Below are 57,671 nucleotides of genomic sequence, written 5' to 3' on the forward strand. Positions count from 1 at the left end.
GCTGTCCACGTCGACATCGACCGGCATTACCTCGCTATCCACGGGCTTGAGTTCGACCAACAGCTCGGTGACTTCGTTGTCGACGTCCACGTCGACCGGGTTGTCGTCGGCCAACAGCGCGATCACGTCGTTGTCCACGTCGACGTCGACCGGCATAACCTCGCTGTCCACGGGCTTGAGTTCGACCAACAGCTCGGTGACTTCGTTGTCGACGTCCACGTCGACCGGGTTGTCGTCGGCCAACAGCGCGATTTCGTCGTTGTCCACGTCGACATCGACCGGCATTACCTCGTTGTCCACGGGCTTGAGTTCGACCAATAGCTCGGTGACGTCATTGTCGACCTCCACATCGACCGGCCTGTCGTCGGCCAACAGCGCGATCACGTCGTTGTCCACGTCGACGTCGACCGGCATTACCTCGTTGTCGACGGGCTTGAGTTCGACCAACAGCACCGTGACGTCATTGTCGACGTCCACGTCGACCGGCCTGTCGTCGGCCAACAGCGCGATTTCTTCACTGTCCACGTCGACTTCGACCGGCCTGAGTTCGACCAACAGCTCGGTGGCTTCGCTGTCGACTTCGACGTCGACGGGCATCGGCTCGCTGTCCACCGGCCTGAGTTCGACGAACAGCACGGTTACGTCGCTGTCGACTTCGACGTCGACGGGCATCAGCTCGTTGTCCACTGGCCTGAGTTCGACGAACAGCGCGGTCACGTCGCTGTCCACGTCGACGTCGACCGGCATCAGCTCGTTGTCCACCGGCCTGAGCTCGACGAATAGCACGGTCACGTCGCTGTCGACCTCGACGTCGACGGGCATCAGCTCGCTGTCCACCGGCCTGAGTTCGACCAACAGCGCGGTCACGTCGCTGTCGACGTCGACCTCGACCGGCGTCGCTTCGCTGTCCACCGGCCTGAGCACGACCAACAGCACCGTGACGTCGCTGTCCACCGCGACGTCGACGAGCATCGGCTCGTTGTCCACCGGCCTCAGCTCGACGACCAGCTCGATTTCGTCGCTGTCGACGTCGACCTCGACGACCGTCGGCTCGCTGTCCACCGGCCTGTCGAGCACGAACAGCAACCTGACGTCGCTGTCCACCGCGACGTCGACGGGCATCGGTTCGCTGTCGACCGGCCTCAGCTCGATCGCGTCGAACAACACCAACCTCGGCAACAGCACGGCCGGCGCGATCGGCGGCGGGGCCACCTACGACCCGACGACCGGCACGATCTCCGCGCCTTCGTACGTGACGTACAACAGCGACGGGTCGACGACGGTCAACAACAACGTCGGTTCGGCGATCGACAACATCAACGCGCACGGCATCAAGTATTTCCACGCGAACTCCACGGCGCCGGACAGCCAGGCGCTCGGGCTCGACAGCGTCGCGATCGGCCCGAACGCGGTCGCGAAGGTGGACGGCAGCATCGCGCTCGGCGCCGGGTCGGTGTCCGATCGCGCGACGGTGCCGGCGTCGGGGACCATCCGCAACGGCAGCGCGTCGATTCCGTTCAACACGACCGACCAGACGCTGCTGGGCGCGGTATCGGTCGGCGACGCGACGAGCAAGACGTATCGCCAGATCACCAACGTCGCGGACGGCACCGGCCAGCAGGACGCGGTGACCGTGCGGCAGCTGGCCGGCGCGCTGCAGTCGTTCGCGGTCACGACCACGAAGTACTTCCACGCGAACTCGACGGCCGTCGATTCGCTCGCGGTCGGCGCGGAGTCGGTCGCGGTCGGCCCGACGACGGTGGTCAACGGCGACAACGGCGTGGGGATCGGCAACGGTGCGATCGTCGATGCCACCGCGCCGGGCGGCGTCGCGATCGGCCAGGCGGCAAGCGCCGCGCAGGCCGATGCGATGGCGCTCGGCAGCGGCGCGACGGCCACCGGCGCGCAGTCGGTCGCGCAGGGCGCCAATGCGGTCGCGGCGAGCGTCGGCAGCGTCGCGCTCGGCTCGGGCGCGCACGCCACGGCAACCGATGCGCTCGCATTCGGGGCCGGGGCGTCGGCGACGCTCGCGAACAGCATCGCGCTCGGTTCGGGTTCGCTGACCACCGTCGGCGCGCAGGCGAACTACATCGCATACGGCCTGAGCAGTCCGCAGTCGTCGGCCGGCGAAGTCAACATCGGCAACCGGCAGATCACCGGCCTCGCGGCCGGCAAGAGCGGCACCGACGCGGTCAACGTGTCGCAGCTCGACTCGGTCGCCAACCAGTTGACGACGCTGATCACCCAGCGCACGTCCAACCTCGGCGGGTCGTACACGACGAACCCGGCCGGCACGAACGTGCCGCCGGGCTCGACGGGGCCGAATTCGTCGGCGGGCGGCTCGGGCGCGGTCGCCTCGGGCTCGAACAGCACGGCGGTCGGCAACGGGTCGCTGGCGTCCGGCAACGGATCGACCGCGATCGGCGTCGGCTCGACCGCAACGGGCAACGGGTCGACCGCGATCGGCACGGGCAGCAACGACGGCGGGCGCTCGAACGTCGTCGCGGTCGGCTCGGCGGAGTCGGCGCGCCAGGTCGTCAACGTCGCGGCCGGCACGCAGGGCACCGACGCGGTGAACGTGAACCAGCTGAACGCGGTATCGAACCAGTTCACGCAATCGCTGAACACGGTCAACAACCAGCTCACGCAGATGCAGCAGCAGATCCAGCAGACCGATTCGATGGCGCGCGACGGGATTGCCGCGACGGCCGCGATGGCGTCGATCCCGCACATGGACCGCGACTCGAACTTTGCGATGGGGGTCGGTACGGCGAGCTTCCTCGGCCAGAAGGCGATGGCCGTCGGCATGCAGGCGCGCCTCACGGAGAACCTGAAGGCGACGCTGAACGGCGGTTTCGCCGGCAGTCAGCGCGTGGTCGGCGCGGGTATGTTGTATCAGTGGAAGTGATCCTTGCGCATCGAACCGTTCCGGCATGCAGCGCCGGAACGGTTCGCGCTGAACGAGAACGCATCCGCATGCGGCCGCACTGCCGCGCCGCATGCGCGATATCGAACCGATTTTCGGGAGTGAATCAGTGAAGAAAACCTCTCTTGCCCTGCTCGTGTCCGTGGCCTCCCTGGCCGCCTGCTCGAGCGCGTCCGGGCCGACGTTCAATGCATACGAACTGCAGCCGAGAAACGGCGTGCGGACGTTTCGCGTCGATTGTCACGGCATCCTGTCGAGCGAAAAGACCTGCATGAAGGTCGCGACGCGCATGTGCGACACGCAGCCGGTTCGGCGGGTCGATTCGGAGGCGCCGTTCCGCGACGGCGCGGATCCGCGATCGATCGAGTTCCAGTGCGGCGCGGCACCTGCGCCGCTTCCGGCGCCGGTGGCGGCGGCACCGGCCGCCGCGGAAAAGGTCAGCCTGACAGGAGACACGTATTTCGCGACCGACTCCGCAACGCTGACGCCCGCCGCGCGCGCTTCGCTCGACGCATTGCTGAGCCGTCAGGCGGACCGGCATTTCTCGTTGGTGAAGGTGACCGGCTATACCGACTCGGTCGGCTCGGATGCGCACAATCTGGCGCTGTCGATGCGCCGCGCGGAGGCGGTCGGGTCGTATTTGCGCGAGCATGGCGTGAACGCGGATTCCGTGACGGCCACCGGAAAGGGGGACGCCGATCCGGTGGGCTCCAACGAGACCGCCGAAGGGCGGGCGAGCAATCGACGCGTGGAGATCCTGCTGCAGAAGTAGCGGGTGGGGGCCGCGAGCACTACCGGCGAAGGCGGCCGGCTCGCGGCCGCATCCCTCGCGGCCGTATCGTCGCCATGATGATCAACGCTGGTCGCGCGCGGCAGCCGCTGCTGGCTCCGCTGCCGTCGCGCTCCGCGTCGATCATGGCGAACCGGGACAGCCGGCGCGGACCGAACGCGGAGCTTACGACCGCCGGGTTTCCCGATCCTGTACCCTGTCCATGTCTTTCGCGCGTTCCGCGGCGATCGTCGGCATGACGACCGCCGTGCGTTCCATCACGATGTGCCCGGTCAATCGGCGCCGTGCCCCCGGTCGGCAGCAAGTCGATCCGGTTGCAGACCTCCAAGGCAAACATGGAAATCAAGTGGATCGAGGATTTCATCGCCCTCGCTCAATATCAAAGCTTTTCCCGGGCGGCGGAGTTCCGCAACGTCACGCAGTCGGGCTTCAGCCGTCGCATCCAGTCGCTCGAGCAATGGATCGGCGCCGAACTGATCGACCGCAGCAGTTTCCCGCCGGTACTGACGCCGGCAGGGCGGCTGTTTCGCGAGACGGCGGAAGACGTCCTCAGCCGCCTGTTCGACACACGCGCGATCATCCGCACCGAGCAGCGCATCGCGGGCAAGAGCCTGCAGATCGCGGCGGGCCATACGATCGCGCTGAATTTCCTGCCGTCCTGGCTCAAGGCGCTTGCGCCGCATTTCGGCGAGGTGCGGGCACGCGTCGTTCCGACGAATGTCCACGATTCGATCCTGATGCTCGTCAACGGCAACTGCGAGCTGATGTTCGCCTATCACCATCCGGAGCTGCCGCTCCATCTGGACCCGGTCAGGTACGAACACGTGACGGTCGGCCTCGACACGTTGATGCCGGCCTGCCGGCCCAACCGCCGGTCGGCGCCCGCATTTCGCCTTCCCGGAACGAAGCAGCACCCGCTGCCGCTGATCTCCTATACGGACACCAGCTACTTCGGGCGCTGCCTCGCGTTGCTGCTCGATCGCGCCGCGGTTGCGCCGGCGTTGCAGCTGCACTATGAATCCGACATGGCCGAAGTGCTGAAAAAGCTCGTGATGGAAGGCGAAGGCGTGGCGTGGCTGCCGCGGAGTGCGATCGCCGCCGAGCTGGCGGCCGGCGAACTCGTGCCGGCCGGGCCGGCGGCATGGAACCTCGAAATCGAGCTGCGCGTCTATCGCGACGCGTCCAATCGCAGCGAGTTCCTGGAGACGCTCTGGCAGCATCTGCGCGCCGAACCGTCGCGGCGCGGCTAGGGTTTTCCCGCCTTATGCGAGTCTCGCATACCGCCATGATGTACCGGCATCATGGTCTGTTCGGCCGTCCCTACCATTCGTTCCAACGGCAAATGTGACGCGCGGCTCGCGTCGCGCGGCCCGTCTCGCCTGCCGGCGGTCGGGCCTCACCCAAGGACGGATGGACATGAAAAATCGGCTTACCTTAAGCATCGCAATCGGCATGGTCCTCGGCGTCGCCGCCGGCTATGCGTGTCACACGAGCATCGCGGACCCGGGCACGCTCAAGACGGTCGCGGGGTACTTCTCGATCGTGACGGACATCTTTCTTCGGCTGATCAAGATGATCATTGCGCCGCTGGTGTTCGTGACGCTCGTTTCCGGCCTGGCCGGCATGGACAGCGGCGAAGACGTCGGGCGCATCGGCCTGCGCTCGGTTGCGTGGTTCGTCTGCGCATCGCTGGTTTCGCTGGGCCTCGGCCTCGTCATGGCCAACGCGTTGCAGCCCGGCGCCGGCCTGAACCTGACGGAAGCCGCGGGCGAGGCCAACCTCGGCCTGAATACCGCGGCACTGAACGCCAGGGACGTGATCACGCATGCGTTTCCGACCAGCCTGCTCGACGCGATGGCGCGCAACGACATCCTGCAGATTCTCGTTTTCTCCGTCTTTCTCGGCATCGCGCTGAGCGCGCTGAAGCACGATCCGCGTGTCGGCATCGTCATCCGGTCGATCGACGGCATGGTGCCGGTGATGTTGCGCCTGACGAACTACGTGATGCGCGCGGCGCCGCTCGGTGTCTTCGGTGCGATCGCGTCGTCCGTCGCGCTGCGCGGGCTCGACGTGATCTACACGTACGGCAAGCTGATCGGCGCGTTTTATCTCGGGCTGCTCGTCCTCTGGACGATCCTGATCGGCGTCGGATACCTGTTCCTCGGGCAGCGCGTCGGCGCGTTGCTGAAGGCCGTGCGCGAACCCGCGTTGATCGCGTTTTCGACCGCCAGCAGCGAAGCGGCGTATCCGCGCCTGACCGAGCAGCTCGAGAAGTTCGGAGTCGACAAGAAGGTCGTCGGTTTCACGCTGCCGCTCGGTTATGCATTCAACCTGGACGGCTCGATGATGTATCAGGCGTTTGCGGCCCTCTTCATCGCACAGGCGTTCGGCGTCCACATGCCGCTTTCGCAGCAGGTGTTCATGCTGCTGATCCTGATGTTGAGCAGCAAGGGCATGGCGAGCGTGCCGCGCGGATCGGTGGTCGTCGTCGCGGCCGTCGCGCCGATGTTCCATTTGCCGGCCGCCGGCGTGGCCATGATCCTGGCGATCGACCAGATACTCGACATGGGCCGCACGATGACGAACGTGATCGGCAACAGCGTGGCGACGGCCGTGATCGCGAAGTGGGAGGGCGCGCGCGCCGCGCAGCCGGACAGCGCCGCGTTCGATCCGCGGGAGCTGAACGCATGATGCACCGGGACATCGCGGGTACGGGACGGACGTTCGGCGTGGTCGGCGGCCTCGGGCCGCTGGGAAGCGCCGACGTGTTCTTCAAGCTGGTGAGGGCGACGCCCGCGTCGTCCGACGAGGATCACGTCGACCTGATTTTCGAGCAGCACCCGTTCAGGGGTTCGGGTTCGGGCAGCGCGGCGACGACGGCGCGCAAGCTGTACGTGTTCGACATGATCCGCGCGTTCGAGAAACGCGGCGTGACGACCGTGGTGCTGCCGTGCTTCCTGAGCCACACCTTCATCGACGAACTGAAGGCCAATACGCGCCTGCCGATCGTGGACATCGTCGAAGCCGTTCGCAGCCACGTGCAGCGCACGTATCCCGGCGCCATACGCATCGGCGTGCTGGCTTCGGACCATGTGCGGGCCGACGGGCTGTTCGAACGGTATTTCCCGGCGCCGCAGTTCGAGATCGTCCATCCGCGGCCGCGCGGCGATGTCGATCCCGTCACCGAGGCGATTTACGGGGCGGACGGCATCAAACGCGGCAATCTTCGCGGCCGGCCGGTCGAGCTGCTTCGCGACGCATGCGGGGATCTGGCGGACCAGGGCGCGCAGGTCATCGTTCCGGGGCTGACGGAGATCGCGCTCGTGGCGGACGAAATCGGGCCGCTGCGGATACCGCTGATCGATTCGAATCTCGCGTATGCGCAGTACGCGGTTTCGACCCGATGCGCGGCCCGTGCACCGGTATTCAAGATCGGGGTCGTCGGTGGCGTCGGGCCGGCCGCGACGGTGGACTTCCTGGACAAGATCGTTCGAAACACGCCGGCTTCGCGCGACCAGGAGCACATCAAGCTGCTGGTCGAACAGAATCCGCAGATCCCGGACCGGACGGCGAACCTCGTCGGTGACGGTACCGACCCCACGATCTCGCTGTATGCGACGTGCAGGCGGCTCGAGGACGGGGAGGCGGATCTCATCGCGATTCCATGCAATACCGCGCATGCGTTTGTCGAGCGGGTTCAACCGCACCTCGGCATTCCGATCGTGAACATGCTGACCGTGACGGCCGCCCATTTGCGTGATGCGTATCCGGGGCTGCGCGAGGTCGGCGTGCTGGCAACGTCGGGCACGATCGAAAGCGGCGTATACGAAAAGGCACTCGAATCGTATGGATTCCGACAGGTCGCGCCGGCGCCGGCACTGCAGGCGCGCGTGATGGAAGCGATCTACGGAGAGCGGGGTGTGAAGGCCGGCTTTACGACCGGCCAGTGCAAAGCGGACATCGGCGCCGCCGTCGACGCACTGATTGCCGACGGCGTCGACGTGATCGTTCTCGGCTGTACCGAGCTTCCGATCCTGCTGCCGGGCCGCGAATATGTCGCGCCGAACGGTGGGCGTGCGACGCTGGTCGATCCGACCGATGTGCTCGCGCGTCAATGCGTGGCGTACGCGACGGCTGCCGGTGCTTGAGCTTGAGATTAGGCGGCCGCGCCGCCTTCGACGCGGCGGCCGGCGGGTGTCGGATGTGTCGCGTGGTTCGGGCGGCGCAGGCGTGGATCAGCCGATGCCGGTCTTGTGCGATTCAACGACGACCGCGCGCGTGACGAAACAGTTTCCGGAGGCGGACAAAACGGGCGCCCGGTAGCGGGCGCCCTGTCAGTGTCTGAGCACGCAAACAGCGACGATTTCGTATCCGGGGTCGGCATGCAGGTGCGCCGCCATTTCCGCTTCCTCATACGAACGAAACGACGTGGCATCCTCAACCGCCGGTGCCATGCCGATATCGCCATCCTCGGCGGTGCACAGGAACTGCTCGCCGGTCTTCACGACATAGACGGACAACATGATTCCCTCCATCGTTTGCAGGGGGGAATTCCAGTCTAGCAGGCCGGAAAAGGGGCGCGGGCGGTTTGCAGCGCCTGTTTCCGCGAGGCTGTCGCCGGAGGGTTTGCCGCGTCGGATGTCAGCGTGGCATGCGACGGGAGCGGAAAGCCGTGCACAATACCGGCATGCAGACCCCAGATCTCGAACACCTCGTCACCGTCACCATGCCCTTTGGAAAGTACAAGGGCCGACTCATTGCCGACCTGCCCGGGCCTTACCTCAACTGGCTGGCTCGCGAAGGATTCCCGCGCGGCGAAATCGGCCGGCAGCTTGCGCTGATGCATGAAATCGACCACAACGGCCTGCGCGACTTGCTGGAGCCGTTGCGCAAACGCGGATAGCGTCGCTCGGTGCCGAACGGCTTCGCATGCGGCACCGGCACTGGCCCGCGCGCACCTACTGTGTTGCCGTTGCTGACATAGAATGGAAAGAGTAGTTGACGGCACAAAGGGGTGCCAACATGAGACGCCTTTATTTCCTCGTACCCGATACGCAGATGGCCAAGGCCATCGTCGACGATCTATTGCGCGCACGTATCATCTGGCGCCATATCCACGTCCTCGCCGATCACAGCGTCACACTCGATCAGTTGCCCGAAGCATCGTTGCTGCAAAGCAGCGATGTCGTGCATGCGCTCGAGCGCGGCGTCGCGCTTGGCGGCGCGGCGGGTGCACTGATCGGCCTCGTCGCGCTGGTATTTCCCCCGGCGGAACTCGTGATCGCGGGCGGCGCCGTTGTCGGGTTGACGCTGGCGGGAGCGGGTTTCGGGGCGTGGACCGCCGCGATGATCGGCATCGCCGAGCCGAACGCGCGACTCCAGCGATTTCGCGAGGCCATACAGGAAGGCCAGATCCTGATCATGGCCGATGTGCCGGCATTGCGAGAGCAGGAAATCGAGGAGATGGTCGCCAGACATTTTCCGACGGCGGACCTGGAAGGCGCCGAGCCCACGACACCGATCTTCCCCTGACGCGCGACAGCAAGCCGGCCTGCCCGATACCCGGGTTCTTCGACGCATTTCGTCGAACGCACGGCCGCGCGCGGAGAAGGGCGTTCGCACGTTGCGCCCGCAACCCTGCTTCCGGATCGCTCGAGTGACGCAGGCCCGACGCGCGTGACGCCCTCGGAACCGAAGCGCCGACGTCGAAGCGTCGGCAAGGAGGTCGTATGGAACTGCACATGCAATCGCACCATTGGGCGCGTCGGACGCCGGACTGGGTCGCCGCCGCCGTGGCCGGTCTCGCAGGCGGTGCGCTGGTGATCGCGCTGGAATTCGTCTGGTCGACACTCGTGCTCGGCTCGAGCCCGTGGCAACCGACGCACAAGATCGCGGCGATGGTGATGGGCCGCAGCGCGCTCGGCCAGATGACGCAATTCAACCTTGAAATCGTCGCGATGGCGCTGCTGCTGCACTACGTGCTCGGCGCGATCATGGGGGTGATGCTCGCGGCGATCATGGCGCCTTTCCGCCTCGATTCGAGCGTGGGCATGGAAGCCGCCATCGGGCTGGCGTTCGGGATCGTCGCGTATGGGTGGAACTTCTACGTCATGACGGCCGTGTTCCCGTGGTTCGTCTCCGAGCGGGGTGCCGGGCCGTTGCTGGCCAACCTGTTGTTCGGCGTGGTTGCGGCCATCACCTACGGCAGGCTCGAGCGAGTGCGCAAGCACAACGTGGACGACTGATACATCGCGTTTCCCGCCGCGCCGAGGCTGACCACCCGGCATTCGCGGGAGACACGGAACCCGGCGTCGGCGGCGCCGGCGAGTGATATGCAGCGAGGCGGCCTATGGCCCTTGCGATTGCCCTGGTCCTGATCATCCTGTTGGCGGTGGGGTTTCACTTTGCCAGTCCGTGGTGGATCACGCCGATCGCATCGAACTGGGTGCGCATGGACGACATGCTGACGATCACGCTCGTCATCACCGGTGCATTCTTCGTCGCCATCAACCTGTTCATCGTCGTCGCACTGGTGCGCTATCGCCACCGCAGCGGGCATCGCGCGGCCTACGAGCCGCACAACCGCCGGCTGGAATGGTGGCTGATCGGCCTGACCGCTATCGGCGTGGCGGCGTTGCTGGCGCCGGGGCTGTTCGTCTACGCGGACTACATCCGGCCGCCGCGCAACGTGCTGCAGATGGAAGTGCTCGGCCAGCAATGGCAATGGCGCTTCCGTTTCGCGGGCCCCGGCGGCAAGCTGGGCACGACGGACGTGCGCTACATCAGCAACGACAACCCGTTCGGCCTGAACCCCGCCGACCCCAACGGCCGTGACAATTACCTGATCGAGACGCCCGAGGTGCACCTGCCGCTCAACCGGCCGGTCCAGGTGCTGACGCGCTCGCGCGACGTGCTGCACGATTTCTACGTTCCGCCGTTCCGGGCGCGGATGAACATGGTGCCGGGCATGGTGACCACCTTCTGGTTCACGCCGACCAGGGCAGGGCGCTACGACATCCTGTGCGCGCAGCTCTGCGGGATCGGGCACTCCGGCATGCGCGGCGTGGTGGTCGTGGAAGACGAAGCCGCATTCTCGCGCTGGCTGGCGCAGCAGACCACCTTCGCGCGGCAGCAACTCGCCCGCGTGCAGGCAGCCCCCGCCGCTGCCGGCGGCAGCGCGCACGCGCTCGCCGAACTGGGCAAGACGCTCGCGGTGGCCAAGGGCTGCGTCGCCTGCCATACCGTGGACGGCAGCCCGCTCGTGGGCCCGACCTGGAAGGGCCTGTACGGCAAGACCGAAACGATGGCCGACGGCAGCACCGCGAAGGTGGACGAGGCCTATCTGCGCGCGTTCATCCGCAATCCGGCGGCGCGGGTCGTGAAGGGGTTCTCGCCGATCATGCCGCACTTCGACCTGAGCGACCAGGAACTGTCCGCACTGGTGGCGTACATCGAGGCGCAAGGCGGGCCGCCTCCGGCCGGTACCGCGGCCAGGCAATAGCGGAGCAGAAACCATGACCTACGCGCACGGCGACCACGCCCCGCAGAGCTTCTGGACCCGCTATGTCTGGAGCCAGGACCACAAGGTTATCGCGGTGCAGTATGCGATGACGGCCATCGCGATCGGGCTGGTCGGCCTCGTATTGTCCGACCTGATGCGGCTGCAGCTCGGCTTCCCGGGCAAGTTCGCGTTCATCGACGCGAACCACTACTACCAGTTCGTCACGATGCACGGGATGATCATGGTGATCTACCTGCTGACGGCGCTGTTCCTGGGCGGCTTCGGCAACTACCTGATCCCGCTGATGCTCGGCGCGCGCGACATGGTGTTCCCGTTTCTCAACATGCTGAGCTACTGGGTCTACCTGCTGGCCGTGCTGGTGCTGGTGGCGAGCTTCTTCGTGCCGGGCGGGCCGACCGGCGCGGGCTGGACGCTGTACCCGCCGCAGGCCATCCTGCCGGGCACGCCGGGCGTCGAATGGGGCATCGTGCTGATGCTCGTGTCGCTGGCGATCTTCATCGTCGCGGCGACGATGGGCGGCCTGAATTACGTGACCACCACGCTGCAGGCACGCACGCGCGGCATGACGCTGATGCGCATGCCGCTCACGGTCTGGGGCATCTTCATCGCGACCATCATGGCGCTGCTGGCGTTTCCGGCGCTGTTCGTGTCGGCGGTGATGATGCTGTTCGACAGGACGCTCGGCACCAGTTTCTTCGTGCCGGCCGTGGTGTCGATGGGGCAGACGCTCAGGCATGCCGGCGGCAGCCCGCTGCTGTTCCAGCACCTGTTCTGGTTCTTCGGGCATCCGGAGGTCTACATCGTCGCGCTGCCGGCCTTCGGCATCGCGTCGGACCTGATCAGCACGCACGCGCGCAAGAGCATCTTCGGCTACCGGATGATGGTGTGGGCCATCGTCATCATCGGCGCGCTGAGCTTCGTGGTCTGGGCGCACCACATGTTCATCGCCGGCATGAATCCGTATTTCGGTTTCTTCTTCGCCACCACCACGCTCATCATCGCCGTGCCGACCGCCCTCAAGGTCTACAACTGGGTGCTGACGCTGTGGCGCGGCGATATCCACCTGACCGTGCCGATGCTGTTCGCCATCGGCTTCATCAGCACCTTCGTGCTGGGCGGGCTGACCGGGCTCTACCTCGGCAACGTGAGTGTGGACATCCCGCTGTCGAACACGTATTTCGTGGTCGCACACTTCCATATGGTGATGGCCGTGTCGCCGATCCTGGTGGTGTTCGGCGGCCTCTACCACTGGTACCCGAAGGTGACGGGCCGCATGCTCGACGACACGCTCGGGCGCGCGCACTTCTGGATCACCTTCGTCGGCACCTATGCGATCTACTTCCCGATGCACTATCTCGGCATCCTCGGCATGCCGCGGCGGTATTACGCGTACCAGGGCTACAGCTTCATCCCGCATTCGGCGCAGACGCTCAACACGTTCATCACCGTCGTCGCGCTGATCGTCGCGGCCGCGCAGTTGCTGTTCCTGTTCAACCTGGCGTGGAGCCTCGTGCACGGCCGGCGCGCCGACGGCAACCCGTGGCGGGCCACCACGCTGGAATGGCAGACGCCGCAAACGCCGCCCGCGCACGGCAACTGGGGCGCGGCGCTTCCCGTCGTCTACCGCTGGGCATACGAATACAGTCCGCCGGGGCAAGAGGAAGATTTCGCGCCGCAAAACCAGCCGCCCGCGACAGTGCCTGAACCGGCTCACCCGGCGCTTCACCCCGGCGAGGCCCACGAATGACCACGCTGCCGCGCCCCTTCGTTGACGACGCGCGACCCGGCTTGCCGAATGCGGGGCGCACCGGCCTGATCGTCTTCATGGCGGTTGCGACGACGTTGTTCTCGCTGTTGCTGCTCGCCTATGCGATGCGCATGCGCGAGCCCGACTGGCAGCCGATCCCGCATCCGGCGCTGCTGTGGTGGAACACCGGCGCGCTGGCGCTGGCCAGCGTCGCCATGCAGCGAGCCCGGCAACCGGCCTTGCACCGCACCGCGTGGCTCGTGTGCGGCGGCGTGCTGGCGGCCGTGTTCGTGGCCGGGCAACTGACCGCCTGGCACCTGCTGTCGGCTGGCGGGCAGACCGTTGAGGTCAATCCGTCGAACAGCTTCCTCTACCTGCTCACCGGCCTGCACGGACTGCATGTGCTGGGCGGGCTGGCGGCGTGGGCGGTGACGATCGCGCAGCTCCGGCGCGCGGACCCGTTCCGGGCCGGGCGGGTCATCGATCTGTGCGCGCTCTACTGGCATTTCCTGCTCGCGGTGTGGCTCGTGCTGCTGGCGGCGATGTGGTGGCTGACCCCCGGGATCGTCGCCGCCGTCTGCGGGCCGCTGTATGGAGCCGCGCCATGACCGCGCCCACGGCCCCCACCGGACCCGCCGCCGGTTCGCCCGCGGCTCCGCCTGCCGATGCGTCATCTGCCGACGCCCGGCCCGACGGCTGGCGCGGCATCGTCACGGACTGGTCGGCCGATCGCGAAGCCTTCAAGGTGCCGTGGGGCAAGGCGATGATGTGGATCTTCCTGCTGTCGGACACCTTCGTCTTCAGCAGCTTCCTGATCGGCTACATGACGGTGCGCATGTCGACCACGGCGCCGTGGCCCGATACCGCGAAGGTGTTCGGGCTCAGCGTCGGCGGCGTGGAGGTGCCGTTGCTGCTGATTGCGATCATGACGTTCACGCTGATCAGCAGCAGCGGCACCATGGCGATGGCCGTCAACTTCGGCTACCGGCGCAACGCGAGGCCCGCCGCCGCGCTGCTGCTGGCGACCGCGCTGCTGGGCGCCACCTTCGTGTCGCTGCAGGCGTTCGAATGGAGCAACCTGATCTTCCGGGAAGGCATCCGCCCGTGGGGCAATCCGCTGGGCGCGGCGCAGTTCGGCGCGTGCTTCTTCACGATCACCGGGTTCCACGGCTTTCACGTGACCTGCGGCGTGATCTACCTGCTGCTGATCGCGCGCAAGATCCTGCAGCCGGGGTTCGCCGAACACGGCAACTTCCAGATCGTCGAGATCGCCGGCCTGTACTGGCACTTCGTCGACCTGGTGTGGGTGTTCATCTTCGCGCTGTTCTACTTGTGGTGAGGCAGGCCATGGACCATACCGATCCCGCCGACCGACCCGACGCCGCGCACGGCCAGCAGCATCCGATCGGCCTCTACCTGAAGATCTGGGGCCTGCTGTTCGTGCTGAGCACGTTGTCGTACCTGGTCGACTATTTCAACGTGCAGGGCCTGATGCGCTGGGTACTGATCGTCGTGCTGATGATCGCCAAGGCCGGGCTGATCGTGTCGATCTTCATGCACATGATGTGGGAGCGGCTGGCGCTGGTGTACGCGATTCTCGTGCCGCCGCTGTGCCTGCTGGTGCTCATGGTGCTGATGGCGGCCGAGGCGCATCACACGTTCGGGATGCGGGAATTGTTTTTTCGCTGATTCCTTCGCAAGGCGGTTCGCAGGGGATGAACGTGTCGCGGCGCGACGGGCACGGTGACGGGCCGCGGTTGTGCGCCGGGAGGCGTCGCGGCATCGGAGGAGCCGGACATCCGGCCACGCAAACATCGAGGAGGGCAAGATGAAGTTTTCACGCCGACGTTTTATTGCTGCCACCACCGTTCTGGCATCCGCGCTGGCCGTTGGGCGCCGCGCGGCCGCGGCAGATGCCGCGGCCGGTGCCGGTGCCGTGCAGGAAACCGACGCAAACGCCCAGGCCCTCGGCTACAAGACGGATGCAAGCCGGGTCGACCATGCGAAATTCCCGAAATTTCAGGCGGGCGAGGCTTGCGCGAATTGCCAGTTCTTCCAGGGCAAGACCGGTGCGCCGATGGCGCCGTGCGCCATTTTCGGCGGCAAGCAGGTCAATGCGAAAGGCTGGTGCGGCGCTTACGCGAAAAAGGCGTAGCAGGGCAGGGGCGAGCCGGTGGCCGGGATACGTGACGCCCGGCCCACCTCATGGCTGATCGGACTCGAGCCACGCGCCCGGCGCGACGCGAAATCCGGATGGCAGGCAAGGGTCAGAGGTCGCCGCGCACTTCACCGGTTCCCAGCGCGGTCCGCTGCCGGTTGACTTCCGCCCAAAGCGCGTCGCTGTCGTCATTGCGCAACTGGACCATCCAGTCGAGTTGATCGTCGGTCACGTCGAAGTATTCCAGGATTTCCCGGCGAACCCCATCGACGAACTGCGCGAATTCCGGGGTCGCCTGGGCCTGCGCGTGCAACGCGTCGTATTCCGCATCGTCCGCGCCGCCGCCGTGCTCGTCGATGTAGCGCGAGATCCACTGGTCTATTTCGCGGTCGTAGTCGGCCTCGGCGCGCATCGCTTGCACGGCCGTGTAGAAATCCAGTTGGGCAAACGCGGCGATCGCCGCCGTTGTCGCCTCGTCGAAGGTAGTCGTCATTCCATCTCTCATGTTGGTCCGCGCGCATCATCGCACGGCTGCACCCGGGCAGGTACGTTGGTTCCGGATGGCGCAACACACGGCTTGTGTGCCGAAGTCCGACCCGGGCAACGGCACCATTTTCGGAAGGGGGATGCCTCCGCCGGATAGCTCGTCGGCGGTATGTTACCGGCTCGAAACGACCCGGAGCGGTCAGCCGGTCGACACGGAATCATCGGCTGCTGGAAATCACGTCGCTCATGTATTGATTCAGGTCGCGAAAATCCTGAACGGTCCAGGCATGCGGTGCCAGCTTGACGCCGTTCTCCCTCAAGGTTCTCGGAATCAGGTCCCCGTTCGGGCGAAGTATTACCGATGAAACGATGACGCCTGGATAATCATGGAGCCGCTTTTTGAACGCGGCAGTCGTGAGGTCAGGCGTGGCGGGATTGCTTTTCCTGGCCAATGGGCCGGTGCCCTTGATATCTGCGCCATGGCACATCGCGCATCTCTGTATGAAGAGATTTTTCCCGTTGATGTTTTGCGAGAAGGCGAGTGAAGGCTGAGTCAACACCCACGCTCCCAGCAAAGTGATGAGCCATGCTCTTGCTTTCATTTTCCTTGTCGTATCACGCGGATTGCCCGGCCGGGGAGTATAAACGCGTTATCGCGGAATGGCCGCGCCTCCAACCGCCATCCCATGCCGCCCTCAGGGTCGTCATGGAAAACTGTATGAATGTACAGTATAGTGTCCGTCGAAATCGGGCCGCACATGTGCAACCCTTGCGGCGCGTGCGCCGCGCCTGCGGGCATCCGCCGCAGCGTTCCGGCACCGGGCACTCTGGTTAACTCATTCAGACGGGCAGGCAAATTGTCATCCAGCAATCTGATCCGCATTCGCGGAGCACGTCAGCACAACCTCAAGAACCTCGATCTCGACCTGCGCACCGGCGAGATGACGGTCGTCACCGGCCCGTCGGGCTCCGGCAAGTCGAGTCTCGTGTTCGACACGCTGTACGCGGAAGGCCAGCGGCGCTACGTCGAGACGTTCAGCGCGTACGCGCGGCAGTTCCTCGACCGGATGGACCGCCCGCAGGTCGAGCGCGTCGACGGCGTGCCGCCCGCGATCGCGATCGACCAGACCAACCCGGTGCGCAGTTCGCGCTCGACCGTCGGCACGATGACCGAGCTGAACGATCACCTGAAGCTGCTGTACGCGCGCGCGGCCGAGCTGTTCGACCGCAAGACCGCGCGGCAGGTGCGGCACGACACGCCGGAGACGATCTACGCGGAGCTCGTCGCGCGCACGCAGGCGGACGATCCGCGCGTCGTCGTCACGTTCCCGGTCGAGCTGCCCGAAACGGCTTCCGATGAAGAAGTCGCGCAGTGGCTGTCCGCGAGCGGTTACACGCGGGTGCAGGCGCAGCGCGAGGTCGCGTCGCCCACCGGGCCGCGCAAGGTGCTCGACGTGGTGGCCGACCGCTTCCGTGTGCAGCAGGCCGACAAGGTGCGCGTGGTCGAGGCGATCGAGGCGTCGCTGAAGCGCGGCGGCGGGCGCGTGAACGTGTACGTGCTGGCGCCGGAAGCGGAAAACGCGATCGCCGAGCCGCAGGTGTGGCGCTTCTCCACCGGGCTTCACGATCCCGACAGCGACCTGCGCTACGCGGAGCCGCAGGCGGCGCTGTTCTCGTTCAATTCGGCGTATGGCGCGTGCGAAACCTGCCGCGGCTTCGGCCGCGTGATCGGCGTCGATCTCGGCCTCGTGATCCCCGACGCGCGCAAGACGCTGCGCGGCGGCGCGATCAAGCCGATGCAGACGCCCGCGTGGAAGGAGTGCCAGGACGACCTGATGCGCTACGCGGCGAAAGCCGGCATCCCGCGCGACACGCCGTGGGCCGAGCTGTCGGACGCCGAGCGCGACTGGGTCGTCAACGGTTCGCCCGACTGGAACGGCAAGTGGCAGAGCCAGTGGTACGGCGTGAAGCGCTTCTTCGGCTATCTCGAGTCGAAAGCGTACAAGATGCATATCCGCGTGCTGCTGTCGAAATACCGCAGCTACACGCCGTGCGACGTATGCGGCGGCGCGCGCCTGAAGACGGAGTCGCTGCAGTGGCGGCTCGGCTCGAAAGAGAACGCCGACGGCGTGCTCGCGCCGGCCGGCCGCTTCATGCCGCGCGGCGTCGACTGGAGCCGCGCGCAGCTCGAGGCGCTGCCGGGCCTGACCGTGCACGACCTGATGCTGTTGCCGATCGAGCGCATCCGCCGCTTCTTCGACGACATCAGCCTGCCGAGCGCGCTGCTCGACGATGCATTGAAGCTGCTGCTCGCCGAGGTGCGCACGCGCCTGAAATACCTGTGCGACGTCGGGCTCGGCTACCTGACGCTCGACCGGCAGAGCCGCACGCTGTCGGGCGGCGAGGTGCAGCGGATCAACCTGACGACGGCGCTCGGCACGTCGCTCACGAAAACCCTGTTCGTGCTCGACGAACCGAGCATCGGGCTGCATCCGCGCGATCTCACGCGGATCGTCGAGGCGATGCAGCGGCTGCGCGACGCCGGCAATACGCTGGTGGTGGTCGAACACGATCCGTCGGTGATGCTCGCGGCCGATCGCCTGATCGACATGGGGCCCGGCCCCGGCGAGCGCGGCGGCACGATCGTCTACGACGGCACGCCGGGCGACATCCGCTCCGCGCACACGCTGACGGGCGAATATCTCGGCGGCCGCAAGCATGTCGCGCATGCGTCGAACTGGGCGCGCCGGGTGGTCGACGCGAATACGCCGCGCATCGTGCTCGAAGGCGCGAGCGAACACAACCTGCGCGACGTGACGGTCGAGATCCCGCTGCAGCGGCTCGTCTGCGTGACGGGCGTGTCGGGGTCAGGCAAGTCCACGCTGCTGCAGGACGTGCTCTATCCGGCGATGGCGCGGCACCACGGCAAGGCGACCGAGTCGCCGGGTGCGTACCGCAGCCTCACGGGCGCCGACCAGGTGGGCGACGTCGTGTTCGTCGACCAGTCGCCGATCGGCAAGACCACCCGTTCGAACCCGGCGAGCTACGTCGGCGCGTTCGACGAGATCCGCAAGCTGTTCGCGAAGGCGCCGCTCGCGCTGCAACGCGGCTACGGCGCCGGCACGTTCAGCTTCAACTCGGGCGACGGCCGTTGCCCGACCTGCGGCGGCTCGGGCTTCGAGCACATCGAGATGCAGTTCCTGAGCGACGTCTACCTGCGCTGCCCGGACTGCGACGGCAGCCGCTACCGCGCGGAGATTCTCGAAGTGCGCATCGAGCGCGACGGCCGCGCGCTGAGCATCGCCGACGTGCTCGATCTCACCGTCAGCGAAGCGGCCGCGTTCTTCGCGACCGACGCCGAGGTGCTGCGCGTGCTGCAGCCGATCGTCGACGTCGGCCTCGAATACGTGAAGCTCGGCCAGCCGGTGCCGACGCTGTCGGGCGGCGAAGCGCAGCGCCTGAAGCTGGCCGGCTTCCTCGCCGAATCGGCGGCGGCCGTGAACGGCCGCCGGGTCGTTACGGAAGAGGCGCGCATCGCGCGGGCGAAGCTGTTCATGTTCGACGAGCCGACCACCGGGCTGCACTTCGACGACATCGCGAAGCTGATGCAGGCGTTCGGCAAGCTGCTCGCGGCCGGCCATTCGCTGATCGTGATCGAGCACAACCTCGACGTGATCCGCGCGGCCGACTGGCTGATCGATCTCGGCCCGGAAGGCGGCGACGGCGGCGGCCTCGTGCTGTGCGCGGGCACGCCCGACGAAGTGAAAGCCTGCGCCGAATCGCATACCGGCGTGGCGCTGCTGCAGTACGAACGCGCGATGGATGCCGACATGGCGCTCGCCGACGAAGGCAAGCCGCTGCAGGCCGTGCTGAACGCGGCGCGCGAGCGGCGTGCGATCGAAGGCGAGGACGTCGTGCGGATCGTCAACGCGCGCGAGCACAACCTGAAGGCGCTCGACGTCGACATTCCGCACGGCAAGTTCAACGTGATCACCGGCGTGTCGGGTTCCGGCAAGTCGACGCTCGCGTTCGACATCCTGTTCCACGAAGGCCAGCGCCGTTACCTCGAATCGCTGAACGCGTATGCGCGCTCGATCGTGCAGCCGGCCGGCCGCCCCGAGGTCGACGCGGTGTACGGCATCCCGCCGACCGTCGCGATCGAGCAGCGGCTGTCGCGCGGCGGGCGCAAGAGCACGGTCGCGACCACGTCCGAGGTGTGGCACTTCCTGCGGCTGCTGTACGTGAAGCTCGGCCTGCAGCATTGCATCCACGACGGCACGCCGGTCACGTCGCAATCCGTCGAATCGATCGCCGCGCAGTTGCTGCGCGATCATCGCGGCGAACACGTCGGGCTGCTCGCGCCGCTCGTCGTGAACCGCAAGGGCGTGTATACGGATCTCGCGAAGTGGGCGAAGGCGCGCGGCAGCACGCATCTGCGCGTCGACGGCGAGTTCGTGCCGGTCGATCCGTGGCCGAAGCTCGACCGCTTCCGCGAGCATACGATCGAGCTGCCGGTCGCCGATATCGTCGTGTCCCCCGACAACGAAGCCGAACTGCGACGCGTGCTCGACGAGACGCTCGAACTCGGCAAGGGCGTGATGCATCTGCTCGCGCCGCTCGACGGGCTGCACGACGCGATGCAGAACGATCATTCGACCGCGCGGGTCGGCACGGTCAAGGTGCTGTCGGTCAAGCGCGCGTGCCCGGTGTGCGGCACGAGCTACCCGGAGCTGGACCCGCGGATGTTCTCGTACAACAGCAAGCACGGCTGGTGCACGACCTGCGTCGGCACCGGCGTCACGCTCACGCGCGAACAGCGCGCCGCGTATGACGACACGGTGCTCGCCGGGGACGATCGCGGCCGCGAGCAGACGCTGCCGTCGGACGAACAGGAACCGGAAGGCGTCGGCAACGAGCCGTGCCCGGATTGCAACGGCACGCGGCTGAACCCGACCGCGCGGGCGGTGACGTTCGACGCGCATCCGATCGTCGAGGTCGCGCAATGGACGGTGTCGGACACGCGCCGCTGGATCGACGGGCTGGAGCTGACGGGGCGCGACGCGCAGATCGCGCGCGACATCGTCAGCGAGATCGGCAGCCGCCTCGCGTTTCTCGAGGAGGTCGGGCTCGGCTACCTGAGCCTCGATCGCGCGGCGCCGAGCCTGTCGGGCGGCGAAGCGCAGCGCATCCGGCTCGCCGCGCAGCTCGGCAGCAACCTGCAGGGTGTCTGCTACGTGCTCGACGAACCGACGATCGGCCTGCATCCGCGCGACAACCAGATCCTGCTGGATGCGCTGCGCAAGCTCGGCGACAAGGGCAACACGCTCGTCGTCGTCGAACATGACGAGGACACGATCCGCCGCGCCGATCACATCATCGACGTCGGCCCGGGCGCGGGCAAGCGCGGCGGCACGCTGGTCGCCGAGGGCGCGGTCGCCGATCTGGCCGCGCAGCCGGATTCCGTGACGGGCCGCCTGCTCGCGCAGCCGATGACGCATCCGCTGCAGCCGCGCCGCAGCGTGAGCCTGCCGGGCAAGAAGGGCGGCGCGGCCGTGCCGGAAGCCTGGCTGACCGTGCACGGTGCGCGGCTGCACAACCTGCGCGACGTCACGGTCGGCATTCCGCTCGGGCGGCTCGTCGCGGTCACGGGCGTGAGCGGCTCGGGCAAGTCGACACTCGCGCGCGACGTGCTGATGACGAACCTGCTCGACGCGGTCGGCCGCTCGGTGCTGTCGTCGCCGGCCACGCGCCGCGCGCGCAAGGCCGCGCAGCAGGACGCGCCGGCCGCCAACCGCCGTTCGAGCGTGCTCGCGCGCAGTGCGCCGCGGCCTTCGCTGAACGTCACGCATGCATGGCAGGGCTGCGAATCGCTGAGCGGCTGGGAGCAGATCGACCGCGTGCTCGAAGTCGACCAGACGCCGATCGGCAAGACGCCGCGCTCGTGTCCGGCCACCTATATCGGCGTGTGGGACACGATCCGCAAGCTGTTCGCCGATACGCTGGAAGCGCGTGCGCGCGGCTACACGGCGTCGCGCTTCTCGTTCAACACCGGCGACGGGCGTTGCCCCGCATGCGAAGGGCAAGGCGTGCGCACGATCGGGATGAGCTTCCTGCCCGACGTGAAGGTGCCGTGCGACGTGTGCCACGGGCAGCGCTTCAACCCGGAGACGCTCGCCGTCACGTGGCGCGGCCGGAACATCGGCGACGTGCTGACGATGGAGATCGACGAGGCCGTGGAGTTTTTTGCGCCGATCTCGAACATCGCGCATCCGTTGCAGCTGATGAAGGATGTCGGCCTCGGCTACCTGACGCTCGGCCAGCCGTCGCCGACGTTGTCGGGCGGCGAGGCGCAGCGCATCAAGCTCGTCACCGAGCTGACGAAGGTGCGCGACGACATCACACGGCGCGGCCAGAAGGCGCCGCACACGCTGTACGTGCTCGACGAGCCCACGGTCGGCCTGCACATGGCGGACGTCGCGAAGCTGATTCGCGTGCTGCACCGGCTCGTCGATGCGGGGCACAGCGTCGTCGTGATCGAGCACGATCTCGACGTGATCGCGGAAGCCGACTGGATCATCGATCTCGGGCCGGAAGGCGGCGTGGGCGGCGGCACGATCGTCGCGGCGGCGCCGCCGGAAGCGCTCGTGCAGGTGCGTGCGAGCCATACAGGGCAGGCGCTCAAGCCGGTGCTCGCGCGAACGGGCACGGGCGAAGGGGAAGCCGAGCGCGAGGGAGAAGCGCGGGTCGGGTGAGCGCGACACTTCGTGTTGACGGCACCGGTGTCAGGGGGATTGCCTCCTGGCTAACGGGCTCGGTTCCGTTCTTTCAAGCCGTGGGGTAATGGCTCCGGTGTGGCGCCGTTACCCCGCTTCCGATGCGCGATGCCTCGCACTATCGGAGCTTCGTTTTCTGGTGTCGACCGGCGCCATTCCTGCATGCGGCGTCGTCAGGTCTGTCGATCGCTCGCTCGATTGCGTGCCCGTCACTAAAAACATATCCCCCCACGCGTTTCTGCGCTGTCGCATCCATTCCGCGATCGGGTTCGGCTGCGCGTCGAATCGTTGCGCCAGAGCGGCCAGCGTCCGCTTGCCTTTGGCGTTGCAAGTGCAGCACTTTTGCATCGAACCCCGTCGGGTGTGACTGTCGGGTTCTCTTCTTCATCGTCCAGGTTTCCGGGCCGCATTATCGCGGGCCCATGAATCGCATGTTCCCCTTGTGCGACTGCCCGGGTTTGTACGGCCACGCCTGAATCAATCTCGATTTTCATTATGTGTGCACGCGCTATCTGTTTTGATACGCGCGTCATATCCATAGAAGAAATGACTGCAACGGGTCAGTCGCACGTTCTCCATAATCGACATCCGAGATTGCCTGCCTGTTCGACGCTTTTTCATGAAAGTTTGAATCCGGTCAGCCCGGCCATTTGCGAGGTTGAGTTCGATGTCTCGTTTCCTTTTTTCGATCCCCGATAAAAAACCGATCGCCAAAGAGGTGAACGCGCGCGTTCCGGTCGATGGTGCCGTGCCGGTCGTGCGTCATGCCTGTCGACAGGCGGATCGGGCAGATTCCGGGCCGACAGCACGCGGCGCGTGTACCACCAGACAGACCCAATGACGAAGGATACGAAAGTGAGCAACGTCCGCATTGATCACATTGCCTTCCTGACACCGGGCAATTACGCCGGTGAAGACGCGGCGGCGGGATTCGAGCAGACGCTCGAACTGTTCAGCGCGGGCGAGGCGCTCGGTTACGACAGCGCGTGGGTGCGGCAGCGCCATCTCGAGCGCGCCGTCTCGTCGGCCGCCACGTTTCTCGCGGCGGCAAGCCAGCGGACGACCCGGATCGGATTGGGCGCCGCGGTCATCCAGATGGGATACGAGAATCCGTTCCGGCTGGCCGAGGATCTCGCCACCGTCGACGTGCTCGCGCGCGGGCGGCTCAATGTCGGGCTCAGCGCGGGCGCACCGAATCACGGCGCGCTGCTGGGCGAGCGGCTGTTCGACACCGATCCGGATCTCGTCGACTTCTCGCACGCGCGTGTGGCACGCCTGCGCCGCAATCTCGCCGGCGACTGGCTCGGCGACGACGACACGTTCGTCGAATCGGCCGCAGGCAGGGTGCGGCCGCGCGTGAGCCCGTTTGCGCCCGGCCTGACGGGGCGACTCTGGTACGGGGGCGGTTCCAGGCGGTCGATCGAATGGGCCGCCAGGAACGGGTTCAACCTGCTGATCGGCAATATAACCACGGGCGAGGGCACCGATAGCCATATCGACGCCCAGTTGCGGCAACTGGATCTGTATCGCGACCATTGGCATGAAGCTCATGCTCCGCGGATCGCGCTGGGGCGCGTGATCGTCCCGACCGACGGCGCGAGCGCGAAGGAGCGCGAACGCTATCGCGCATTTGCCGACGCGCGTCATGCCCGCACGCTGGCGCCGCAGGGCGAGCGGCGCACGCTGTTCGCGCCGGATCTCGTCGGCAGCTCGGACGAGATCGTGGAGCGGTTGCTGACCGACCCGGTGGTCGGACAGGTGCGGGAGCTGCGCCTCGAATTGCCTTACGACCTGCCGTTCGAGAACTACCGGCAGATCCTCGAGGACTTCATCACGCGTATCGCCCCGGCACTCGGGTGGCAGCCGGTTGACCGGCGCGAGCCCGCCGCGGCCTGATGCGATCGACATGACATTCCATCGAATGGCGCACGTGATCGGAGTCGGCGACGGACCGGATGCTGCCGAGCACGCCGCCCCTTCGATCTCGTTGCAACTGGACCGAACATGACAACCGCTTCTCCATCCCGGCTCGCGGCAATCGGCCGCCCGCGCCGCTTCGGCAACAAGCAGACGCATCCGGTGCGTCGCTTCGGCGGTATCGCGATTGCCATTGCGCTGCATCTCGTCCTGATCTGGGCGCTCGTGAACGGTCTCGCGACGCGGGTCGTCCAGATCGTCCAGCAACCGATCGAGGCACGCATCATCGCACCGGTGAAGCCGCCGCCTCCACCGCCGCCACCGAAGCCGGTCGAAAAGGTCGTGTCGAAGCCGAGGGTGACGGCGCCGCCGCCGCCGTTCGTACCGCCGCCCGAGGTGCACGTGCAGGCCCCGCCGCAGCCGACCATCACGCACCAGGACGTGCCGGCCCCGAGCGCACCGGTGCACGAGGCGCCGCCCGCGCCGGCGCCGGTGCCGGTTGCCAAGCCGGTGAATCGCGAGATTGGCGTGGTCTGCCCGAATTCGGACGAAGTGCGTGCATCGATCGTTTACCCGGCGGAGGCGCAGGACAACAACATCACGGGTGAAGTGACCGTCGAATTCACCGTCGATCCGGACGGCCGCGTCACGAACCTGCGGGTCGCGCAGCCGGCCGACCCGGTGCTCAATCGCGCGGCGCTCAACGCGGTCAAGCGCTTCAACTGTATCGCCCAGGGGCAATCCGTGCGCGTGCGCGTACCGTTTTCCTTCAACCTGAACTGACGCAGGCCACGGCAAGCCGTTCGACCGGGCCGGTTTTTCGAATCGACACATGACGCATACGGAGTCCTTATGAACAAGCGTTTTCGCGCCGCAGTCGCGGCAAGTCTGATGATATCGGCCGGCATCGGCGGCACGCTGATCGCCCCGCAAGCGGTGCTTGCACAGCAAGCGGCGGCATCCGCGAGCCAGGCAACCTCCGGCGTGGCACTGACCTCGGCGGCACCGGCTGCCTCAGGTGCGGCCGATCGCCCGGTGCCGCCGCCCGAACCCGCGACGTCGGCCACCGTCGAGAATCCGTATGGGCTGGGCGCGCTGTGGGCGAACGGCGACTTTGTCGCGCGTTTCGTACTGGGGCTGCTCGTGGTCATGTCGCTCGGCAGCTGGTACGTCATGGTCACCAAGTTCATCGAGCAGGCGCGCGCGAACGGCTGCGCGAAGTCGGCCGACGAGCAGGTCTGGAATGCGCCGACGCTGGCCGAGGGTGCCGCCCAGCTCGACGATGCGTCGCCGTTTCGCTTCATCGCCGAGAACGCGATCGAGGCGGGTGAACACCACGACACCGCGCTGCTCGATTCGGTCGACCGCAACACCTGGATCGACCTGAACATCGAGCGCTCGATCACCAGCGTGTCGAACCGCCTGCAGGACGGCCTGGCGTTTCTCGGCACGGTGGGCTCCACCGCGCCGTTCGTCGGCCTGTTCGGCACCGTGTGGGGCATCTATCACGCGCTGACGGCCATCGGCATCGCGGGCCAGGCGTCGATCGACAAGGTTGCGGGCCCGGTGGGCGAGGCGCTGATCATGACCGCGATCGGCCTGGCGGTCGCCGTGCCGGCCGTGCTCGGCTACAACTTCCTCGTGCGCCGCAACAAGTCCGTGATGGAACGCGTGCGCGACTTCGGCGCGCAACTGCACACGGTGTTGCTCGCGGGCGGCAGGCGCGCGGCGGGCCGCATCGCGACGCCGGCGGCACAGTCGCCGCAGGCGCTGGCGGTTCAGTCGTAAGCGGGGCGCGTCATGGCAATCAGTGTCGGCGGTGACGACAACGACGAGGTGATCTCGGCGATCAACACGACGCCGCTCGTGGACGTGATGCTGGTGTTGCTGATCATCTTCCTGATCACGATCCCGGTGGTGACGCACACGATCCCGGTGCAGTTGCCGGCGGAGCGCGTCCAGCCGCTGCAGACCCAGCCGAAAAGCATCGAGATCGCGGTGAACCGGCAGGGCGATCTTTTCTGGGGCACCGAGCATGTGAACCTTCCGACGCTGGTGTCGCGGCTGAAGGAGATTTCGACGCAGGCGCCGCAGCCGGACGTGCACGTGCGCGGCGATCAGGCGACGCCGTATCAGTACATCGGCCGGGTCGTCGCGGCATGCGAGCGGGCCGGGGTCGTCAAGGTCGCCTTCATCACGCAGCCGCCCGCGCGCGGGGGCTAGGGAGTTCGAACGATGGGTATGAACGCAGGCTCCGGAGGGAGCAAGGACGAGCCGGACGTGATGGTGGACATCAACACCACGCCGTTGATCGACGTGATGCTGGTGCTGCTGATCATGTTGATCATCACGATCCCGATCCAGATGCACTCGGTGAAGATGAACCTGCCGGTGGGGACGCCGCCGCCACCGCCGCATCCGCCCCAGGTGGTGCAGATCGACATCGGTGCGGACGGGGCAGTCAACTGGAACGGCGCGGCAGTGAGCGGCGGGGCCGCGCTGGATGCGAAGTTCCGCGCGGTGGCGGCCGAGGCCGACCAGGACGAGATCCGGCTGCGCCCGGACAAGTCCGCACCGTACACGGCGGTGGCCGAAGTGCTGGCCTCGGCCCAGCGCGAAGGCGCGACGAAGATCGGCCTGATCGGCAACGAGCAGTACATGGAGTGAGCGGCTCGAAAGAACGATGGCGCGGATCGAGTCGTATCCCGCCGGGTCGCACGCGATCGCGCGATCCTCTCGGGTGCCGCTGCACGCGCAATCGCCGCACTGTCACGCAACTTCACGCAACCCCGCGTGAATCGCATTCGCCGGCCGGGCAACGCAAACGTGTTGTCCAGGCCCGGCGCTCCCGCACGAGCAGATCACCTGCCACGGTGTAAACGGGTACGCCGGGCGACTGGCCATCCATTCGCATCGAGAACCGACGCGTTCCTCCTAAGCCGGCCACCCCATCCGCGAAGACTGCTCGAAGCGGAGCAGGGCCGCCGGGCTGCGATCGTTCCGCCATCGCAATGATGTCGACATCGTCACGATACTTTCCGGCCCATCGGTTCGAACATGCAATGCGCAGCTTGTCGAGCGAAATCGATATTTCACAAACGTGCGCATATTCCTTTTCATTATTCAAATCGGGCATCGTCAATATCAACAGATTTAACGGGCGCCATTTCCATTCGCCACGCAATCGCAACATTTTCTGCGTGATTGCGTAATCGTGCGCAAGGTCGCTAATTGTCGGATGAATTGATAAATGAAAATGCGTATTTGTTATTTAACAAACGATTACACCAGGAGGATGATTCGTCACGCACTGATATCAAAACAAACGAGAAGCGTGACGCGAGAATGAAACGACACTTCGCGGCTCGCTGAAATGAGGGCCTTGAAGTGGTTTATCAGAGAAACGACATTGCGCGCGTGAGGATCCCCCGTTGCCGCTCGCTGGCGCTGGCCGCCTGCTGGATTACTGCCGGCAGCGCCGCGTGGGCACAGGGAACGAAGCCGGAACCGGCGCCTGCCGGCGATACCCGGGACATCGTCGTCACCGTTCAGGACGTCGTCGTCACGACCGGCACGCGTGAAAGCGCGCGGAAGGTGCGCGATGCCGCCGCCCCGGTGGAAGTGATCAGCGGCGACGCATTGCGGCGCACCGGGCAGGGCAACCTGCGCGACGCACTCGTCCAGCTCTCGCCGTCGATCGCGCGCCAGGCGATGCGCGGCGATGCGGGCAACCTGACCAGCGCGCTGACGCTGCACGGGCTGAGCCCCGATTACGTGCTGGTGCTCGTGAACGGCAAGCGCCGCCATTCGACCGCGAATGTGTCGCTGAACCGCGGGCCGCAGCAAGGATCGACCGGTGTCGACGTCGACCTGATCCCGGTCACGGCGATCGATCATGTCGAGATTCTCCGTGACGGCGCATCCGCGCAATACGGCTCGGATGCGATTGCCGGCGTGATCAACGTCATCCTCAAGTCGAATTACCAGGGTGGCGAGGTGTCGAACACGACCGGCCAGACCTATCAGGGCGACGGCCTCGCGCAGAACAATGCGGCCACCATCGGGCTGAGGCTCGGCGATGCCGGTTATGTCGACCTGAGCGCCGAATACAACCGGCAGAATCATACGGTGCGAACCGACGCCGATCCGCGAACCGGCCGGAACGACAACCTGATTCTCGGGTCGCCTGCCAGCACGCGGGAATCGGTCGCCTTCAACGCGGGTTACCTGCTCGAAGGCGGCGCGAAGCTGTACGGCTTCGGCACGTATGCGCACCGGAGCGGCGGCAGCTACCAGAATTACCGGTTGCCGTCGGTCCTGCCCGCGCTCTATCCGAATGGCTTCACGCCGCAGGAAACGATCAACGAAAACGACTTTTCGCTGACCGCGGGCGTGAAAGGCGACCGGCTGCTCGGCTGGGCATGGGACATCAGTTCGACCTACGGCCGTGACAACATCGGCATCGGCATGGTCAATTCGGCGAACACGAGCCTGTTCGCCGCGACCGGATCGACGCCGACCGGCTTCCGCCTGTCGACCTTCACGAACACGCAGTGGACCAACAACCTGGACCTGTCGCGTGCATTCCACCTGCCGCTGCTGCCCGCGCCGCTCAACGTGTCGGTCGGCGCCGAGCATCGCCACGAAAGCTACACGGTCGGCGCGGGCGATCCCGCGTCGACCTACGGTGCGGGCAGCCAGGCGTTGCCGGGCCTGTCGCCGCTCAGTGCGCTGTCGAAATCGCGCGAGGTGCTCGGCACCTACATCGATCTCGCCACCCGGCTCGCGCCGAACTGGCAGGTGGATCTCGCGGGGCGCTTCGAGCATTACAACGACGTCGGCAGCACGACCAACGGCAAGGTCTCGACGCGCTACGACATCACGCCGCGCATCGCGGTCCGCGGAAGCGTCGGCACCGGTTTTCGCGCGCCGTCGCTCGCGCAGCAGTACTTCACGAACCTGAACATCTCGCCGCTTTCCGCCTACGGGCAACTGGCCCCGAACTCGCAGGCCGCACGCAACCTCGGCGCGACGCCGCTCAAGCCCGAGAAGTCGACCAACTTCGATATCGGGCTCGTGCTCAACCCGCTGCCGAACCTGAACGTGACGATCGACGCGTACCAGATCAACATCCGCGACCGGATCGTGCAGGGCGGCACCTATAGCGGACAGACCGCGATCGATGCGCTGACGCAGGCCGGCATCACGTTGCCGGCGGGCTTGCCGTCGGTGACGGCGAACTATTTCACGAACGGCGTGAATACGCGCACGCGCGGCCTCGACATCCTGGCCACGTATCACAGCAACTTCGCGAGGTGGGGGAGCGTCGACTGGGATCTCGGCATCAACTTCAACACGACGAGCGTGACGAGCGTGGGCCGCGACACCAACGGCAACACGCTGCTGAACGCGCAGCAGGTCGGCTACATCACGTCGTCGACGCCGAAGAACAAGATCATCGTCGGCGGCACCTGGCACCGTGACAAATGGGCGCTCAGCCTGCATGAAACGCGTTACGGCACGACCTCCGGCGAAGAGAGCTACTGGAGCGGCCCGAATGCATTTTCGACGACACGCTTCGCGCATTTCACGAACGCGGCGCGCTACGTCACCGACGTCGAGCTGCGCTACGCGATGACGCGCAAGTTCGAAATCGCGGTGGGCGCGAACAACCTGTTCAACGTGTACCCGAGCAAGCTGCCGTCCGAGAACCAGTTCCTGGGCACGCAGTACGACATCGTGTCGTCGCCGATCGGCATCAACGGCGGCTTCTATTACCTGCGCGCCCGCTACCTGCTCTGATGCGCGTGGCTCCCTTACTTCCTTCACTCCTTCATTCCATCACGCCATGAACCGACCGGCAGAGGTTGACCATGCAGTGATCGACGTCGACGAAACGTCGCTGTGCGCCGATCACATTCTCGATTTGTGCAGAGGCAATGCGCTCGCGATACGCATTCGTGCGTTCACGCCGCCGGCGGTCGTCCGGCGAGCGGAGGAGCAGCTGTTCGCCCATCCCGACCGGGGCGCGCTGGGTCACGCAGCCGAATTTACGCGGCTCGGCATCGCGTACGCGGAGGTGCGATCCGAAGAGGTGCGGCAGGCGTATCACCGGCATGCGCGCGCCAACATCGAGCGCGTTCGGACGTTGTTCGGCGAGCTGGCGTCGCCGGTCGACCGGTTCCGCACGCTGCTCGACGACGCGTGGCCCGAAGGGGCACGGCTGCTGAGTGTGGACGGGAGCAAGTGCTTCGTCGGCGTGTGCCGTTACCTGACGCCCGGCGTGGATCTCGAGCCGCACATCGACAACCTGGAATGGACGCTGCCGGCGGGCACCGGATGGGCGCTGCATTATCAGCTGTCGGCCAACATCTATCTGCAGGTGCCGCCGCACGGGGGCGAGCTGGAACTCTGGCGCGTCGCACCCGATGCGCGCGAATACGAAGCGCTCAAGGGCGATCGCCACTACGGGATCGGCCGCGAGCAGGTGGGCGCGCCCGACCTGGTGATCAAGCCGGAGGTGGGCGACCTGATCTTCCTGAATCCGCGTTTCATCCACGCGGTTCGCCCTGTCCGGGGCACCGACCGGGTCACGTTGAGTGCCTTCGTCGGCATCAAATCCGTTACCGAACCCTTAGTTTACTGGAGCTGACCATGTACAAGGTTTCATTGCAGGCACAAGGAAAATTTCAGGCGCACGAGTACGTCGGCAAGACGGCACTGCTGCTGATCAGCGTCGGCAAGGAATATCACGAAGGCGAAAAGCTGGCGGCGACCGTCGACAAGATCAACGTGGCGGGGTTCGGGCAATGCGTGATCGGCGTGGCCGATACGCTGCAGCGCCACAACTATGCGACCGGCTCCGCGCACAGCAACTACCAGAAAAGCCGCGACCGCGGCGACGCATGGCTGCGGGACCACGAGGGAACCCTCGCGAAACTGTCGATGCGGCGCGAGATCCTGCGATGGGACGACCTGCTGCGCCGCGACGACTATTCGCAGTACTACCATCTGATCACGAACGAGTACTACTCGAATCCCGAATACCGTTACGCGATCAACGACACGATCGGCGTGTTCGCGGAGCGGAACGGGCTCGTGCAGGGCACCCGCGAACACGAGGACGCGTTCTATCGCTCGCTCTTCTACATTCTCGAGGAATGCCCGATCATCATGCCGATGTGGGCACGGGACGGCATCGATTTCATCATCTACCCGAAGCAGATGACCGCCGCGATGAGCAAGACCCGCGAGATTTTCGTGCAGAACGGGAGCGATGCCCGCGCCAACTGGCTGGCGGTCAAGTTCAAGAAAAAATCGCAGTCGCACGCAGACGAGGAAACCGAGGCACTGGCGCATGACTAATTCATCGAGCAAGGTTCGGAAATACGTCGGGCTGACCGGCATCTGTATCGCGAGCTTCCTGGGATGTATCGATCTCACGGTCGTCAACACGATTCTTCCGGCGATCGGCCGTGATTTTTCGATCCCGATCCAGACGACGCAGTGGATCACGTCCATCTTCATGGTCGCGCTGTCCGCGTTCATGGTGCCGGTTGCGACGCTGGCCGACAACCTGGGCCGCAAGAAGCTGCTGATCGTCGGCCTCGTGATCTTCGGCGCGGCTTCGTTGCTGGCCGGTATCGCGCATCAGTTCTGGCTGCTGGTCGGGTTCCGCTTCCTGCAGGGCATCGGCTGCGCGATCCTGTACACGGTATCGGGCGCGATCGTCAGCTATACGTTCGACGAGAACGAACAGGGCAAGGCGCTGGGGATCCTGTTCGGCGCCAACGGCGTCGGGCTGGCGCTCGGCCCGATCATCGGCGGCCTGTTCGCCGGCGCGCTCGACTGGCACGACGCATTCCTGATCAACATTCCGTTCATCGCGATCAGCCTGGCGCTCTGCGCCTGGGCGATACCGGAGTTCAAGGCGCAGGCGCGCAAGCGCATCGACGTGACGGGGTGCCTGCTGCTGGTCGTCGGCCTGACCACGCTCGTCAGCTATCTGTCCGTCGACGGCGGCGGGCTCAATCTCTGGTTGCTGCCGGTGTCGCTCGTCGCGCTGGCACTGTTCGTCTGGCATGAGTTGCGCACGCGCGACCCGATCGTCGAGTTTCATTTCTTCCGCGAACCGAGGTTCCTGTCCGCGCTGCTCGCGACGTTCTTTCTCGCGTTCTTCTACTGCATCGTGCTGCTCACCCTGCCGATCTACTTTTCGACCCAGCTTCACAAGAGCGACATCACCATCGGGCTGTATCTGCTGCCGGCGACCATCACGTTCTCCATCGCGTCGTCCTGGATCGGCGGCCGCAGCGAACGGCTCGGCCCGTCGCGGGTGATCGTGACCGGCCTGTCGCTGTTCGTCGTCGCGTCGGTTCTGCTGTCGATCGTCGCGGGGCAGCCCGATGCGGCCTGGTTCGTCGTGCCGCTGCTGCTGTTCGGCATCGGCTGGGGCGCGATACTCGGGCCGTCGACGCTGGTGGCGCTGGGTGCGCTGCCGCGTGAAAAGGCGGCCGTGGCGATGGGCACGTCGTGGACCGTGCACAACGTGGGCGGCGCGAGCGGCATTGCGTTCGCCATCTTCCTGATGCGGCAGGTCGACGATTTCAGGCATGGCTACCAGACGCTGATGCTGGCGCTCGCGGCCATCATCCTCGCCGCCGGCGCGCTGTACCACGTGCTGTCGCGCGAGTCGGTGGCGGTGGCCATCGACTGACCGGCCGCCGGAGTCGCATCGCTCGCGGATCGTCGCGCGAACGGGTTCCCGTCAATAGCAGGCGGATGTCCGGGCGGTTGCCGGGCATCCGTCGTCTTGCCCGACAGGCGCGCGGCCTGGATCGCGCGGGGCGCGCTCGCGCATGCGTGCTTTCCAGGCAGCGTCGACCTGACGCCGCGGGCGATTTCCGTGCGGCGTCCATGCGACCCGGGTTGACGTGAAATCGGGCACGGCGCCCGAAACGTGGCAGGCACCTCGTCGAGCCGGAACGATCTGCATTTCTAAAATGAATTCGGATATCTAAATAGATACCGTATTAAAGAATACGCGCGGCCAGGCCGGCGATTGTGGGCGGGAAAAAAGATGAAGCAAAGCGTGATGAGGGGGATTGCCGCAGCGTGGTTCTGCGCGTCCACGGCGGTACCGGGAGCGTCCGCATGGGCGCAGTCGCAGCTGGCACCCGACGCGCCGGCGTCGGCAGCGGCCGTGCCCGCGGCGCCGGCGTTGCCGGCATCGGGCGCGCACGACGCGCTGACGGTCAAGCGTTTCGAAGTGACGGGGTCGTTGATCCGCAGCGCGGACAAGGTCGGCTTCAACCAGGTCCAGACGATCACGGCGAAGGACATCGTGAACAGCGGCCATACGACGGTCGCGGACTATCTGCGCAGCGTGACGGCCAATTCATCGAGCAGCTGGGGGGACGGCTCGACCGCGACGGCCAACTTCGCGGTCGGCGGATCGGGGATCGCGTTGCGCGGGCTGAGCGAAAAATACACGCTGGTGCTCATCGATGGCCAGCGCGCCGCCCCGTATGCGTACGCGGCCAACGGCACCGATCAGTTCTTCGACCTGAACACGCTGCCGCTCAACATCATCGACCGGATCGAGATCGTCAAGACGGGCGCGGTATCGCAGTACGGCTCCGATGCCGTCGCCGGTGTCGTGAACATCATCACGAAGAAGAACTATCGGGGCCTGGAGCTGACCGGCAGCTACGGCGGCGCGACGAACGGGGGCGGCGGCGCGGGCACGACCCGGTTCGGCTTGCTGGGCGGCTTCGGCGACATCAACGCGGATCGCTTCAACGTGACGGCGGCGCTCAGCTACTACAAGAACAACGGCGTGCTCGCTTCCGACCGGAACATGACGGAGAACCAGAATTTCTCGAACTATCCCGGCGGCCTGTCCAACCAGTCGACGTCGTACTGGGCGAGGTCGAACGGCAACGTGCCGCTCGACCCCTGTGCGTATGGCGGCAAGGTCGCCCCCGGCAACGCGAATTCCCAATCGTTCGGCGCAGGCGGCACGATCTGCCAGCGCAACACGGCAGGCGCGTCATCGCTCTCGCCGTGGACCGAGCGCCTGAGCGCGAAGCTGCACGGCGAGTTCAGGATCGACGACGCGATGCAGGCGTTCGCCGATCTGTGGGAGAGCAACAACACGACGGTCGCGAACCGGGGCGTCGGCCGCCTGACGACCAGTACGCAGACCTACGATCCGGCGACGGGCAGCGTAGCGCTGGTATCGAACGTCGTGCCGGCCGGTAATCCCTACAATCCGTTCGGCGTGCCGACGCAGTTGCGCTATGCGTTTCCGGCGTCGCAGTCGGTGCATGTCAGTTCGAACTACTGGCGCGCCGCGACGGGCGTGAAGGGAACGTTCGCGGTGCCGTCCGCGGGCGACTGGGACTGGAGCGCGTCGTATGCGCATTCGCAGGACACGGTCTCGCAGAACTATTCGAACCAGATGAGCGCCAGCGCGCTGACGAACATCATCCGGAACGGCACGTTCGATTTCTCCAACCCGTCCGCGACGCCGAACGGACTGAACGGCCTTTACCAGAGCACGTCGAACCAGGCGATCACGAAGCTCGACGTGCTGGATGCGACGCTGTCGAGCCCGAACCTGTTCAGGCTGCCGACGGGCAACGTGGGCCTCGGGCTCGGCGCGCAGTTCATGCATCAGAGCCAGTACATCGGCACGGGAGCAGGCTGGGCGAGCGGCCAACTGACGTCGCCGTCGATCCAGTCCGTCGACGGCGAGCGCAACGTCGCGGCCGTCTACTATCAGCTCGACATTCCGCTGCTGAAGACGCTGACGTTCAGCCAGTCGGGCCGCTACGATCACTACAGCGATTTCGGCGGCGCGTTTTCGCCGCGGTTCGCGCTGCGTTTTCAGCCGGTGCGGGAACTCACGTTGTACGGTTCGTACAATCGCGGCTTCCGTGCGCCGACGCTGATCGAGAACACGTCGTCGCGGACGTTCGGCTCGCAAGGCGTGGTGGATGCGCGAGATCCGAACAATCCGGGTTCGTACAACATCGTCGAGGAAATTCGTGCGGGCAATCGCGGCCTGCAGCCCGAGCGCACGAAGAACTATAACGTCGGCTTCCAGTTTTCGCCGACGCGTACCACCGATATCGGTTTCGACTGGTACAAGATTCACATCGACAACGTGATCGGCACGGACGACGTGCAGGTCGTGGTCAATCAGAACGATCCGTCACAGGTGGTTCGCAATGCCAACGGCAGCATCGCCTATGTCACGCTGCCATATCGCAATCTGTCGTCGCTGGACACCGATGGCTTCGAGGCCACGTTCCGCCAGACGGTCGCGACGAAAATCGGTACCTTCACGTTGTCCGGCGATTGGGCGTACATGTGGCACTTCAAGATGCCGGTTGGCGGCGTGGAAAGGGATTACGCGGGCAACAACGGCGCACTTCACCAGCCGTTCGGCGGCAGCTCGCCGCGCTGGAAAGGGAACACCGACCTGAGCTGGAACCATCACCAGTGGAACGCGACCCTGAGCTGGCTCTATGTCGGCCCTTACGCGCAGGCCATTCTCGCGCCGGGCACGTACCCCGGCATGGCGGATGGCGTTGCGTCGTACAGCCAGTTCAACCTGATGATCGGCTATACGGGATTCAAGCACTGGACGCTGTACGCGGGGATCGACAACCTCTTCAATCGCAAGCCGCCGTTCGATCCGGTATGGATGGCGGGGCCGACCGGCTACGATTCGTCGCTCTATACGTATGTCGGGCGATTTGCGCAGGTGGGGGCGACGTACCGGTTCTGAGGATCGTTGCGTTCGCCTTTGAACGGCAGCGCGCCGACGGTCATGCGCCGCGCGGCGGCTTGCCGCCGCCGGTCATGCTGCCGAGCCGCTTTCGATCAGCCCGGCGGCGCGACGGATGCGCCGGTGATGCCATGCCGTCGCAGCGCATCCGCGACGAAGCCCGACGCCTTCATTTCCTCGACGAACGCATTCAGTGCCGCCGCGGCGGCTTCGCCGCGACGCTTCGGCACGCCCATTGCCTGCCGGATCACCATGAACCGTTCGTCGAGCAGGCGCAGGCCGGGCGTTTTCGCCGCATCGGCCTCGAGCTGCTGCTTCACGCCCGCCGCGACTTCCAGCTGCTGGTCGACGAAGGTCTGCACGACGGCTTGCGACGTCGGTGCACGCACGATCTGCGCGGCCTTCAGCTCGCGTGTGAGGAACAGGTCGTACGCGCTGCCCTTGCCGACGGTCACGCGGTTGTGAGGCTGGTCGACGTCCGCGTTCGTGCGGACCGGCGACGCGTCGCGCACGAGATAGAACCCCTCGATCAGCACGTACGCTGCCGTGAACGCGACCGTTTCGCCGCGCAGCGGATCGACCGCGAAGAAACCGAAATCGGCACGCTCGTCGGTCAGCGCCTGCACCGATTTGGCGGCGGTGTCGAACACCACGAGTTCCAGCTCGGCCGACAGGCGTTCGGCGAATGCGCGCGCGAGGTCGATCGACACGCCGAACGGTTCGCCGGTTTCGGGGTCGCGGTTCGCGAGGATCGGGTTGCCGAGATTGATCGACGCGCGCAGCTTGCCGGTAGGCGTGAACGCGGAGAGGACGGACGGGGCGAGAGGCATGGGTGGCTCGTTGCGGTCGTAGGGGCAGGGTTCCGGGCGTGTCGATGCGAGTCGAAGCACGACAGCGCGCCGGCATCGAGCTTATCACCCGGCTTTCGTGACGGGGCAGCATCGAGCGATTCAATGGCCTCGCGTGGTCTACGCCGATCGCGGCCACGATTCCGAGCCGCATCGGCGAGCCCTGCGCAATCGCGGTATCCAGCCCGTGATCGCGAAGCGCCGGGCCGGACGCGGCAGCGGACTCGGCAAGTATCGTTGGATGGTCGAACGCACTCATTCCTGGCTCTACAGTTTTCGTCGCCTACGCACTTGCTTCGAGCGACGGGCTGACATTCACGAGGCATTCCTGAAACCCGGTTGCCCGCTTGTCTGTTGGAATATCTTCAGGTGTATCGAGCAGCCTTTTTGAACTGGCCTCCAAGTTGAGAATATTCAATTCAACTGCCCTGGCAAAGTGGCGCGGATAAGCGAAGCATGTTGGTCGCTCAGTTTCATTAAGTAAATCGAGCATAACGGGCATACCGGCTGTTGGGCTTCGCAATCGATTTCGTGTGCAGATAAACAGGGTACGCATAATCGGATTTCGCGATCAAAGATTGAACAATGACCGGCCGTCTCTGGCCGGCAATGCGCTGTCTCGTGCTCTCGATTATCTATCGCTCGTATCGTGGCCGTTCGATGGGACGGCGTCTTTTGATACGGCAGGATTTCGAGTTGCAGGATGGTTGTACGAGCGGCGGCGTAAAGAAAGCAGCTCAACCCAACGACTTGTGCGAAAGGCCCAAGGCTGCGCTGCGTCACAACTCTCCTATTTGCCTACCCGTCCGAGTCACATATATCGATCACGTGACGAGTCTCGAACTTGACTTCAAAGTCGGTAACCATGTCGCGAGTACACAATGGGTCGTTATCGAACCGACCAACATACACCCCTCCCACGATTCCTTCTGTAGTTACCGGCATGCGTTCTTTTCGTTTCTCTCCCGATCCACTGTCCGAATACGAAAGATGAGCTTCACGATGTCGCCTGGAATGAGGGACTAGCGTCGCTGACGCTCGGGTAACCAGAAGGTGGCGGGGTGCGCCGAAGCGATCGGCTCGGCATCATCCAGTCCCCACCCGTCCCGATCAATCTCTGCAAGCGACATCGTTTTCTCCGGGGTTTTTCGAGGGCTCTCGGCATGGCCTGCGATTCTTTTCTTCGCAGCGGCTCACAGTTCAGGACAGTGCGGCGTGGCAGGCGCGTTGGGCCCGTACGAGATAGGTGCGCACGACGGCCGGCTCGAGCCCGAGCGAGCGTGCCGCCTGTTCGATGCTGAACCCGCGCACGCGACACAGAAAGTATGCCTCGCGGCAAACGGCCGGAAGGCCATCCAGCGTTTGTGCCAGCGGGGCCAATTGACGACGGCGGTGGGCGTCGGGACGCATCGGCCGGGGCCGGGCAGGACGGGCGATCGAGAATCATTTGCTATTGCTGCCGCAAGTGAGCCATCCGGTTCAGGGAGCCAAACAAACGCAAAGAAGCGCGTCACACGCGTCTTATCCCTTCGTCGGGAAAACGAAAGTCACGATAACGATTCTCAACATTCTTCAAGCCGGCGACGCACCGGCTCCCATGCGTGTGGCGCGTGCCGGAAGCCGTGGCCCTTGCGTGTGCCGTCCCGGACGATCAAACCTAATCGAACGGCCATCTGGATCCCCGCGTGCATGCGATTCAACCCCTGCTGGATGAGGCAGGGGAGCGGCACATTGTCCGATCGTAAACCGTCCGTCCTGAAATTCGCGTCCAATGACACCGAGAAGCGCGTGCGGACCGAGGTCGAGGTGATCGTGCATCGATTCACCTGGTTTGACGAACCGTGTTCCGGGGGCGCGGCGTTGCATCCCTGTGATGGTCGAAGCACCATGGTGTTTGCAAGCTTGAGAGAAAGAACCGTCGGCGCAAGGAGTCGATGGCTGAATCGAGTCGCGGGCCGGGGGTAGACAACGACTCGCCGAACCTCAGCGATGACCCTTGGCAATAGCTGACGTCACGATACCAAGCGGGGCAAACAGGAAGGAACAAGATCAAATCGGAACCGTGACTTTGTTAACTGATTTGTGAAATTAACCTTGTCGACGAGATTAATATTATCAACCCGCAAAGCAAAGGGTATCGATAATGAATTGCAATGTGAAAAATCTTCAAATCACAATGGTGCGATCGTTGGCGATTATGACGGTGAAGCGTTAGGGTTATGGCACTGCAATTCCCGGACGTTTGTTTATGCAGCTGTATGTGAGTGCGGTGCGACCAATCGTAGTACGGGCGATCACTACGACGCGCCACATCGAGACACGAAAAATTCACTATCCGGTCGTGAGAATGGAGCGATGATGATGCGCCGCGACTAGACACGCGCGAGCAAGCGTTGTCGCACTTTCGAAGAAAAACTCTAAAACGAACCTGAGAGAACAATGGTGCTTAGACCATCCGCGCCGGGGGAGTTTAAATATCGCGAGCTTTATAACGCGATCCATCGGGGCTTATTGCAGAACAACCGGCTGTTGCGACTGGACACGCCGCTCGGCCAAAACGCGTTGATCCCGCTGCGCGCGCGTGGTTCGGCGCGGATTGGCCGCGACTACCATTGGACGATCGATGTCGCGTCCCTGCGCGACGATACGGCGCTGCTCTCGCTGATGCATCAGCCAGTGACGCTCTGGTTGCAACAGCCCGGTGCCCCTTTCGCCGACGCGGTCTATCGGCCGATCCACGGCTTTGTACACAAAGTCGGCTACCTCGGCGGGGACGGTGGGCTGTCGACATACCAGCTCGAGTTTTCCTCGGCGCTGGTATTCCTGGGCGGCACCCGTAACGACGAAGGCTGGACCGAACAAAGTGCGCAGGAAATCGTCTCCGAGATCCTGAATCGCTATCCGCAACTGCATGGCAACTTCCGCTTCGACCTGAATCGCGAACCGGCAGTGCGCTCGTGGTGCCGCCAGAGTGAGACGGATCTGCACTTTTTCCATCGGCTGCTCGAAGACGAGGGCTGGTATTGCTACTGGGTCCACGATCCGGTCCGTAACGGCGAGACGCCCAAGACCACACTGGTGATCGTCGACCGGGTTGCCGCGCTGCCGGATCCGAAGGCAGCCGATTTTGTTCGCGATGCCGGGGACGGTGAAGTAGTGAGCGGGTTTGCGCATTGGGCGGCCATGCAGACGATGCAGAGCTTGCGATACGAATCGAGCTCGTTCGACTACAAGCGCCCGACCGCTCGCTTTGAAGTGGCCAGTGCGCTCCAGTCGGTCGGCTACGCGGCCGACGACGGTCGCCATCAGGCGGAGCAGCAATCGATACCGGCTGCACCGATGACGGTCTATGAGCCGACCGCTTACGGTTATCCCGATGAGACCAGTGGCGAAGCGCGTGCACGCAGGCGTGTACAGGGGTGGGATGCGCGAGCGCGCCGATACTTCGGGGTTGGAGGGTTGCGTTGGCTCGATGCGGGATCGCGCTTCGTCCTGAACGACCATCCACGCCATCCGGAACACGACAGCGATGCCCGGACCTTCCTGGTGGTCGAAGCGCGCTGGTTCATCGAGAACAATGTGCCGATCGGCCAGCCGTTGGCGGAATTTCCGCTGAGTCTGCGCGCGACACTGGATGAACAACAGGCAGCCCACGGCGCACGCTTCTCGACTCCGGGTCATGGCGAGGACGGAACAACCGGCTTTTACGTGATTGAGGTCGAAGCGCAGGACGCGCGCCTGGAGTATCGCAGCCCCTTCGAGCATCCGAAGCCCGCGATGCCGATCGAGCATGCGCTGGTGGTCACGCAGGAAGGATTCGAAGCGTGGTCGAACGAACGCAATCAGGTCCGTGTCCATTTCGCATGGGACAGGAAGAATCCGCCAGGTGCGTTCAATGCCTCGCCCCTGCTTTCGTCGATGCAGGCGGATACCGGGAACGGCTACGGCGGGGTGCATGTTCCCCGCGCGGGCGAATGGGTGCTCGTCGGCTACTGGGGAAACGACTGTGACAAGCCCTTCATCTTGGGCCGCGCCAGCGGTGGCACGACACCCGCGCCCTGGCACACCAATGTGCTGCTGTCGGGGTTTCAGTCGCAGGGCTTCGGCAAAACCGGAGCGTATAACGCATTCATCCACGACGACGCCACGAACCAGGGCGGCACGCGACTGATCAGCTACACGGGGCAGAGCTATGCAGCGCTGACCCAGGGTTACCTGATCCAGCAGGACGGCAATACGCGTGGCCGCTATCTGGGGCAAGGGTTCGTGCTGCACGCCGACGAATACGGCGCGGTTCGTGCGAGCAAGGGACTGTCGATCAGCACGCATCGGAAAGCCTACGACGACGAACAGATGAGTGTCGGAGAAGCCCGTACGCAATTGCAGAAAGCCGGGATGCTGGCGGAATCGCTGTCGAGCGCCAGCACGACAGCACAAGCCGAATCGTTGCAAGCCGGTCAGGACGCGCTCAACGCGCTGGCCAAGGATGCGGAGCACGCGGTGTCGGGCCGAAATTCGGGCGGGGTCACTGCCGGCGGCGGTACCGGCAACGCCAACGGATTCGCGAAACCGGTGATCGTCATCGCGACACCCGCGGACTTTGCCGCTATCGCCGATCATTCGGCCCACGTGGTGGCCGACAAGGAAGTCAACGTGATCAGTGGCGAGAACACGCATCTGGGAAGCGGGAAGTCACTGATCGTTGCGGCCGCAGAAAAGATCAGCCTGTTCGTTCACAAGGCCGGCATGAAGCTGTTTGCTGCGAAAGGGAAGGTCGAGATCTCGGCCCACACCGACGACGTGCGCGTGAACGCCGGGAAAGAAGTGAACGTGAAAGCCAAGCGCATCGTGCTCGATGCCGACGAGATCTGGATCAAGGCCGGCGGATCGTACACGCAGTGGTCGGCGTCCGGGATCGAGGACGGCACGCAGGCCGGCCGCACGATCAAGTCGGCGTCCTTCAGTCGGCAGGGGCCGAGCTCGGTGGCCCAGCGAATGAACAGTATGCCGACGGCCAGGTTCAACGACCCGTACGTACTGCGTGATCGCATCACCGGCGAGGTGCTGAAAAACCATCCGTACGAGCTGATTCGTGGCGACGGGACAAAGTTGTCCGGGACGACGGACGAACTGGGGCAGATCACCGAGCAGAAGAGCGAGGATATCGAGAAGCTGGCGGTACGGGCATTACGGCGCCGGCCGAGCGGTCCTGCTGAGTGAATTCGACAACCGACACGCGAAATAGAACAACGACGATGACTGACAACACGAACGATTCCGCCGGCGGTTCGCCGTTCAGCGATAGTGCAGAACAGGATGTCGTGCGGGTGACCAGCCGCACGGACAAGGACGGCGCGTCGGTCGGGCACTTCACGTTGACGCCGGCGAGCGATACGCGGCAAAAGGAGTTGCTGTGCGACGTCCGTCCGATCGTGCCGGTGATCTTCCTGCCGGGCGTGATGGGCTCCCCATTGGTCAACAAGGAGACCGGGGACCCGATCTTTTTCCCACCGAACACGGACGGCATGTTGGGTGACTTTGGGGCACTGCCGGCGCTGCTCGGCATGTGGTTCAAGGGCGCATCCACGCGAGAGACGCGATACGACCCGACCAAGGCAGTCGTGACACCGCTCGGACCTGTTCGTGCGGGCAAGGTCCAGAAGGACGATAGCGAAGACCAGTATGTCGACGAAGCCGAGGCACTCCGACGTGGCTGGGGCTCGGTCTACCGGTCGAGCTACCAGCCGATGCTGGCTTGGCTCGAGGAGCAGCTCAACGAGCCACGATGCATGGGGAAGAACAAAGGCGCGTGGATCGAGACCGATCCCGACGGCAAGGACTGGACGCTCAAGCCCTTGTTGGGCACCGAGCCCGCCGACTATGGTGCGACGGGCGTGGGTGAGCAAGGCCGGGGGCAGGCGATCACCGAAGACTCGGAAGTCTTCAAACGATTCCTGAAGTACCGCTACCGGGTGTATGCGATCGGCTACAACTGGCTGCAGTCGAATGAACAGTCGGCGAAGGACGTGATCGAGGGATTGACCTTCACGGACAAGAAGAGCGGCAAGAAAGCGCGGCTGATGGGGATCAACGAGATCATCGCCGAGAACGACAGCGGCAAGGCGATCATTCTCACCCACTCGATGGGCGGCCTGGTTGCCCGTATGGCAGTCGCGATGCACGGTGCAGAGGGTTTGATGCACGGCGTATTCCACAACGTGCTGCCGGCGACCGGCGCACCGATCGCGGCAAAACGATTTCGCACGGGTGGCGGCAATGAGGGATTGCTGAACGGGTTCATCAACGGCGCGCTGCTCGGCAGCAACGCGGACGAATTTGTTGCAGTGGCGGCGAACGCGCCTGGTCCCCTGGAACTGCTGCCGATGCCGGACTACCACGACGAGAAACCTTGGTGGATCTTCTCGCATCTCAACGGGACACCCGTCATGCAGTTGCCCCGTAAGGGGGCGGTGTACCAAGATGTCTATGCCAATTCAAAATGGTTTGGCTTAGTTCCGGCGGAGTCATCTTCATTGCTAGATCCGGCCGGAATTGTCAAAGATCGCTTGGACGATTTAGGGCGAGGAGAAACGGTTTCGGAAAATTTTACCAAATTAATGGAGAAGGTCGTCGAGAAGCAAAATGCGATCCGTTCAAAATATCATCGTAAGACGTATCTGTCCTATGGCGATGGCGTGCTTAAGCAAAAAAATCAGGTCGGTCCCGGCAGCGGTCACGACAGCCAAAAAATCGAGAAGGGAAAGAAAATAGGCGACTTGCTGGCATGGGGTACCATTATATGGAAAGGAAACGTACCACCTGATGTAACAGAGGACGAACTCCGTGCTGGGCGGCTTCTGAGCGACTCTCATCGCGGGACTGTGCGAATTCATCTAGATTCGCGCAACGTCACCATCGAGTTCGAAGTGCAAAAACAACCGGTTCTGCCGAGTGGAAGTGACGTTCCGGATCCGGAAAAGAACGGCATCGTACCGGGGGATGGTACCGTGCCAGTGTGGTCAGCGGAAGCGCCCGCGAGGTGTGCAGACGGCGGGCCAGCAACGGGCGTACAGATGATGTTTGATCAAGGTGGCTACGTGCATCAGGAAAGTTATAACCACCCCTGGGCACGATGGGCCTTGCTCTATAGTATCGTCCAGATATCACAGGACGCACCGGAGCCGAAATCTTGAGCCGAATATATCGATTGATGATCTTGATTGTGGGCATTTGCACCTGCCCGATGACATTTGCTAACGAGCCGACAATGACGAATCCCTTGCTGTTGAAGCCGCGTGCGTGGTGTATCGGCCGGTTTGTATTCGATCGCCCTGCAGGAAGTGAGATTACAAACCAACGATATGAGTTTCGCGGTGATAGTCTCGAGACACGGCACGACGTTTCGATTGAGGCTTATCAAAAAACAGTAGGTGCTCTTGAAAAAAAATTAAAGACGAGCAAGCGAATTGATCCGGGCAATAATAACAAGCCGCTGGATCACGTATGGTTGGAGAGGGAGATTGCGCCGCGCGAAAATTCGAAGGCGTTTGTGTATGTAAATGCCTACACGGAAGGCGTGAGGCTGCCATATGATTCCGAAGGGTATGTTTACGAAAATAAAACGCTATTTCATACTAAGGGGTCGTTTGGATCCAGTGGCTTGGATAAATTTGAACCTGTATACAGTGATCTGTATCGTCGGATAAAAGCACGCGACAATTGGTCTGTCCCATCAGAATCGGGATTTTGCTTCGATGGTGGGATTGTGGCCGGGTCTTCGACTTATCCCGAAGAGGTAAGTCAGTCGTTTGCATTGCTGCCCGGACGGCCGGCATTGCTTGTCATCGAGATGCGAAAGTCGATGAATCAAGATCAAGGGAAGCCATTGACCAAGACGCTTCCGGACCTACGCGCGAAGATGGACCAGGTATCGAACGGGAGCTACCGGATCTTGCGACAAGGAAAGCGCACAGTGGCCGGTATGGACGCCGAGGAAGTGCTGTTCGCGTTGAAGGAAGGCGAAGTTACATCTTATCGGTTCTACCTGCTTGCGCCGGGCGATCCGAGCACCTTGGCGAAGCCGCATACGGCCATTCAATTGCTGCTCGGCGCGAGCAGCCCGAACTTGTCACCTGAAGAGGCGACCTCGCCGGTCGACGAGGCAGGCGCACTGCAAACCTGGGAGACGTTGTTGAACAGCCTGCGCCTGCGGCCGGGCGCGGTCTAAACGGGGCCGCCATGCGACGCTTCGACATCGTGAAAGGCGACACGACGACGGTGGGTGGCATCGTCCAGGGCGGGGACCATTCGGATATGATCGGCGGCCGAGAACAAGCCTACGAGCACGATCCGGTCTGGTGTCCCGTCTGCAAGACGGTTGGAAAGATTTCAACCGATGGCCCGCGGATTTCCACGACCGGACCGGATGGCCGGCAGGCAGCGTTAAGCGACGATCTATGCGTGTGCGCATGCCCGACACCGCCGAAACTCGTGGCGTCGCAATCGACGTCGTACATCGACGTGTAGAACAGGGAGACGGGATCTCGACGGGGTACGCTGGCCAGCTCGGACAATCTCTCAGGATGGCGACTCGCGTTCCGGCCACCAGGGCTGCGGTTGTCCACGATCGACCAGCAGCGCGTCGAGACCCTTGCCTTCGATCCACTTCGGCTTGGGGCCGTAGCCGGACCACGATTTGCCCGACTTCGGGTCGCAATACTTTGCCGGCGCCCTGTGCTTTTTCTTCTGGCTGCCGATGCAGCCCAACGCGCTGAGGATTTCTTGCTGCGTAATTCCCCGTTGCTTTACCTGTTCCTGGAGGATCGAAAGCACGTGTTTCTTTTCCGAACGCCGGCCCCACAGCGCTCATCGCTACCAACCTCCGGCCACGGTCCGTCGAGCCTGGCTGGATTCCGATAAATATCGACGCGAGACTCACTGCCTGATTGGCTACGGAATCCCGCCGCAGGTCAAGGCTGGAATCGCTTTTTGCGTTGCGCCCGTGGCGGCTTCCGGTTTGCCGTGTCGTGCCGCGTCGCGGGCTTCCGGCCGGGCGCGGCGGGCCTTGATCCGTCCGGCAACCGCTAGAATTGCGGTTTTAGCCCGGAATACGTCCATGTCTTTTGCCTCGCTCGGCCTGATCGATCCCTTGCTGCGTAACCTGCAGGACCTCAATTACCAGGCTCCTACGCCGGTGCAGGCCAAGGCGATTCCTGCCGTGCTCGGCGGCAAGGACGTGATGGCCGGGGCCCAGACCGGCACCGGCAAGACGGCGGGTTTCGCGCTGCCGCTGTTGCAGCGGCTGGTGCAGCACGGCCCGGCGGTGTCCAGCAACCGCGCGCGTGTCCTGGTGCTGGTGCCCACGCGGGAACTCGCCGAACAAGTGCTGCAAAGCTTCATCGCTTACGGCAAGGGCCTCGACCTGCGATTCCTGGCCGCGTACGGCGGCGTGAGCATCAACCCGCAGATGATGAAGTTGCGCAAGGGCGTGGATGTGCTCGTGGCCACGCCGGGCCGGTTACTGGATCTCAATCGCCAGAACGCGGTGCAGTTCGATCAGGTGCAAACGCTGGTGCTTGACGAAGCCGACCGCATGCTGGATCTCGGCTTCGCGCGCGAACTGAACGCCGTTTTTGCCGCGTTGCCCGCCCAGCGCCAGACGTTGCTGTTCTCGGCTACGTTCAGCGACGAGATCCGCGCGATGGCGGCGAGCATTCTGCGCGGCCCGGTCAACATCAGCGTCAGCCCGCCCAATGCCACGGCCAGCAAGATCAAGCAGTGGGTGGTGCCGGTGGACAAGCGGAACAAGCCCGACCTCTTCATGCACCTCGTGGCCGAGAACAAGTGGGAGCATGCGCTGGTGTTCGTCAAGACGCGCAACGGCGTCGATTACCTGGCGGCCATGCTGGACGAAGCGGGTTATGCGGTCGACACCATCCACGGCGACAAGCCACAACCCGCGCGCTTGCGCGCACTGGAGCGCTTCAAGACGGGCGAAGTCCAGATGCTCGTCGCCACCGACGTGGCGGCGCGCGGGCTCGATATCGACGATCTGCCGCTGGTGATCAACGTCGATCTGCCGATCGTCGCGCAAGACTATGTGCACCGGATCGGCCGTACCGGGCGCGCGGGCGCCAGCGGCGTCGCGGTGTCCCTGGTGTGTGCCGACGAAGCGCCGCAACTGGCCGCGATCGAAGCGCTGATCCGGCAAACGCTGCGCCGTGAAGAAGAGCCGGGTTTCGAGGCCGAACACCGCGTGCCGGAAACCAGCGCGACGGGTCAGATCATCAAGAAGCCCAAAAAGCCGAAGAAGCCGAAAGTGCAGCAGACGGCGCCCGTTGCCAGGCCGGTGGCCGGTAAAAAGCCGCGCCCGCCAGCGCAAGGTGGGGAAAGCAGGCACAAGCCTGCGGCGGCGCACGCAAAGCCGGCCGGCAACGAACCGGATTACACCATCGGCAGCCCGTTCAGCGTGCAGAAACCGCGCGGCAAACCGGCGGGCAAGCCGGCTGCGGGATCGCGCAAGCCGGCCGGCAAACCCGCCGGCGGCCGTGGCAAGCGGCAGCCTTGACGTGTCGGGACGAGTCACGCCGGTCATTGAACCTGGCGGGCGGTTCGGGGCCCGCCGGCAGCTTCAAGGCGGTTGCATCGACGGGGTGAATCCGGCGTAACGCCAGGCCGTTCGCGTCGGCGATCTGGCAATATGCACCGACGGACTTCAGATACGGGCACCCCATGCACATCGCGATTCTGACCTTTCAGGGCTTCAACGAACTCGATTCCCTCATCGCACTGGGCGTGCTCAATCGCATCAAGAAGCCCGACTGGCGGGTCACGCTTTCATGCCCGGAGCATTTCGTCACATCGATGAACGGGGTGACCGTGCAGGCGCAGTCGACATTGGCCGACGCCTGCACGGCGGATGCCGTCATCGTCGGGAGCGGCATTCGAACCCGGGAAGTCGTCAACGACGCGACGCTGATGGAGCAGTTGAAACTCGATCCCGCCCGGCAACTGATCGGTGCCCAGTGTTCGGGCACGCTGGTTCTGGCCCGGCTCGGCTTCCTCGACAACATCCCGGCCTGTACGGACCTCACGACCAAACCCTGGGTAGTCGAGGCGGGCGTCGAAGTCCTCAATCAGCCGTTCTTCGCTCGAGATAACGTCGCAACGGCTGGCGGCTGTTTTGCTTCGCAATACCTGGCCGCGTGGATCATCGCGCGCCTCGAGGGCGAGGAAGCCGCGCGCAGCGCGCTTCATTACGTTGCGCCGGTCGGGGAGAAGGATGAGTACGTTTCCCGTGCGCTGACGAACATCACGCCTTATCTGCCGTGATGCGATAAAAAATCGCCCTGCGTTCATCGCGGGTCATGCGGTGTTCGCGATGGCGCTTTCTCCGGCGCCCTCGGTTCGCAATCGCGTTGCCGGCGGCAGCCGTGATTTCCGTTTTCCCTTGCTTGCGGGTTTCGGATACCACCGAATCGGGAAGCGTGATCGGGGCCCGATCCGCGAGGTTCAATGCACGTCATTTGCGACGATGGACGCCAACGCTCGGGCGCCGTCGTGCTGGGCCGTGTCTTCAGTGGAAAAGATGTGGTGGCTGAATGCGATCAGTTTGAAGCCGGACCCCGCGGGACGAGGGACGGTGATACCCCAGTGCCAGCCACCGTCCTGCTGGAACACGTGAAGGGCAGGGGGGGCCTGATTCAGTGCTGATGAAAAAGTCGTCATGGCGTGCTCTCCCGTCATGGGGCGACTGCAGGGCAACTACATCGGATGCGCGAACCCAGTCTACGAGCACTTTTGCTGCAGCGCAATATCCGGATGACGCGAACATGCCGATGTGCGGCGCGCCACAATTTTGAAATACAAATATGCAGCGTCGTCGATGGCTGGCATATTGATGTGACGATTAAGAATGTTCGGAGGCTTCATGGACCGCAGTTCGCTTGTGTGGGCGGGGGTACCGCATAACAGCGATGGCGTCGTGTTTCAGGCTCGGGTCGGTCGCGGGCTTCAGCGCTTTCACGTTTCCCGGTTGATTCTCGAGAAGGCATGCGACCTCGAGCGACTGGCATCCGATGCGCGGCAGCTCGAATGCTTTTACGAGCATCTGGCCCCGATCCTGGCAGTCGCCCGGAAGACGCGCTCGAATGCGAAAGCCGATACGGTTTCGCTGAAGGTGTCCGATTTTGCCCGAACGGGCAGCGTGCGTGCCGGGCAGGATGCCCGGGCGGGGATGCGATGAGTATCGCGGGGGCCTCAGATGTTGTCCGCGCGCCAACGACGCGGTGACACGCCGGTGACGCGCGTAAATGTTCTGGTGAAGTGGCTCTGATCCGCGAAGCCGCAGATATCCGAGATCATGTGCAGCGGCATGGATGACGTGCGCATGTACATGATTGCGCGCTCGATGCGCTGATTGATCAGCCAGCGATGGGGCGGCAACCCGGTCGTCTGATGAAAGGCTTTGACAAAGTAGCCGCGAGACAGGCCGCACGCTTTCGCGACATCGGCAATCGAGACGTTCCCGGTCAGGTGCTCGAGAAGAAATCCTTTCGCCATTCGCTCCTGCCACGCCGTGAGCTTGCCCGTCGACTTCTCCCGCCGCTCGCTGACGCCACCGTACTGGCGCGCGACATGTGCCTGAAAGGCGAGCGCGACGTGGTCGACGAAGAGTTGGGAGGCATGCCCAGGCTGCGCCAAAGCGGGGAGCAGGGCCTGGCCCAGGCGATGAATGATCGGGTCCACCTTGCTCAAATGCGGTGGCAGGTAAAGCTGCGGCCGCTGCCTGCCCCCGAGTTCATCGACTGTCTCCTCCAGCGTTCGGCGGGGGAGGTGAAAATGGATGCAGTCGAACGTTCCCTTCAGGTCGGAAACCCATCTGCGATCGAGGTCATGGATCGTGACGGTTCCTGCTTGATAGGGGACGAAACGAGCGACACGTCCGTCGAGCCACAATTCCTGTTCGCCGAACGCGCGTAATTGCAGCACGACGAGATCGGCGTCTTCCAGTTCGTATGGCGCGGTTCGGCCAATATCCCTGCGAGATGTCTTGAGCCGACTGATGCTGACCTGTGCGTGCGGCAACGTCTGCGTGACGACGCTTTGCCTGAGGTCGGCCGGCATGAAATCAGATGATGCGTTGTCCGACTGTGCGGCAGTCATAAGTCCGCGGGAACGTGAAGAATGGGGCGGCGAAGTATATCAAAGCAATATTTGGCTGGTGTGCGTCGTGCACCGTGTGTCGCCGATGCAGTGGCAGAGCGTGAATACGGCGTGACGTGGGCCTCACTCCTGTCCCGGCCCGTCCCGGCCGGGTCGATATCGGCGATTGGACATACGGACAATCGATCGGCGCGTAAAGGACGTTTTTCCCTCGTTTCAGGCGGCATGTCGTTATTTGAGGGTTCCGGATAAAATGCGACTTTCCGGGTTTTCAGTTAACGACTTCGTCATGCATCGAATCGGATTCTACGTTTGCCGTGGCTACGATGTGCTCGATCTGGGTGGGCCGCTGTCGGCCTTCAATCAGGTGGCCACCGCGGCGGGCCACACGCCCTATGATCTCCAGGTCATCTCGCAGTCCGGCGGCCCGGTTCCCGGCAATACGGGCGTTTCGATCGAAACGCGGCCGATCGGACGGCGCACGTTCGACACCGTCATTTTCGTGGGCGGGGAGATCGAGCCGATGCGGGCTCCGGAGAACATCGCCGCCGCCAGGAAACTCGGCGCCCGGGCCTCGCGGGTGGCAAGCGTGTGTACGGGGGCGTTTCTGCTGGCGGAAACCGGCTTGCTGGACGGCGTGAGAGCCACGACGCACTGGCTGTACGCGGCCCAGTTGCAGTCGCGCTTCCCGCGCACCCGGGTCGAAGGCGACAGTATCTATATCGAGGAGGGTCGCATCTGGACGTCGGCGGGCATCGCCTCCGGAATCGACCTGGCGCTCGGCATGATTGAACGGGATATGGGTGCGGAGATTGCGCGTGCAGTCTCCAGGTATCTGGTCGTTCCGTATCGTCGACCGGGCGGCCAGTCCCAATTCTCGGCGATGTCGCAGATGGAGCCGGAATCGGACCGGATCCGCATCGCGCTGAATTTTGCCCGGGAGCACCTGGCCGAAGCGTTGCCCGTCGAACGGCTCGCCGATGCTGCACGATTGAGTGTGCGGCAGTTCGGACGCGCATTTCGCCGGGAAACCGGTGAAACACCTGCCAAGGCGGTCGAGCGCCTGCGAGTCGAAGCGGCGCGGCTGCGCCTGCAGAGTGGTAGCGAACCGATCGAGCAGATTGCGCTGGCGGTAGGGTTCACCGATCCGGAGCGGATGCGCAGGGCCTTCATCAAACTGCATGGGCACCCGCCGCAAGCGATTCGACGCGAGAGCCGATCGAACGGCGTGCGCTGATCGGCTGCCGGCCGATCAGCGCACTGCCCATGAATGTCCGTCTGACGGATCAGTCGTGCTTCGCGCAGGTCATGATCCGTTTCGCCGGACGCTCATTGGTCATTCGTCGGCAGCGGACCGTAATCGTTCCACATGTCGCGATGCAGCTTCCACGCGCCACCTTGCTTCAGAAAGACGAGCGTCTGCTTGCCGCGGTATTTGAGCTTTCCGTCGTGGTCATGGATCTCCGTATCCGAAACCTCGGTCACGACCCGGTCGTTGCCGTAGAACTCGTAGTTGCTGAACGATACGGTGACAGGCTTCGATCCGGCATACCCTTTGGTGAGGTATTCGGTGATCGCGCGGCCCCCCGTTACCTTGTCGCCGCCGGGCGGCAAGAGGGTGCCGTCGCGGGTATAGAGGTGACCGATTGCTTCGTAGTCTCCTCGCGCGAAGGCATCCGCCCATCGTGCATTCTCGGCTTTGATGGCCGCTTCGGGCGGATGTTGCGAACTACCGGCAGATGCCGGCGTCGCAAACGCGAAAAAGGTGACGCAGGCTGCTGCAAGTGCGGTAGCGAAAGTACGATTCTGTTGCATCGGGTGTTTTCCGGTTATAGCTCAAATTGAGAGGACTGCGAAAATTTAAAGGGCGGGCAGGCAATGCCGGAGCCGGTGATCATCGAGGCCTGCAGACGGCCCGCGCGCATTGCCGGCCCATGTTTCATCGAACGCCAGGAATGCGTGCGAGCCCCCTGGAGGCGCCGGGCAGTTCCTTGTCGACCATCGCGACGACTTCCGGCCGCGCGTCCCTCGGATGGCCGGAGTGGAACGGCGGCGCGGGATCGTATTCGATCACGAGTTGCGTGAATTCGGCCGCCTGTCGGCCGCGCAGCTTCTCCGCCACGCGAAGCGCGAAGTCGATGCCCGCCGTCACGCCGCCGCCGCTCATGAACCGGCCGTTGTCGTCTTCCACGAAGCGGTCGGGAACGGGAATCGCGCCATATTCGGCCAGCTTGTTGACGAAGGCCCAATGGCACGCGCTTCGCTTGCCCTTGAGCACGCCCGTTGCGGCGAGCACGAGCGATCCGTTGCAGACCGACGTAACGTGCCTGGCGCTTTCCGCCAGGCGCCGGATCTGCGCCTGGTACGCGGGTCGCATCGGCGCCGTCAAATCGGACCCGCCGGGGACCAGGAGCACGTCCGTCTTCTCGATGTCGGCGAGCCGCTCGGTCTTGCCGTACACGACGCCGAATTCGAGCGTCACGTTGCCGCCATCGAGGCTCGCGTAGCGGACGTTCGTATTCGGCAGCCGATGGAAGATTTCGCTGGGGCCGGCGAAGTCGAGCAGCGTCCCGCCGTCGTAGTTGACGATCAGGATGTTGAGCGGTTCATTCGGCGCAAGTTCGCCCTTGCTGCCGGCCTGCGCAAGAGCAGGGGTGGTGTGCGCGAGCAACGCGCTGCCGCCCAGGATGGCGCCGAGGGTGGCGGCGCCCCCCAGCTTGAGGGCATCGCGGCGCGAACGGCCCGCTCTCGTGAGCGGTGTTCCGGAGGCATTGTCTTCGCTACGGTCGGTCAAGATCGTTTCTCCTTGCACTTCGGCCCCTCTGAGAGCGCAACCAGATTGGGCCGGATTGAATGGCCGCCGCGACGAACGGCGTGGCGGACGTGAGATCGGGATGGGGACGAGCCCGGATGATGTGCAGGGCTCAGGCATCGCGCGCCGCAGGCTTAAAGCTGCGAAGCGCCGCCATCGACGACCAGTTCGGTGCCGACGACATACGACGATTCGTCGCTGGCGAGATAGAGCGCCGCGTACGCGATGTCCATCGCGTGGCCCATGCGGCCCACCGGAATGGTTTCGGCGAATTCGGCCTTGCGCTCGCGAACCCATTCGTCGGGCATGCCCCATTTGGCGAGCAGCGGAGTGTCGATCACACCGGGCGCGATCGCGTTGAAGCGGATCTTGCGGTCGAGAAACTCGTAGGACCAGCTGCGGGCGAGCGATCGTACGGCGGCTTTCGCTGCCGCGGTCAACGAGATGCCATGCTTGCCGGTCTGCGCGACGAACGATGTATTGAGAATGAACGAGGCGCCTGGCCGCAGGTCCGGCAGCACCGCCTGAAGCGTGAACACCACGCCCTTGACGTTGATGTCCATGATCTCGCCATAGAGCGCGTCGTCGATGTCGTTGACCGCGGACGGGAACGCCCAGCCCGCGTTCGCGAATACGACATCCAGGCCGCCGAACGTCTCCTTGACCTCGGCGGCAATCGCCCGCATGTCGTCGAGCGAACGGACGTCGCCCTTGAGAACGAGCGCATGCTCGCCAAGCTCGGCCTTCACGCGCTCGAACACCGTCTCGTCGCGGCCCGTCACCGCTACGCGGGCGCCTTCCGCAATGAACAGCTTCGCGGTTGCGAGGCCGATGCCGCTGGTACCACCGGTGATCAACACTGACTTGTCTTTAAGCCTCATCTTCTGCTCCATTTTTACGTCGTGACTGATCAGGCCGAAGGCTTCAAACGCAATTGCGTCTGTGTGCCTTTTCCGGCTCGATCTTCCACGTGCAGTATGGAACGCGAGGCGTATGGCGCAAAGGTCGTATAACCCTCAAAAAGCGCCACTCGGTTCAAACGGGTGAATAACGCGGCTCGGCGTTTGGCGGGGGGAATGCCCGTTCGCACACTTCATGTGTGGTCTCGCTGGCGGCGAGTGGCGTGTGAAGCAGGCGTGCGTGAAGGTCGGACGCGCAGCGATCGCGATGCGGATGTCCGCGCGATCGCGGCGAGCGGCCGGTATCTGGAGGCTGTCTGCTTCATTCCTCGCGCTCATAGCGCAAACGGTATCCCCCATTCATTCGCTCGATGCGTGCGAACCCGCGTTCCCCCAGATGCATGCCGGCGATCAACAGCCCCTCCGAACTGACCTGGTCCAGAAGCCGTGACCGCGTAGCAGCGGCCAACGACGCATCGTGATCGAAGGCAATCGACACCTCCGGTCGCTGAATCTGGATATGCGGGAAATGAACCACGTCTCCCCACACAAGAAGCCCCTGATCGCGGGATTCAAGCAGATATCCGGTGTGTCCGTCGGTGTGCCCGGGTATCGGCAGTGCGTCGATGCCGGGGAGCACTTGCCCGTCGTCGAAAAGACGAAGCCGGTCGCCATAAGCATCGAACACCCGACGCGCCACCGCGAAATTTCCGCGTGCCCGTTCGCTGGCGCGACTCAGATTCCCGTCGTCCTGCCAGAACCCGACCTCGCGTCGATGCACGACCAGTTCCGCATTCGGGAACGCGATCTCTCCTGCACCGTTCACGAGCCCCCCGACATGGTCGGGATGCGCGTGGGTCAGCAGGATGGTGTCGATCGCGGCGGGCTCGATGCCGGCAAGCGCGAGGTTCGTCCCGAGTTGGCCGCCCCATTGCCTGAACCCGCCCGCCCCGGCATCGATGAGCACGGTGCGTCCCGCGCCGCGTACGACGTAGCAATTGATGTGCACGGCTTCTGGCGCCTTCTGCCCGGCATCACGCTGCATGTTCGACGCGTCGGCCGGATCGATATTCGACAGAAAGTCGAGACTCGCGGTGAGGTAGCCATCGCTGATGGCGGTAATCGTGAAATCCCCGACTTGCTGGCCGGGAAAGGTAAGCGTGGCCATCGTGCTTCTCCGGATCGGCGAATGGTGGGTTAGTTGCGGGCGTGAATGTTCGGCGCGGTGTAAGCAAAACACCGGATGCGCGCGGTGAGGCCGGTGCGCTGGACGATCGCACGATCCAGCGCTTCCATGAACCGGTCCATGACCGCCGACGTGCGGGGCGCCCCGGCGCGATACCGAATGTCCGCGTAGACAGGATGTCCGTGCCCGTGCAGAACCGCCTGAAAAACGACGTGGACGTTCTTGAGATCCGCGCCGAGTACATGCGTACAGAGCTCGACGCAGTCGCGCGACAGCTCGGCAAGATTTTCGTCAGCGGGCATTCGCTGTGCATCGATCGAGAAAGTGACGTTCGGCATCGTGGGCTTACTCCTGGGCAGTCGAAATGGCGCGTGCGCTCGTCAGTTGCTCCGTCATCGGCGCGTAAAGGTGAATGCCTTCCGCGCGCTCCTCGACAAGCGGCGCGCTGTTGCGCGGCACGACGGCGAGCCAGCGTCGTGCCGGAAACTGCTCCAGCGCGACGGCTTGCATGGCCAGCGGGTCGAGGCCCAGCCGGATCAGCGGATCAGGGCCGCCGGCGCACAGCGCGAGGCGTTCGCCTTCCGCCACCGCCGGGGCCAATCCGATGTCGGAATAGAGATTGCGATGCCAGTCGGTGATGTGTTGCTGCCATTTCGCAAAATTGCCGCCGCCTTTCCGGCGATATTCGTCGCCGGTCAGCACATCGAGACCGTCGATCGTGTGAATCGCCAGATAGACAGGGCAACCGCTGCCGATCGCCTTGAACCGCTGCGACGTGTGAAACCCCGTCACCGAGATCAGGGCAGGCAGCTTTTCAAGGCTGTAGAAGTCGTTCCATTCGGCTTCGCTGTCGACGTCGGCGAAGCTGCATTCCACGGTGTAGATCATCGGATCGTCCTTTGAGCAAGATGCACATCCCACGGCGGGCGCTTGATGGTCAGTGCGGTAACGTAATGCTAAGCTCGCATTTGCACCCCATAAAACGAAATAAAGTCAGCCTTCAGTGATATTTGCTCAAGCTGACGTCGAACCCACCCTGACCGGCGAGCCACGCATGCCCCGCAAGATCCCGAGCAATTCCGCGCTGCAGGCGTTCGAAGCCGCGGCCCGACACGGCAGCTTTGCCCGAGCCGCCGATGAACTCTCCCGAACCGAGGGCGCCGTCAGCCGTCAGATCGGACGGCTGGAGGCGTTCCTGGGTGTCACGCTGTTCGAGCGGATCGGCAACCGGGTACGGCTGGCACCGAACGGTGCGCGGTACGCGGTGCAGGTTCGCGAGATTCTGGATCGGCTGGAACGGGACAGCCTGTACCTGATGGGGCAGCCCGTCGAAGGCGCGAGCATCGATATCGCCGCCATTCCGACCTTCGCCACGCGCTGGCTGATCCCCCGGCTGAAACACTTTCAGGATCGGCATCCGAACGTCACGGTCCATATCGCCGAGCGCATGGAACCGTTCCTGCTGGCCGGGAGCGGTTTCGATGCCGCCATCCATTTCGAGCATCCGGCATGGGCGGGAATGCATCTGCATCCGCTGCTGGAGGAAGTGCTGGTGCCCGTGTGCAGTCCGGCGTTGCTGGCGGGCGCCGGGGCGAACCCGTCGCTCGATGCATTGCCACGCCTTCACCGGCGGCAGAACCCGGACGCGTGGCAGGCCTATGCGCAGGAGTCCGGCATCGTGCTGGGCAATTCGGCGGTTGGCGCGCGCTACGATCTCCATTCGATGCTGATCGAAGCGGCGCTCGCGGGCCTGGGTGTCGCGCTGGTGCCGCGTCTTTACGTCGACGCGGAGCTCGAGCAGGGGCGGCTGGTCGCACCCTGGCCGGCGGGCAGGTCCGTCACGAAAAACTTCTGCCTCGTCCTGCCCGAACCGATCGAACTGGCCCAGGGGCCGTTGCAGGCGTTTGCAACGTGGATGCTGAATGATGCCCCGGGCCTGGCACCGCACGGCAGCGCGCGACGCACGCCGCGAGGCAGACGCCAGCGCGGTGCTTCTTCTCCACGTTGATTCGCCGCACGCAGGCCGCGATCGGGTACGCCCGCTCGGCGAGACACCGCCTGCCGAATGCTCCCGTCAGTCGGGCGTATGCGCCCAACCGACTGACCTGCAAAGCCCCAAGACCAACAGTGCTGCCGGCACTGAAAACCGGTTCCACCCGCGCAATGCGGGTTCTTCCACATGATCGTTTGGTCTCCTTTGCATCCTTGATGACCATTGCTCCATGACGGCAACGCGATAAGGCACGTCCGGCGGGTCGAGGTGCCGGTGCGGTTGTGGCATCCGGCGTTGCGGTCTCCTCTGGCCGGAAATGTGTGATCCGCGTGTTGCTTGTCGGTGCAAAGCCGCAACGGCCGGGATCACAAGACGTCGAGGAAGATCGATGGAGCTAGTGGTTGATGCACCCGTTGTCAACTGACTGGAGGGCCCTGTCTAACTGACTGCACAGCGTTGTTGAACGTGATTCACTTCGCGTGCTGGTGCGAAAACGTTCGTTTGTGTTCGTTTTTATTCGTTTTCCGGCAACGGAGTCCGTCGCGCCGAGCCGTCGCGCCAAGCCGTCGAGTCGGTACGGCCGACATCCCGCGCGCGGGCGACGCTTCGTTGCCGGAAGCGTCGCTGCATCAGCGATTTCCGCATCCTCATCC

At 64.4% G+C, this 57,671-nt stretch carries 49 protein-coding genes and 1 pseudogene (1 of these 50 running past the window's edge); 35 read left to right on the forward strand and 15 right to left on the reverse strand.

Annotated elements, in window-relative coordinates; translation table 11 throughout:
• From DPV79_RS01485 to cuyB, 5 genes are all read left to right on the forward strand, one after another.
• Positions 1-2,908, forward strand: the 3' portion of a protein-coding gene (locus DPV79_RS01485; protein WP_113044580.1) for a YadA-like family protein. It extends 1,895 nt beyond the left edge of the window; 2,908 of the gene's 4,803 nt are visible here — the last part of the coding sequence; its start codon lies off the left edge, out of view; it ends in the stop codon at positions 2,906-2,908.
• Between the two features lie 127 nt (positions 2,909-3,035).
• Complete coding sequence (locus DPV79_RS01490) at positions 3,036-3,698, forward strand: OmpA family protein (protein ID WP_113044712.1); 663 nt, start codon at positions 3,036-3,038, stop codon at positions 3,696-3,698.
• A 353-nt stretch (positions 3,699-4,051) separates the two neighbouring features.
• Positions 4,052-4,966, forward strand: coding sequence for a LysR substrate-binding domain-containing protein (locus tag DPV79_RS01495; protein ID WP_059492872.1), 915 nt, complete (start codon positions 4,052-4,054; stop codon positions 4,964-4,966).
• 166 nt (positions 4,967-5,132) lie between these two features.
• A complete protein-coding gene (locus DPV79_RS01500; RefSeq protein WP_113044713.1) occupies positions 5,133-6,407 on the forward strand; it encodes a dicarboxylate/amino acid:cation symporter in 1,275 nt (424 codons plus the stop codon).
• Positions 6,407-7,864 (forward strand): cysteate racemase, encoded by a 1,458-nt coding sequence (cuyB, locus tag DPV79_RS01505; RefSeq protein WP_113044714.1) that lies wholly within the window; start codon positions 6,407-6,409, stop codon positions 7,862-7,864. The genes DPV79_RS01500 and cuyB overlap by 1 nt, the downstream gene beginning before the upstream one ends.
• Positions 7,865-8,050: 186 nt before the next feature.
• Here the strand turns inward: cuyB and DPV79_RS01510 are convergent, their stop codons facing one another.
• Positions 8,051-8,239: a hypothetical protein gene (locus DPV79_RS01510; protein WP_021156550.1), complete on the reverse strand. Its 189-nt coding sequence runs from the start codon at positions 8,237-8,239 to the stop codon at positions 8,051-8,053.
• Positions 8,240-8,403: 164 nt separating this feature from the next.
• On the opposite strand from DPV79_RS01510, the gene DPV79_RS01515 reads away from it, so the two are divergent.
• From DPV79_RS01515 to DPV79_RS01555, 9 genes are all read left to right on the forward strand, one after another.
• Positions 8,404-8,619 (forward strand): DUF3820 family protein, encoded by a 216-nt coding sequence (locus DPV79_RS01515; RefSeq protein ID WP_027792801.1) that lies wholly within the window; start codon positions 8,404-8,406, stop codon positions 8,617-8,619.
• 119 nt (positions 8,620-8,738) lie between these two features.
• Positions 8,739-9,248: a hypothetical protein gene (locus DPV79_RS01520; RefSeq protein ID WP_027792800.1), complete on the forward strand. Its 510-nt coding sequence runs from the start codon at positions 8,739-8,741 to the stop codon at positions 9,246-9,248.
• Between the two features lie 197 nt (positions 9,249-9,445).
• Positions 9,446-9,961 carry a hypothetical protein gene (locus DPV79_RS01525; RefSeq protein ID WP_021156553.1) on the forward strand — a complete coding sequence of 172 codons (516 nt, stop codon included), beginning with the start codon at positions 9,446-9,448 and terminating at the stop codon, positions 9,959-9,961.
• Positions 9,962-10,065: 104 nt separating this feature from the next.
• Complete coding sequence (locus DPV79_RS01530) at positions 10,066-11,217, forward strand: c-type cytochrome (protein ID WP_113044581.1); 1,152 nt, start codon at positions 10,066-10,068, stop codon at positions 11,215-11,217.
• A gap of 13 nt (positions 11,218-11,230) precedes the next feature.
• Complete coding sequence (gene ctaD, locus DPV79_RS01535; protein ID WP_113044582.1) at positions 11,231-12,985, forward strand: cytochrome c oxidase subunit I; 1,755 nt, start codon at positions 11,231-11,233, stop codon at positions 12,983-12,985.
• Complete coding sequence (locus tag DPV79_RS01540; RefSeq protein ID WP_113044583.1) at positions 12,982-13,593, forward strand: cytochrome c oxidase subunit 3; 612 nt, start codon at positions 12,982-12,984, stop codon at positions 13,591-13,593. Before ctaD ends, DPV79_RS01540 begins: the two co-directional genes overlap by 4 nt.
• On the forward strand, positions 13,590-14,324 hold the full coding sequence (locus tag DPV79_RS01545; protein WP_113044584.1) for a heme-copper oxidase subunit III family protein: 735 nt from the start codon (positions 13,590-13,592) through the stop codon (positions 14,322-14,324). Before DPV79_RS01540 ends, DPV79_RS01545 begins: the two co-directional genes overlap by 4 nt.
• A gap of 8 nt (positions 14,325-14,332) precedes the next feature.
• A complete protein-coding gene (locus DPV79_RS01550) occupies positions 14,333-14,674 on the forward strand; it encodes a cytochrome C oxidase subunit IV family protein (RefSeq protein WP_059687147.1) in 342 nt (113 codons plus the stop codon).
• A gap of 139 nt (positions 14,675-14,813) precedes the next feature.
• Complete coding sequence (locus DPV79_RS01555) at positions 14,814-15,140, forward strand: high-potential iron-sulfur protein (protein WP_021156559.1); 327 nt, start codon at positions 14,814-14,816, stop codon at positions 15,138-15,140.
• 112 nt (positions 15,141-15,252) lie between these two features.
• On the opposite strand, the gene DPV79_RS01560 is transcribed toward DPV79_RS01555, so the two are convergent.
• Both DPV79_RS01560 and DPV79_RS01565 read right to left on the reverse strand, forming a co-directional pair.
• Positions 15,253-15,636 (reverse strand): hypothetical protein, encoded by a 384-nt coding sequence (locus tag DPV79_RS01560; RefSeq protein ID WP_059621337.1) that lies wholly within the window; start codon positions 15,634-15,636, stop codon positions 15,253-15,255.
• A 211-nt stretch (positions 15,637-15,847) separates the two neighbouring features.
• Positions 15,848-16,231, reverse strand: a complete 384-nt coding sequence (locus tag DPV79_RS01565; RefSeq protein ID WP_113044585.1) for a c-type cytochrome — start codon at positions 16,229-16,231, stop codon at positions 15,848-15,850.
• A 255-nt stretch (positions 16,232-16,486) separates the two neighbouring features.
• Here DPV79_RS01565 and uvrA point away from each other — a divergent pair, with 255 nt between their 5' ends.
• The 6 genes from uvrA (at position 16,487) to DPV79_RS01600 (ending at position 26,986) form a co-directional block, all read left to right on the forward strand.
• Positions 16,487-22,381, forward strand: a complete 5,895-nt coding sequence (gene uvrA, locus DPV79_RS01575; RefSeq protein WP_113044587.1) for an excinuclease ABC subunit UvrA — start codon at positions 16,487-16,489, stop codon at positions 22,379-22,381.
• 876 nt (positions 22,382-23,257) lie between these two features.
• Positions 23,258-24,298 carry an LLM class flavin-dependent oxidoreductase gene (locus tag DPV79_RS01580; RefSeq protein ID WP_113044715.1) on the forward strand — a complete coding sequence of 347 codons (1,041 nt, stop codon included), beginning with the start codon at positions 23,258-23,260 and terminating at the stop codon, positions 24,296-24,298.
• 108 nt (positions 24,299-24,406) lie between these two features.
• Positions 24,407-25,102: an energy transducer TonB gene (locus DPV79_RS01585; protein ID WP_113044588.1), complete on the forward strand. Its 696-nt coding sequence runs from the start codon at positions 24,407-24,409 to the stop codon at positions 25,100-25,102.
• Between the two features lie 69 nt (positions 25,103-25,171).
• Positions 25,172-26,107, forward strand: coding sequence for a MotA/TolQ/ExbB proton channel family protein (locus tag DPV79_RS01590; RefSeq protein WP_113044589.1), 936 nt, complete (start codon positions 25,172-25,174; stop codon positions 26,105-26,107).
• 12 nt (positions 26,108-26,119) lie between these two features.
• The gene (locus DPV79_RS01595; protein ID WP_113044590.1) at positions 26,120-26,542 is read left to right on the forward strand and encodes an ExbD/TolR family protein; all 423 of its coding nucleotides are present in this window, start codon (positions 26,120-26,122) and stop codon (positions 26,540-26,542) included.
• A gap of 12 nt (positions 26,543-26,554) precedes the next feature.
• The gene (locus DPV79_RS01600) at positions 26,555-26,986 is read left to right on the forward strand and encodes an ExbD/TolR family protein (RefSeq protein ID WP_113044591.1); all 432 of its coding nucleotides are present in this window, start codon (positions 26,555-26,557) and stop codon (positions 26,984-26,986) included.
• 112 nt (positions 26,987-27,098) lie between these two features.
• On the opposite strand, the gene DPV79_RS41905 is transcribed toward DPV79_RS01600, so the two are convergent.
• Positions 27,099-27,455 carry a hypothetical protein gene (locus DPV79_RS41905; protein ID WP_133295601.1) on the reverse strand — a complete coding sequence of 119 codons (357 nt, stop codon included), beginning with the start codon at positions 27,453-27,455 and terminating at the stop codon, positions 27,099-27,101.
• A gap of 281 nt (positions 27,456-27,736) precedes the next feature.
• Between DPV79_RS41905 and DPV79_RS01605 the strand changes: the two genes are divergently transcribed.
• From DPV79_RS01605 to DPV79_RS01625, 5 genes are all read left to right on the forward strand, one after another.
• Positions 27,737-30,121, forward strand: a complete 2,385-nt coding sequence (locus DPV79_RS01605; protein WP_244321692.1) for a TonB-dependent receptor plug domain-containing protein — start codon at positions 27,737-27,739, stop codon at positions 30,119-30,121.
• Positions 30,122-30,197: 76 nt separating this feature from the next.
• Positions 30,198-30,971, forward strand: coding sequence for a 2OG-Fe(II) oxygenase (locus DPV79_RS01610; protein ID WP_244321693.1), 774 nt, complete (start codon positions 30,198-30,200; stop codon positions 30,969-30,971).
• Positions 30,972-30,973: 2 nt separating this feature from the next.
• On the forward strand, positions 30,974-31,684 hold the full coding sequence (locus DPV79_RS01615) for a hypothetical protein (RefSeq protein ID WP_059688272.1): 711 nt from the start codon (positions 30,974-30,976) through the stop codon (positions 31,682-31,684).
• Positions 31,677-33,035 carry an MFS transporter gene (locus DPV79_RS01620; RefSeq protein WP_165843476.1) on the forward strand — a complete coding sequence of 453 codons (1,359 nt, stop codon included), beginning with the start codon at positions 31,677-31,679 and terminating at the stop codon, positions 33,033-33,035. Before DPV79_RS01615 ends, DPV79_RS01620 begins: the two co-directional genes overlap by 8 nt.
• A gap of 363 nt (positions 33,036-33,398) precedes the next feature.
• Positions 33,399-36,116, forward strand: a complete 2,718-nt coding sequence (locus tag DPV79_RS01625; protein WP_113044595.1) for a TonB-dependent receptor — start codon at positions 33,399-33,401, stop codon at positions 36,114-36,116.
• Positions 36,117-36,211: 95 nt separating this feature from the next.
• Here the strand turns inward: DPV79_RS01625 and DPV79_RS01630 are convergent, their stop codons facing one another.
• Positions 36,212-36,946, reverse strand: a complete 735-nt coding sequence (locus DPV79_RS01630) for an ABC transporter substrate-binding protein (protein ID WP_113044596.1) — start codon at positions 36,944-36,946, stop codon at positions 36,212-36,214.
• 118 nt (positions 36,947-37,064) lie between these two features.
• Between DPV79_RS01630 and DPV79_RS01635 the strand changes: the two are divergent.
• Positions 37,065-37,355 (forward strand): annotated as a pseudogene (locus DPV79_RS01635) (transposase); the annotation flags it as partial.
• Between the two features lie 809 nt (positions 37,356-38,164).
• On the opposite strand, the gene DPV79_RS43800 reads toward DPV79_RS01635, so the two are convergent.
• Positions 38,165-38,374, reverse strand: coding sequence for an RNA polymerase sigma factor (locus DPV79_RS43800; protein WP_113044597.1), 210 nt, complete (start codon positions 38,372-38,374; stop codon positions 38,165-38,167).
• A gap of 1,029 nt (positions 38,375-39,403) precedes the next feature.
• Here DPV79_RS43800 and DPV79_RS01650 point away from each other — a divergent pair.
• The 4 genes from DPV79_RS01650 (at position 39,404) to DPV79_RS01665 (ending at position 45,490) form a co-directional block, all read left to right on the forward strand.
• Positions 39,404-42,184, forward strand: coding sequence for a type VI secretion system Vgr family protein (locus tag DPV79_RS01650; protein WP_113044598.1), 2,781 nt, complete (start codon positions 39,404-39,406; stop codon positions 42,182-42,184).
• Between the two features lie 35 nt (positions 42,185-42,219).
• The gene (locus DPV79_RS01655; protein ID WP_113044599.1) at positions 42,220-44,157 is read left to right on the forward strand and encodes an esterase/lipase family protein; all 1,938 of its coding nucleotides are present in this window, start codon (positions 42,220-42,222) and stop codon (positions 44,155-44,157) included.
• A gap of 74 nt (positions 44,158-44,231) precedes the next feature.
• Positions 44,232-45,191 carry a T6SS immunity protein Tli4 family protein gene (locus DPV79_RS42470; RefSeq protein WP_208866695.1) on the forward strand — a complete coding sequence of 320 codons (960 nt, stop codon included), beginning with the start codon at positions 44,232-44,234 and terminating at the stop codon, positions 45,189-45,191.
• A gap of 11 nt (positions 45,192-45,202) precedes the next feature.
• On the forward strand, positions 45,203-45,490 hold the full coding sequence (locus tag DPV79_RS01665; RefSeq protein WP_081075941.1) for a PAAR domain-containing protein: 288 nt from the start codon (positions 45,203-45,205) through the stop codon (positions 45,488-45,490).
• A gap of 51 nt (positions 45,491-45,541) precedes the next feature.
• Here the strand turns inward: DPV79_RS01665 and DPV79_RS01670 are convergent, their stop codons facing one another.
• Positions 45,542-45,796 (reverse strand): H-NS histone family protein, encoded by a 255-nt coding sequence (locus DPV79_RS01670; protein WP_244321694.1) that lies wholly within the window; start codon positions 45,794-45,796, stop codon positions 45,542-45,544.
• Positions 45,797-46,079: 283 nt separating this feature from the next.
• On the opposite strand from DPV79_RS01670, the gene DPV79_RS01675 reads away from it, so the two are divergent.
• Both DPV79_RS01675 and DPV79_RS01680 read left to right on the forward strand, forming a co-directional pair.
• Positions 46,080-47,531 carry a DEAD/DEAH box helicase gene (locus DPV79_RS01675; RefSeq protein WP_060309426.1) on the forward strand — a complete coding sequence of 484 codons (1,452 nt, stop codon included), beginning with the start codon at positions 46,080-46,082 and terminating at the stop codon, positions 47,529-47,531.
• A gap of 164 nt (positions 47,532-47,695) precedes the next feature.
• A complete protein-coding gene (locus tag DPV79_RS01680) occupies positions 47,696-48,295 on the forward strand; it encodes a DJ-1/PfpI family protein (RefSeq protein ID WP_059485583.1) in 600 nt (199 codons plus the stop codon).
• A 180-nt stretch (positions 48,296-48,475) separates the two neighbouring features.
• Here DPV79_RS01680 and DPV79_RS01685 read toward each other — a convergent pair whose 3' ends face one another.
• Positions 48,476-48,691 carry a hypothetical protein gene (locus tag DPV79_RS01685; RefSeq protein WP_059688292.1) on the reverse strand — a complete coding sequence of 72 codons (216 nt, stop codon included), beginning with the start codon at positions 48,689-48,691 and terminating at the stop codon, positions 48,476-48,478.
• Positions 48,692-48,893: 202 nt separating this feature from the next.
• Between DPV79_RS01685 and DPV79_RS01690 the strand changes: the two genes are divergently transcribed.
• Complete coding sequence (locus DPV79_RS01690; RefSeq protein ID WP_042972813.1) at positions 48,894-49,208, forward strand: hypothetical protein; 315 nt, start codon at positions 48,894-48,896, stop codon at positions 49,206-49,208.
• 14 nt (positions 49,209-49,222) lie between these two features.
• Here the strand turns inward: DPV79_RS01690 and DPV79_RS01695 are convergent, their stop codons facing one another.
• Positions 49,223-50,128: a helix-turn-helix transcriptional regulator gene (locus DPV79_RS01695; protein ID WP_113044602.1), complete on the reverse strand. Its 906-nt coding sequence runs from the start codon at positions 50,126-50,128 to the stop codon at positions 49,223-49,225.
• Positions 50,129-50,417: 289 nt separating this feature from the next.
• Between DPV79_RS01695 and DPV79_RS01700 the strand changes: the two genes are divergently transcribed.
• Complete coding sequence (locus DPV79_RS01700) at positions 50,418-51,365, forward strand: GlxA family transcriptional regulator (protein WP_111941357.1); 948 nt, start codon at positions 50,418-50,420, stop codon at positions 51,363-51,365.
• 92 nt (positions 51,366-51,457) lie between these two features.
• On the opposite strand, the gene DPV79_RS01705 is transcribed toward DPV79_RS01700, so the two are convergent.
• From DPV79_RS01705 to DPV79_RS01730, 6 genes are all read right to left on the reverse strand, one after another.
• Complete coding sequence (locus DPV79_RS01705) at positions 51,458-51,943, reverse strand: YybH family protein (protein ID WP_113044603.1); 486 nt, start codon at positions 51,941-51,943, stop codon at positions 51,458-51,460.
• A gap of 124 nt (positions 51,944-52,067) precedes the next feature.
• Positions 52,068-52,940: a DJ-1/PfpI family protein gene (locus DPV79_RS01710; RefSeq protein WP_404822354.1), complete on the reverse strand. Its 873-nt coding sequence runs from the start codon at positions 52,938-52,940 to the stop codon at positions 52,068-52,070.
• A gap of 134 nt (positions 52,941-53,074) precedes the next feature.
• On the reverse strand, positions 53,075-53,821 hold the full coding sequence (locus tag DPV79_RS01715; RefSeq protein WP_113044716.1) for an SDR family oxidoreductase: 747 nt from the start codon (positions 53,819-53,821) through the stop codon (positions 53,075-53,077).
• Positions 53,822-54,161: 340 nt separating this feature from the next.
• Positions 54,162-55,007 carry an MBL fold metallo-hydrolase gene (locus DPV79_RS01720; protein WP_113044604.1) on the reverse strand — a complete coding sequence of 282 codons (846 nt, stop codon included), beginning with the start codon at positions 55,005-55,007 and terminating at the stop codon, positions 54,162-54,164.
• A gap of 29 nt (positions 55,008-55,036) precedes the next feature.
• Entirely contained in the window at positions 55,037-55,363 is a 327-nt protein-coding gene (locus tag DPV79_RS01725) for a hypothetical protein (RefSeq protein ID WP_113044605.1), read from the reverse strand.
• A gap of 7 nt (positions 55,364-55,370) precedes the next feature.
• On the reverse strand, positions 55,371-55,913 hold the full coding sequence (locus DPV79_RS01730) for a hypothetical protein (RefSeq protein ID WP_059688257.1): 543 nt from the start codon (positions 55,911-55,913) through the stop codon (positions 55,371-55,373).
• Between the two features lie 166 nt (positions 55,914-56,079).
• Here DPV79_RS01730 and DPV79_RS01735 point away from each other — a divergent pair, with 166 nt between their 5' ends.
• On the forward strand, positions 56,080-57,033 hold the full coding sequence (locus DPV79_RS01735; RefSeq protein ID WP_059710597.1) for a LysR substrate-binding domain-containing protein: 954 nt from the start codon (positions 56,080-56,082) through the stop codon (positions 57,031-57,033).
• The last annotated feature ends 638 nt before the right edge of the window (positions 57,034-57,671 follow it).

This window comes from Burkholderia reimsis (assembly GCF_003294055.1).
GTDB lineage: Bacteria > Pseudomonadota > Gammaproteobacteria > Burkholderiales > Burkholderiaceae > Burkholderia > Burkholderia cepacia.

Coding starts and splice junctions, on each gene's coding strand:
- DPV79_RS01495 (WP_059492872.1), top strand. CDS start 4,052: ATGGAAATCAAGTGGATCGAGGATTTCATCGCCCTCGCTCAATATCAA.
- DPV79_RS01500 (WP_113044713.1), top strand. CDS start 5,133: ATGAAAAATCGGCTTACCTTAAGCATCGCAATCGGCATGGTCCTCGGC.
- cuyB (WP_113044714.1), top strand. CDS start 6,407: ATGCACCGGGACATCGCGGGTACGGGACGGACGTTCGGCGTGGTCGGC.
- DPV79_RS01510 (WP_021156550.1), bottom strand. CDS start 8,239: ATGTTGTCCGTCTATGTCGTGAAGACCGGCGAGCAGTTCCTGTGCACC.
- DPV79_RS01515 (WP_027792801.1), top strand. CDS start 8,404: ATGCAGACCCCAGATCTCGAACACCTCGTCACCGTCACCATGCCCTTT.
- DPV79_RS01520 (WP_027792800.1), top strand. CDS start 8,739: ATGAGACGCCTTTATTTCCTCGTACCCGATACGCAGATGGCCAAGGCC.
- DPV79_RS01525 (WP_021156553.1), top strand. CDS start 9,446: ATGGAACTGCACATGCAATCGCACCATTGGGCGCGTCGGACGCCGGAC.
- DPV79_RS01530 (WP_113044581.1), top strand. CDS start 10,066: ATGGCCCTTGCGATTGCCCTGGTCCTGATCATCCTGTTGGCGGTGGGG.
- ctaD (WP_113044582.1), top strand. CDS start 11,231: ATGACCTACGCGCACGGCGACCACGCCCCGCAGAGCTTCTGGACCCGC.
- DPV79_RS01540 (WP_113044583.1), top strand. CDS start 12,982: ATGACCACGCTGCCGCGCCCCTTCGTTGACGACGCGCGACCCGGCTTG.
- DPV79_RS01545 (WP_113044584.1), top strand. CDS start 13,590: ATGACCGCGCCCACGGCCCCCACCGGACCCGCCGCCGGTTCGCCCGCG.
- DPV79_RS01550 (WP_059687147.1), top strand. CDS start 14,333: ATGGACCATACCGATCCCGCCGACCGACCCGACGCCGCGCACGGCCAG.
- DPV79_RS01555 (WP_021156559.1), top strand. CDS start 14,814: ATGAAGTTTTCACGCCGACGTTTTATTGCTGCCACCACCGTTCTGGCA.
- DPV79_RS01560 (WP_059621337.1), bottom strand. CDS start 15,636: ATGACGACTACCTTCGACGAGGCGACAACGGCGGCGATCGCCGCGTTT.
- DPV79_RS01565 (WP_113044585.1), bottom strand. CDS start 16,231: ATGAAAGCAAGAGCATGGCTCATCACTTTGCTGGGAGCGTGGGTGTTG.
- DPV79_RS01585 (WP_113044588.1), top strand. CDS start 24,407: ATGACAACCGCTTCTCCATCCCGGCTCGCGGCAATCGGCCGCCCGCGC.
- DPV79_RS01590 (WP_113044589.1), top strand. CDS start 25,172: ATGAACAAGCGTTTTCGCGCCGCAGTCGCGGCAAGTCTGATGATATCG.
- DPV79_RS01595 (WP_113044590.1), top strand. CDS start 26,120: ATGGCAATCAGTGTCGGCGGTGACGACAACGACGAGGTGATCTCGGCG.
- DPV79_RS01600 (WP_113044591.1), top strand. CDS start 26,555: ATGGGTATGAACGCAGGCTCCGGAGGGAGCAAGGACGAGCCGGACGTG.
- DPV79_RS41905 (WP_133295601.1), bottom strand. CDS start 27,455: ATGCCCGATTTGAATAATGAAAAGGAATATGCGCACGTTTGTGAAATA.
- DPV79_RS01615 (WP_059688272.1), top strand. CDS start 30,974: ATGTACAAGGTTTCATTGCAGGCACAAGGAAAATTTCAGGCGCACGAG.
- DPV79_RS01620 (WP_165843476.1), top strand. CDS start 31,677: ATGACTAATTCATCGAGCAAGGTTCGGAAATACGTCGGGCTGACCGGC.
- DPV79_RS01625 (WP_113044595.1), top strand. CDS start 33,399: ATGAAGCAAAGCGTGATGAGGGGGATTGCCGCAGCGTGGTTCTGCGCG.
- DPV79_RS01630 (WP_113044596.1), bottom strand. CDS start 36,946: ATGCCTCTCGCCCCGTCCGTCCTCTCCGCGTTCACGCCTACCGGCAAG.
- DPV79_RS43800 (WP_113044597.1), bottom strand. CDS start 38,374: ATGCGTCCCGACGCCCACCGCCGTCGTCAATTGGCCCCGCTGGCACAA.
- DPV79_RS01650 (WP_113044598.1), top strand. CDS start 39,404: ATGGTGCTTAGACCATCCGCGCCGGGGGAGTTTAAATATCGCGAGCTT.
- DPV79_RS01655 (WP_113044599.1), top strand. CDS start 42,220: ATGACTGACAACACGAACGATTCCGCCGGCGGTTCGCCGTTCAGCGAT.
- DPV79_RS42470 (WP_208866695.1), top strand. CDS start 44,232: ATGACGAATCCCTTGCTGTTGAAGCCGCGTGCGTGGTGTATCGGCCGG.
- DPV79_RS01665 (WP_081075941.1), top strand. CDS start 45,203: ATGCGACGCTTCGACATCGTGAAAGGCGACACGACGACGGTGGGTGGC.
- DPV79_RS01675 (WP_060309426.1), top strand. CDS start 46,080: ATGTCTTTTGCCTCGCTCGGCCTGATCGATCCCTTGCTGCGTAACCTG.
- DPV79_RS01680 (WP_059485583.1), top strand. CDS start 47,696: ATGCACATCGCGATTCTGACCTTTCAGGGCTTCAACGAACTCGATTCC.
- DPV79_RS01685 (WP_059688292.1), bottom strand. CDS start 48,691: ATGACGACTTTTTCATCAGCACTGAATCAGGCCCCCCCTGCCCTTCAC.
- DPV79_RS01690 (WP_042972813.1), top strand. CDS start 48,894: ATGGACCGCAGTTCGCTTGTGTGGGCGGGGGTACCGCATAACAGCGAT.
- DPV79_RS01695 (WP_113044602.1), bottom strand. CDS start 50,128: ATGACTGCCGCACAGTCGGACAACGCATCATCTGATTTCATGCCGGCC.
- DPV79_RS01700 (WP_111941357.1), top strand. CDS start 50,418: ATGCATCGAATCGGATTCTACGTTTGCCGTGGCTACGATGTGCTCGAT.
- DPV79_RS01705 (WP_113044603.1), bottom strand. CDS start 51,943: ATGCAACAGAATCGTACTTTCGCTACCGCACTTGCAGCAGCCTGCGTC.
- DPV79_RS01715 (WP_113044716.1), bottom strand. CDS start 53,821: ATGAGGCTTAAAGACAAGTCAGTGTTGATCACCGGTGGTACCAGCGGC.
- DPV79_RS01720 (WP_113044604.1), bottom strand. CDS start 55,007: ATGGCCACGCTTACCTTTCCCGGCCAGCAAGTCGGGGATTTCACGATT.
- DPV79_RS01725 (WP_113044605.1), bottom strand. CDS start 55,363: ATGCCGAACGTCACTTTCTCGATCGATGCACAGCGAATGCCCGCTGAC.
- DPV79_RS01730 (WP_059688257.1), bottom strand. CDS start 55,913: ATGATCTACACCGTGGAATGCAGCTTCGCCGACGTCGACAGCGAAGCC.
- DPV79_RS01735 (WP_059710597.1), top strand. CDS start 56,080: ATGCCCCGCAAGATCCCGAGCAATTCCGCGCTGCAGGCGTTCGAAGCC.